This is a genomic window from Stutzerimonas stutzeri (assembly GCF_013522825.1).
Taxonomy (GTDB): Bacteria; Pseudomonadota; Gammaproteobacteria; order Pseudomonadales; family Pseudomonadaceae; genus Stutzerimonas; species Stutzerimonas stutzeri_AK.
Map to the genome: position 1 here is coordinate 1 of NZ_JAAMQZ010000033.1, position 51,791 is coordinate 51,791.

The 51,791-nt window shown below is 62.9% G+C and carries 46 protein-coding genes; 16 read left to right on the plus strand and 30 right to left on the minus strand.

Translation table 11 applies throughout. The features are described from left to right. Nucleotides 1-371 precede the first annotated feature (371 nt). Nucleotides 372-1,694: an OprD family porin gene (locus G7020_RS18100; RefSeq protein ID WP_181086535.1), complete on the plus strand. Its 1,323-nt coding sequence runs from the start codon at nt 372-374 to the stop codon at nt 1,692-1,694. A gap of 191 nt (nt 1,695-1,885) precedes the next feature. Here G7020_RS18100 and G7020_RS18105 read toward each other — a convergent pair whose 3' ends face one another. Continuing rightward, complete coding sequence (locus G7020_RS18105) at nt 1,886-2,926, minus strand: NADP(H)-dependent aldo-keto reductase (RefSeq protein ID WP_181086536.1); 1,041 nt, start codon at nt 2,924-2,926, stop codon at nt 1,886-1,888. A gap of 105 nt (nt 2,927-3,031) precedes the next feature. Here G7020_RS18105 and G7020_RS18110 point away from each other — a divergent pair, with 105 nt between their 5' ends. Continuing rightward, the gene (locus G7020_RS18110) at nt 3,032-3,853 is read left to right on the plus strand and encodes an ABC transporter ATP-binding protein (RefSeq protein WP_181086537.1); all 822 of its coding nucleotides are present in this window, start codon (nt 3,032-3,034) and stop codon (nt 3,851-3,853) included. A 176-nt stretch (nt 3,854-4,029) separates the two neighbouring features. After that, the gene (locus G7020_RS18115) at nt 4,030-4,416 is read left to right on the plus strand and encodes a hypothetical protein (protein ID WP_181086538.1); all 387 of its coding nucleotides are present in this window, start codon (nt 4,030-4,032) and stop codon (nt 4,414-4,416) included. Between the two features lie 116 nt (nt 4,417-4,532). On the opposite strand, the gene hemP is transcribed toward G7020_RS18115, so the two are convergent. From hemP to G7020_RS18140, 5 genes are all read right to left on the minus strand, one after another. Further along, nucleotides 4,533-4,724 (minus strand): hemin uptake protein HemP, encoded by a 192-nt coding sequence (gene hemP, locus G7020_RS18120; RefSeq protein WP_181076090.1) that lies wholly within the window; start codon nt 4,722-4,724, stop codon nt 4,533-4,535. Nucleotides 4,725-4,738: 14 nt separating this feature from the next. After that, nucleotides 4,739-5,047 carry a DUF2149 domain-containing protein gene (locus G7020_RS18125; RefSeq protein WP_202947594.1) on the minus strand — a complete coding sequence of 103 codons (309 nt, stop codon included), beginning with the start codon at nt 5,045-5,047 and terminating at the stop codon, nt 4,739-4,741. 5 nt (nt 5,048-5,052) lie between these two features. Next, a complete protein-coding gene (locus tag G7020_RS18130) occupies nt 5,053-5,586 on the minus strand; it encodes a MotA/TolQ/ExbB proton channel family protein (RefSeq protein WP_058077657.1) in 534 nt (177 codons plus the stop codon). A gap of 278 nt (nt 5,587-5,864) precedes the next feature. Continuing rightward, nucleotides 5,865-9,803 (minus strand): cobaltochelatase subunit CobN, encoded by a 3,939-nt coding sequence (cobN, locus tag G7020_RS18135; protein WP_181086539.1) that lies wholly within the window; start codon nt 9,801-9,803, stop codon nt 5,865-5,867. Next, nucleotides 9,803-11,719: a TonB-dependent receptor plug domain-containing protein gene (locus G7020_RS18140; RefSeq protein WP_258189387.1), complete on the minus strand. Its 1,917-nt coding sequence runs from the start codon at nt 11,717-11,719 to the stop codon at nt 9,803-9,805. Before G7020_RS18140 ends, cobN begins: the two co-directional genes overlap by 1 nt. Nucleotides 11,720-12,023: 304 nt before the next feature. Between G7020_RS18140 and G7020_RS18145 the strand changes: the two genes are divergently transcribed. From G7020_RS18145 to G7020_RS18175, 7 genes are all read left to right on the plus strand, one after another. Then, the gene (locus G7020_RS18145; protein WP_181086540.1) at nt 12,024-12,662 is read left to right on the plus strand and encodes a peroxiredoxin; all 639 of its coding nucleotides are present in this window, start codon (nt 12,024-12,026) and stop codon (nt 12,660-12,662) included. Between the two features lie 21 nt (nt 12,663-12,683). Next, nucleotides 12,684-13,277 (plus strand): NADPH-dependent FMN reductase, encoded by a 594-nt coding sequence (gene ssuE / locus G7020_RS18150; protein ID WP_181086541.1) that lies wholly within the window; start codon nt 12,684-12,686, stop codon nt 13,275-13,277. Nucleotides 13,278-13,412: 135 nt separating this feature from the next. Continuing rightward, nucleotides 13,413-14,396, plus strand: coding sequence for a sulfonate ABC transporter substrate-binding protein (locus G7020_RS18155; protein WP_181086542.1), 984 nt, complete (start codon nt 13,413-13,415; stop codon nt 14,394-14,396). A 96-nt stretch (nt 14,397-14,492) separates the two neighbouring features. Beyond that, nucleotides 14,493-15,641 (plus strand): FMNH2-dependent alkanesulfonate monooxygenase, encoded by a 1,149-nt coding sequence (gene ssuD, locus G7020_RS18160; RefSeq protein WP_181086543.1) that lies wholly within the window; start codon nt 14,493-14,495, stop codon nt 15,639-15,641. A gap of 257 nt (nt 15,642-15,898) precedes the next feature. Continuing rightward, on the plus strand, nt 15,899-16,690 hold the full coding sequence (gene ssuC / locus G7020_RS18165) for an aliphatic sulfonate ABC transporter permease SsuC (RefSeq protein ID WP_181086544.1): 792 nt from the start codon (nt 15,899-15,901) through the stop codon (nt 16,688-16,690). Then, nucleotides 16,687-17,502: an aliphatic sulfonates ABC transporter ATP-binding protein gene (ssuB, locus tag G7020_RS18170; protein ID WP_181086545.1), complete on the plus strand. Its 816-nt coding sequence runs from the start codon at nt 16,687-16,689 to the stop codon at nt 17,500-17,502. The genes ssuC and ssuB overlap by 4 nt, the downstream gene beginning before the upstream one ends. Before the next feature lie 22 nt (nt 17,503-17,524). Beyond that, a complete protein-coding gene (locus G7020_RS18175; RefSeq protein WP_181086546.1) occupies nt 17,525-17,740 on the plus strand; it encodes a TOBE domain-containing protein in 216 nt (71 codons plus the stop codon). Nucleotides 17,741-17,849: 109 nt separating this feature from the next. Here the strand turns inward: G7020_RS18175 and G7020_RS18180 are convergent, their stop codons facing one another. Genes G7020_RS18180 through G7020_RS18190 form a run of 3 tightly spaced genes read right to left on the minus strand, consistent with a single transcriptional unit; the run spans nt 17,850 to nt 23,586 of the window. After that, a complete protein-coding gene (locus tag G7020_RS18180) occupies nt 17,850-19,259 on the minus strand; it encodes an efflux transporter outer membrane subunit (protein WP_181086547.1) in 1,410 nt (469 codons plus the stop codon). Between the two features lie 5 nt (nt 19,260-19,264). Then, nucleotides 19,265-22,408 (minus strand): efflux RND transporter permease subunit, encoded by a 3,144-nt coding sequence (locus G7020_RS18185; protein ID WP_181086548.1) that lies wholly within the window; start codon nt 22,406-22,408, stop codon nt 19,265-19,267. A gap of 20 nt (nt 22,409-22,428) precedes the next feature. Then, a complete protein-coding gene (locus G7020_RS18190; RefSeq protein WP_181086573.1) occupies nt 22,429-23,586 on the minus strand; it encodes an efflux RND transporter periplasmic adaptor subunit in 1,158 nt (385 codons plus the stop codon). A 189-nt stretch (nt 23,587-23,775) separates the two neighbouring features. Here G7020_RS18190 and G7020_RS18195 point away from each other — a divergent pair, with 189 nt between their 5' ends. Next, entirely contained in the window at nt 23,776-24,330 is a 555-nt protein-coding gene (locus G7020_RS18195; protein ID WP_181086574.1) for a TetR/AcrR family transcriptional regulator, read from the plus strand. Between the two features lie 146 nt (nt 24,331-24,476). Here G7020_RS18195 and glmS read toward each other — a convergent pair whose 3' ends face one another. The 21 genes from glmS to rpmH all read right to left on the minus strand — a co-directional run bounded on the left by glmS (nt 24,477) and on the right by rpmH (nt 44,782). Continuing rightward, on the minus strand, nt 24,477-26,327 hold the full coding sequence (glmS, locus tag G7020_RS18200; protein ID WP_181086549.1) for a glutamine--fructose-6-phosphate transaminase (isomerizing): 1,851 nt from the start codon (nt 26,325-26,327) through the stop codon (nt 24,477-24,479). 2 nt (nt 26,328-26,329) lie between these two features. Then, nucleotides 26,330-27,112 carry a DeoR/GlpR family DNA-binding transcription regulator gene (locus tag G7020_RS18205; RefSeq protein ID WP_181086550.1) on the minus strand — a complete coding sequence of 261 codons (783 nt, stop codon included), beginning with the start codon at nt 27,110-27,112 and terminating at the stop codon, nt 26,330-26,332. A 156-nt stretch (nt 27,113-27,268) separates the two neighbouring features. Next, nucleotides 27,269-28,633 carry a bifunctional UDP-N-acetylglucosamine diphosphorylase/glucosamine-1-phosphate N-acetyltransferase GlmU gene (glmU, locus tag G7020_RS18210; RefSeq protein WP_181086551.1) on the minus strand — a complete coding sequence of 455 codons (1,365 nt, stop codon included), beginning with the start codon at nt 28,631-28,633 and terminating at the stop codon, nt 27,269-27,271. 273 nt (nt 28,634-28,906) lie between these two features. After that, nucleotides 28,907-29,335: a F0F1 ATP synthase subunit epsilon gene (locus G7020_RS18215; protein WP_181086552.1), complete on the minus strand. Its 429-nt coding sequence runs from the start codon at nt 29,333-29,335 to the stop codon at nt 28,907-28,909. Nucleotides 29,336-29,415: 80 nt separating this feature from the next. Next, nucleotides 29,416-30,792 (minus strand): F0F1 ATP synthase subunit beta, encoded by a 1,377-nt coding sequence (gene atpD / locus G7020_RS18220; protein ID WP_181086553.1) that lies wholly within the window; start codon nt 30,790-30,792, stop codon nt 29,416-29,418. A gap of 47 nt (nt 30,793-30,839) precedes the next feature. Continuing rightward, nucleotides 30,840-31,706 (minus strand): F0F1 ATP synthase subunit gamma, encoded by an 867-nt coding sequence (atpG, locus tag G7020_RS18225; RefSeq protein ID WP_181086554.1) that lies wholly within the window; start codon nt 31,704-31,706, stop codon nt 30,840-30,842. 50 nt (nt 31,707-31,756) lie between these two features. After that, nucleotides 31,757-33,301, minus strand: a complete 1,545-nt coding sequence (gene atpA / locus G7020_RS18230) for a F0F1 ATP synthase subunit alpha (RefSeq protein ID WP_181086555.1) — start codon at nt 33,299-33,301, stop codon at nt 31,757-31,759. Between the two features lie 15 nt (nt 33,302-33,316). Beyond that, the gene (locus tag G7020_RS18235; protein ID WP_181086556.1) at nt 33,317-33,853 is read right to left on the minus strand and encodes a F0F1 ATP synthase subunit delta; all 537 of its coding nucleotides are present in this window, start codon (nt 33,851-33,853) and stop codon (nt 33,317-33,319) included. Nucleotides 33,854-33,865: 12 nt separating this feature from the next. Beyond that, nucleotides 33,866-34,336 carry a F0F1 ATP synthase subunit B gene (locus G7020_RS18240; protein WP_181086557.1) on the minus strand — a complete coding sequence of 157 codons (471 nt, stop codon included), beginning with the start codon at nt 34,334-34,336 and terminating at the stop codon, nt 33,866-33,868. Between the two features lie 93 nt (nt 34,337-34,429). After that, nucleotides 34,430-34,657, minus strand: coding sequence for a F0F1 ATP synthase subunit C (atpE, locus tag G7020_RS18245; protein ID WP_003290909.1), 228 nt, complete (start codon nt 34,655-34,657; stop codon nt 34,430-34,432). 70 nt (nt 34,658-34,727) lie between these two features. After that, nucleotides 34,728-35,597: a F0F1 ATP synthase subunit A gene (gene atpB, locus G7020_RS18250; RefSeq protein ID WP_181086558.1), complete on the minus strand. Its 870-nt coding sequence runs from the start codon at nt 35,595-35,597 to the stop codon at nt 34,728-34,730. Nucleotides 35,598-35,611: 14 nt separating this feature from the next. Beyond that, nucleotides 35,612-36,022 carry a F0F1 ATP synthase subunit I gene (locus G7020_RS18255; protein ID WP_181086559.1) on the minus strand — a complete coding sequence of 137 codons (411 nt, stop codon included), beginning with the start codon at nt 36,020-36,022 and terminating at the stop codon, nt 35,612-35,614. A gap of 122 nt (nt 36,023-36,144) precedes the next feature. Beyond that, the gene (locus G7020_RS18260; protein WP_181086560.1) at nt 36,145-37,017 is read right to left on the minus strand and encodes a ParB/RepB/Spo0J family partition protein; all 873 of its coding nucleotides are present in this window, start codon (nt 37,015-37,017) and stop codon (nt 36,145-36,147) included. A 9-nt stretch (nt 37,018-37,026) separates the two neighbouring features. Next, nucleotides 37,027-37,815: a ParA family protein gene (locus tag G7020_RS18265; protein ID WP_181086561.1), complete on the minus strand. Its 789-nt coding sequence runs from the start codon at nt 37,813-37,815 to the stop codon at nt 37,027-37,029. A 19-nt stretch (nt 37,816-37,834) separates the two neighbouring features. Further along, on the minus strand, nt 37,835-38,470 hold the full coding sequence (rsmG, locus tag G7020_RS18270; RefSeq protein WP_258189388.1) for a 16S rRNA (guanine(527)-N(7))-methyltransferase RsmG: 636 nt from the start codon (nt 38,468-38,470) through the stop codon (nt 37,835-37,837). Nucleotides 38,471-38,481: 11 nt separating this feature from the next. Next, nucleotides 38,482-40,374 carry a tRNA uridine-5-carboxymethylaminomethyl(34) synthesis enzyme MnmG gene (gene mnmG / locus G7020_RS18275; RefSeq protein ID WP_181086563.1) on the minus strand — a complete coding sequence of 631 codons (1,893 nt, stop codon included), beginning with the start codon at nt 40,372-40,374 and terminating at the stop codon, nt 38,482-38,484. Nucleotides 40,375-40,884: 510 nt separating this feature from the next. After that, complete coding sequence (gene mnmE / locus G7020_RS18280) at nt 40,885-42,252, minus strand: tRNA uridine-5-carboxymethylaminomethyl(34) synthesis GTPase MnmE (protein ID WP_181086564.1); 1,368 nt, start codon at nt 42,250-42,252, stop codon at nt 40,885-40,887. Nucleotides 42,253-42,317: 65 nt separating this feature from the next. Continuing rightward, nucleotides 42,318-43,994: a membrane protein insertase YidC gene (yidC, locus tag G7020_RS18285; protein ID WP_181086565.1), complete on the minus strand. Its 1,677-nt coding sequence runs from the start codon at nt 43,992-43,994 to the stop codon at nt 42,318-42,320. Between the two features lie 2 nt (nt 43,995-43,996). Beyond that, entirely contained in the window at nt 43,997-44,242 is a 246-nt protein-coding gene (yidD, locus tag G7020_RS18290) for a membrane protein insertion efficiency factor YidD (protein WP_181086566.1), read from the minus strand. Then, the gene (gene rnpA / locus G7020_RS18295; RefSeq protein ID WP_181086567.1) at nt 44,235-44,630 is read right to left on the minus strand and encodes a ribonuclease P protein component; all 396 of its coding nucleotides are present in this window, start codon (nt 44,628-44,630) and stop codon (nt 44,235-44,237) included. Before rnpA ends, yidD begins: the two co-directional genes overlap by 8 nt. Before the next feature lie 17 nt (nt 44,631-44,647). Continuing rightward, nucleotides 44,648-44,782, minus strand: coding sequence for a 50S ribosomal protein L34 (gene rpmH, locus G7020_RS18300; protein WP_002551315.1), 135 nt, complete (start codon nt 44,780-44,782; stop codon nt 44,648-44,650). Nucleotides 44,783-45,293: 511 nt separating this feature from the next. On the opposite strand from rpmH, the gene dnaA reads away from it, so the two are divergent. The 5 genes from dnaA to G7020_RS24120 form a co-directional block, all read left to right on the plus strand. Continuing rightward, on the plus strand, nt 45,294-46,742 hold the full coding sequence (gene dnaA / locus G7020_RS18305; RefSeq protein WP_181086568.1) for a chromosomal replication initiator protein DnaA: 1,449 nt from the start codon (nt 45,294-45,296) through the stop codon (nt 46,740-46,742). 37 nt (nt 46,743-46,779) lie between these two features. Continuing rightward, a complete protein-coding gene (gene dnaN / locus G7020_RS18310; RefSeq protein WP_181086569.1) occupies nt 46,780-47,883 on the plus strand; it encodes a DNA polymerase III subunit beta in 1,104 nt (367 codons plus the stop codon). Between the two features lie 10 nt (nt 47,884-47,893). Next, a complete protein-coding gene (gene recF / locus G7020_RS18315; protein WP_181086570.1) occupies nt 47,894-49,006 on the plus strand; it encodes a DNA replication/repair protein RecF in 1,113 nt (370 codons plus the stop codon). Next, nucleotides 49,003-51,417, plus strand: a complete 2,415-nt coding sequence (gene gyrB, locus G7020_RS18320; RefSeq protein WP_181086571.1) for a DNA topoisomerase (ATP-hydrolyzing) subunit B — start codon at nt 49,003-49,005, stop codon at nt 51,415-51,417. Before recF ends, gyrB begins: the two co-directional genes overlap by 4 nt. A 241-nt stretch (nt 51,418-51,658) precedes the next feature. Next, nucleotides 51,659-51,791, plus strand: a 133-nt coding sequence (locus G7020_RS24120) for a hypothetical protein (protein ID WP_258189390.1), incomplete at its 3' end; no start/stop codon positions are given.

A 51,791-nucleotide genomic window follows, 5' to 3' on the forward strand; every position in this document is an offset into this window, starting at 1 on the left:
AAAGGGGGCAGTGCGCCCCATACGCGGGAATTGAATAAAAAACGATCAATTTTTAGCGGTGGAAGGCAGGTTGTTGATACACCGAGGCTTCACCGGCCACGCCTGCCGGCCTCATGAGAAATCCGGGTTAGACAGGCCTCAGCAGCTTTTATTATTCTTTTTAGGTATTAATAAGTGAAAAATAATTCTTTTTAGTGATTATCTGTTCTTGCGTAGATTTGCCGCCAAGCCGACAGCGGACCACCGCATCGGGCCCATTTCCGGGGCTCTGATTGTAAGGACCGCTGAAGCGTCGTATCGCGCGGCATTCCGCTAGAGCCCCATTGCAGTGCCCATAACCACACGCACAGATCTGCATTGGAGCATCAAGCATGAACAAGACCACCCTGGCCCTGGCTGTCACCCTCGGCGTCCTCGCCCAACAGGCTGGCGCCGCCGGCTTCATCGAAGACAGCAAGGCCACGCTTGGCCTGCGCAACTTCTACTTCAACAACGACAACCGCGAGAGCCAGAACGCCAGCGGACAAGTCGATGAATGGGGTCAGGGCTTCATACTCAACTTCACCTCCGGCTTTACCGAGGGCACCGTCGGCGTTGGCGTCGATGCCATCGGCCTGTTCGGCATGCGCCTGGACGGCAGCGGACGCGCCGGCAAGACGGGGGTCGAGCGCACACCGGGCCAGCTGTTCCCGCTGGAAAGCGATGGCAGCGCAGTGGACGAGTACAGCAACCTGGGCCTGACCGCCAAGGCACGCCTCTCCAAAACCGAAGTGCGCTACGGCACCCTGCTGCCGAGGCTGCCGATCCTGGTGCACAACGATGGCCGGCTGTTGCCGCAGACCTTCGAGGGCGGGCAGATCACCTCCAACGAGATCGACAAGCTGACCCTGACCGGTGGCCTGATCGAGCGCGCGGTAGGCCGCGCATCCACCAATGGCACCGGTCTGGCCGTGGCCGGCGGCACCGAGGCGAGCAACAAGTTCTGGTTCGCCGGCGGCGACTGGAAAGCCACCCCCGGGCTGACCGCGCAGTACTACTACGCCAACCTCGAAGACTATTACAAGCAGCACTTCGCCGGCCTGCTGCACGTGCTGGCGCTGGGTGACAGGCAGTCGCTGAAGACCGACCTGCGCTACTTCCGCACCGATTCCGAGGGCGCCAACGCCAAAGGCACCGCCGGCTACAGGGCCAACGGCTATACCCGTAACAACAGTGGCGAAATCGACAACAACACCTGGAGTGCGGCCTTCACCTACAGCCTGGGCGCGCACGCGTTCACCCTGGGCCATCAGCGGGTCTCGGAAAACAGCAACTTCGTCCAGCTCAACCAGGGCAACCTGGCGAACGAGGGCGCGGCGGGCGCCAGCGTGTACCTGCTGACCGACCGGCAGATCTTCAACTTCACCCGTGCCGGCGAACGCACGACCTTCGGTGAATACGGCTACGACTTCGTCGGTCTGGGCGTGCCCGGGCTCAAGGCCACAGTGACCTACCTCAAGGGCACCCACATCAAGACCGCCACCGGCAGCGACCAGCAGGAATGGGAACGCGATTTCCGTCTGGACTACACCCTGCAGGACGGGCCGCTCAAGGGCGTGAATTTCTCCTGGCGCAACGCCTCGTTGCGAAGCGAAGCGGCCAACGATACCGATCAGAACCGCCTGATCGTCAGTTACAGCCTGCCGCTGCTGTAACCCCAGCTGTACCCCTCTCCTCGTGTGACAACTTTACCGGGCCCATGGCCCGGTTTTTTGCGTGCGCCTGGACAGGGTCGTCCTGCCCACCCGGTGCTTCGTACGCACTTATCCCCGTGGGAGGGGCCTTGGCCGCGATTGTTTTACCGCTTCGCGGCCAAAGCCTCCTGGCACCCAGGTCGGTGAAGGGCTCAGGGCGCCGGATTGGGCTGTTCGGCATGGATGCGCTCGATGCCGAACAGCAGTTCGTCGCTGAGCTTGAGTTCGAGGCTGGCGAGGTTGCTGTCCAGTTGTTCGAGGCTGGTGGCGCCGATGATGTTGCTGGTGACGAAGGGCTGGCGGGTGACGTAGGCCAGCGCCAGTTGCGCCGGATCGACGCCATGCTCGCGGGCCAGGGCGATATAGGCGCTGGCGGCACGACGAGCCTGCGGCGCGTTGTAGCGCTGGAAGCGCTCGAACAGGGTCAGCCGCCCCTGCGGCGGCTGGGCGCCATTCTCGTACTTGCCCGACAGCAGGCCGAACGCCAGCGGCGAGTAGGCCAGCAGGCCGACCTGCTCGCGGATCGCCATCTCTGCCAGACCCACCTCGAAGCTGCGGTTGAGCAGGTTGTAGGGATTCTGGATCGACACCACGCGCGGCCAGCCACGGGATTCGGCCAGGTGCAGGAAGCGGTGCACGCCCCAGGGCGTTTCGTTGGACAGGCCGATATGACGGATCTTGCCGCTCCTCACCAGGCCGTCGAGGGCTTCCAGCGTTTCCTCGATCGGGGTGATGTGCGCCTCCGGGTCGTGCCGGTAGCCCAGCTGGCCGAAGAAGTTGGTCTGCCGGTCCGGCCAGTGCAACTGGTAGAGGTCGATGTAGTCGGTCTGCAGGCGCTGGAGGCTGGCCTCGACGGCGGCGGTCAGGTTGGCGCGGTCCAGATACGGCTGGCCGTCGCGGATATGGCTGATGCCATTGCCCGGCGCCGCCGCCTTGGTCGCCAGCACCCAGTCGCCGCGTCCGCCGTGGCGCTTGAAGTAGTTGCCGATGATGGTTTCGGTGGCGCCGCTGGTTTCGGCTTTCGGCGGCACCGGGTACATCTCGGCGGTATCGATGAAGTTGATCCCGGCGGCCCGGGCGCGGTCGATCTGCGCGAAGCCCTCGGCTTCGCTGTTCTGCTCGCCCCAGGTCATGCTGCCAAGCGCCAGCGCGCTGACCTGGATATCGGTTCTGCCAAGTGGACGGTAAATCATGGGAGTTCCTGCGAAAGAGTGGATGCCGCCGTGCGCGGCGGCATGCGGTGGGTCGAAACCCGCAGCCTGGCCTGGCGCGTGCGCCCTCACTGATAAGGAAAGACCATGAGCAAGACCGATTTCCTCACCCTCAACGGGGTCGACAAACGCTTCGCGGTCAAGGACGGCGAACTCAGCGTGCTGGAGAACATCTCGCTGAACATCCGCCAGGGCGAGTTCATCAGCATCGTCGGCGGCAGCGGTTGCGGCAAGTCCACCCTGCTGCGTCTGCTGGTCGGCCTCGAAGAGGCCAGCGCCGGCAGCCTGCTGCTCGACGGCGCGCCGATTCGCGGCACCGATCCCGAGCGCGGCATCGTCTTCCAGGACCACCGCCTGTACCCCTGGCTGAACGTGGAAGACAACGTGCTGCTGGCGCTGGCCAACTCGCCATTGAGCAAGGCCGAGCGGCTGGACAGCGTGCATCGCCACCTCGAACTGGTCGGCCTGCAGAATTTCACCAAGGCCTATCCGGCGCAGCTGTCCGGCGGCATGAGCCAGCGCGTGGCGATCGCCCGCGGGCTGGTCAACCGACCGAAGATTCTCCTGCTCGACGAACCCTTCGGCGCCCTCGACGCCCTCACCCGTACCCAGTTGCAGGAAGAGCTGGCGCGCATCTGGCTGGCCGAGGGCATCACCACCGTGCTGGTCACCCATGACGTCGACGAGGCGGTGTTCCTCGGCGACCGGGTGGTGGTGATGGAGCCGCGCCCTGGGCGGATCAAGCGCATCGTCGAAGTCGGCCTGGCGCACCCGAGGAGCCGCGACGACCACCGCCTGGACGATCTGCGCAACGACATCCTGCAGGACTTCAGCCATCACCAGGCCTCGCCATTGCTGCATCCGCAGCTTGAGCCACGGGCCTTCCGCAGCTATGCCCTGACCTGGTAAGGATGGCCTGCACGGCGAAGCGCTGACCGGACTCACACATGCTGTAACCCTACTCTTCGAGGGTGACCTCTTTTCCGGGCCAATTGGCCCGGTTTTTTGGTTATATAGCCGCTACCCGTTACACCCTACCCTTCGCACCGCGATCACCCCCTTGGATCGCAACAGGAGAATGCACCATGTATGAGTTGTTCAATCACGGCCACAAGGGCCTGGCCATGCTGTCCCTGCTGCTGACGCTCGGCTGGGCGGCCGTGGTGCTGTTCGCGCCGCGTCCCAGCGCTGGCCTGGGAGGGATGCAACGGCTGTTCTACATCGGCGCGATGGCCGTGACGGGGCTGGCCGGCGTCAGCGGCCTGGTGCTGGTCGCGCTGGCGATGGGCGCATGGCTGGCGCTGCTGTTTCCCTGGCTGGGCCTGGTGGCCGTCGCCGGCCATGGCTTCGCCGGCGTGCGCAGCCGCAAGGCGCTGGTGGCAGGCAACAAGGCAACGGCAGTGGTGGCGGTGGTGGTGCAGATCCTGCTGCTGGTCGCCGCCTACGGGCTGATGACGGTCAAGCCGTTCTGAGCCCATTGCTCATGGGGCGGCTGGGCTCGCCGTAGGGTCGAACTTGTTCGACCACTGGGGGCAGGTGGCCGAATGAACTCGGCCCTACCGAGTTCGCACAGACCCATGCCCACACGTCATTTGGTCAGGATCAGCTTGTTCTGCCGCGTCAGGCGCAGCACGTATTCGCAGCCGTCATGCAGGATGACCAGCTCGCGAGCGCCCTTGAGTAGTTGTTCGCTGGGCACGGCCCGGCGCGACGCGGCGCTATCGCTGCGTCGGCTTTCTTCGGCCTCCGGCACCGGCCCGTATCCTTGTTGCAGCTCCATGATCGCGATTCCTCTCATTCCGGCACGTACACCATCGAACCATCCTTGAGCCGATAGGCCACGCCGGCCTTGGCGCCTTCGCCCTGGCCGATGTCGCCGGTCGAGGTGTAGTGCTCCATCGTCTTGCCCTCCTTGACGAAGATTTCCATGTTCGGCTTGCCGGCATTCTTGATCACCGTGACGTCCTCGTCGCTGGCGAACGGGTTGACCGGGTTGTTGGCCACCGCGATCAGCAGCGCGGCGATGATCACCAGGAACACATCGATCAGGTTGACCACCGAGAGGATCGGGTCGTCGGCATCGGCCTCTTCCAGCAGGCGCAGGCTCATCAGACGGTCTCCACGGTCAACTCGTGGGCAATGCTGGCCGCCGCGCTGTGGCCGTTGCGCTGTTCATGCTCGATCTGCACCAGTTCCTCGGCGTACCAGCGGCGACGCACGTTGACCACCCAGTAGGTCAGCGAGGCGGCCAGCAGCGAGAGAATCACCGCCGAGAAGGCCACGGTGAGGTTGTCGCTGACCTGGTCGAGCTGGCCGCTGGACAGGCCCTTGAGCGCCGGCCCCATGGGAATCATGGTGGCCACCAGGCCGAGCATGGGCGTGACGCGGGTGACGATGCGCGGCACCTCCAGGCGCTTGAAGGCCAGGGTTTCCAGCTCCACCGCGCTCATGCCCGGCGCCTGCCGCCAGCTGTGCAGCAGGTCGAAGCCGCGCGCATCGCCCTGGCGGCGCTGGCGCGACTGCCAGAGAAAGCCGCCGACGGCGTAGAAGGCATAGAGAAACATCAGGATCACCGCCAGCAGCACCGGCAGCATGAACAATTGGCTGGCGCTGTAGAGCGCCGATTCGACGAGGTATTGCATGGGTTCTCCCTGAGCTACTCGAACGGTAGGGCCGAATTCATTCGGCCGTTTGCGAGTGGCCGAACGAGTTCGGCCCTACGAAGGCGCTTCATACCGGCGCCGGGTTTGTTGGTGGATACCCGCCAACCCGTAGCCTGGATTAGCCGAAGGCGTAATCCGGGTTTCGAAGGCGTTACCGGCACAAACGCTGCAATTGCCACCTGTAAACCGTGCACCCTGCCCCGCTCGCGGTGTCGGCGGCGGAAGCGCCTGCGGCGATTCCACCCTACGCAAGCGGTTCATGCCCGGCGCCGGCCCTGTTGATATATACCGGCCAGCAGCGCCAGTGCGATCAGCAGCAGCGCCACCAGTGGCAACCAGTCGAAGGGCTGCGGCTGGGCCTGCTGCTTTTCCAGTTTCTGGCCCTGCACCTGCTGCATCGGCGCGTCGCGCGTCTCGTTCTGGGCTTCAGCGGCGGCGCCGACGGGTGCGGCCAGGCCGAAACCGCTGGCCGCCTGTTCGACGTATTCGCTGAATTTGACGTTGTCGCTGACCACGTCATGCCGCTCGGCCAGGTCCTGCCAGCGCTGCGCCAGTTGCTGCAGGGTCTGGGCGTCGGTGTCCCAGTATTCCTTGCGCGCGGCTTCCAGAAGGCGCTCGATCAGTTGTGCCTGGGCCTGCGGGTGGTGCTGCTCGAACCATTGGTTGATGCCCAGTTCGAGCCTGTCATCGACGTAGACGGCCTTGAATTCGTCCCACTGGTCGCTGCGCACGGTCTCCGGCGCGGTGACCTGCCAGCCCCAGAGGTTGTTGGCGGTGCCCAGCACTTCCAGCGCGCCGCTGTAGCCTTCGGCCTGGATCGATTTGATCCAGCCGGGGTGGAAGTAGCGGGCACGCAGGTCGCGGGCGAGAAAGCCCGCGGCGGTTTCGCTGCGCGGGTTGTCGGCGTCGCGCAGGTTGCTGATGTACAGCTCCGGCGACTGGCCATCCAGATGGCGCACCGCCAGGCCCAGGCCACCCAGGTACTGGAAGGGATCGTCGGTGGTGAGCATGCCGTAGAGGTTGGAGGAGCGCGACAGCACGGCGCCCTGCACGCCGCGCAACTGCTCGGCGTAGAGGTTCACCGTGGCTTTCTCGCCCCAGCGCTGGCTGTCCGGGCCGTAGGCGAACTGCATCCGGTCCAGGTACAGCTCGGCCAGTTTCCGCTCGCCGGCAGCGCGGTCCTGGCCACCGTCGGCGGCTTCGCCGAAGCTGTCGCTGGCCAGCGTGGCGTCCTCCAGGCCGGTGCTGTAGGCGCCGGATTCGGAGGAGAAGATCCGCGTGCGCGCCGCCAGCGAGGCTTCTGCGGCAGGCAAGCCGCGTTGCAGCAGCGCCTGCTCGATGCGCCGGCTGTTGGCGGCAATGACGTTGTCCGGTTCGTCCAGCGTGCTGGCCTGGTCGGCGGCCTGGGCCAGCCAGTGCATCACATTGGGGAACTGGTCGCGGTAGAGACCGGTGGCGGAGATCACCGCGTCGATACGCGGACGACCGAGTTCGGCGGCGGGAATCGCCTCGATGCCGATCACCCGTCCGGCGGCGTCCCACTGCGGCATGAAGCCCATCACCGCCAGCACCTGGGCTTCGAGCATGCCGAAGTGGCGCATGGTTTCCACCGACCAGAGGGTGAAGGCCAGCTTGCTCGGGTATTCGCCGTGGCCCTCGCGGTGCTGCTCGATCAGCCGCTCGGCGGCGAGCTTGCCGGCTTCCCAGGCTTCGCGGGTGGGGATGCGCGAGGGATCGAAGCCGTACAGGTTGCGCCCGGTGGGCAGGCTCTCGGGATTCTTGATCGGATCGCCACCGTAGGAACTGGGCACATGGCGGCCCTGCAACGCGGCGAAGTAGCCATCCAGCTCGCTGTCGTTGCCCAGCTTCTGCCAATGGTCGCGCCCGCGTTCCAGCAACTGGCCGATGGCAGGGTCGCCCGTCCAGGGCTGCTCCTGCCGGATATGGCTGTCCAGCAGCGTCCACACCGGGGTGGCGCGGATCTGCTCGTAGTCGACCAGCAGCAGTTCTTCCGGGTCCTCCGGCGCCAGCGCGGCCAGCAGCGGCTTGCCGAGCATCTGCTGCACGGTGAGCAGGCGCAGGTCACTGTCCGCCGGCACGCCGAAGCGGGCCAGGCCCAGCGGCTGCTGTTCCAGCGCCAGGTCGTGCAGTTGCACGTGCAGGGACTCGACGAAGGCGCTGAAGTCGCTGTCGATGGCTGCCGTGTCGATGGCCATGTCCTTGTCGATCTTCAGTTCCGTGGTCAGCTCACGGATGCGCGCGGCGGTGGCGCTGCGCACCTCGCCCTCGGTCATGCTCAGCCACTGGTGCAGCAGATCGTGCAGTTCGTTGAGCGGGCCATGTAGCCCCGCCGGGCCGAACGAGGGCGTGTTGTGGCTGATGGTCACCGCGCGGCCACGGCGCTTGGTTTGCAGCGCTTCGCCGATGTTGTCGACGATATAGGGGTAGATCACCGGCAGATCGCCGAGCACCAGGTAGGGCGCCTCCAGCACGTCCAGGCCGCGCTCCTTGCCCGGCTGCCATTCGGCCGTGCCATGGGTGCCGAAATGCACCAGCGCATCGGTGCCGAAACCTTCGCGCAGCCACAGGTAGGCCGCCAGGTAGCTGTGCGACGGCGGCACCTTGGTGTCGTGGTAGAGCGCCTTTTCGCGGTCGCCGGAGCGCTCGCCACGCGCCGGCTGCGGCATGATGATCTGCTTGCCCAGCTGCAGGCGCGGAATGGCGAAAGCACCGGCCTCGGCCAGGTACAGCCCGGCCTGCTGCGGTTCGCCCCAGCGCTCGAGAATCGGCTGGCGCACGTTATCGGGCAGGTCGTCGAACCAGGCCTGATAGGTTTCCAGCGGCAGGCGCGCGGCGCGGTCGTTGGCCAGCAGTTCCTCCAGTTTGCCGTCGCGGTAGAAGGGCGCCAGCAGGTCGCTCAGTTCCTCGATCAGCCGCTCTTCGTCGGCCTGCTCCACGTCGTAGCCGCGTTCGGCATAGGCGCCGAGCAGGTTTTCCAGGCTGCGCGGCACGTTGAGGAAGGAGGCGCCGAGGTTCTTCTCGCCGGGCGGGTAGTTGTAGAACTGAATTACCGTCTTCACTTCCTCGTGGGGCAGCCGTTGCAGGCGCGCCAGGCGCAGGGCCTTGTCGATCACCGCCTGCAGCTGGCGCTCGATGGAGACGATGTCGCCGTCGACCTTGCGCGTGGCGGCGGCAAACAGCGGGTCGATCAGCCCGGCGAACTCCGGCTGCGCCAGGTAGAAGGGAATGTCCTGCGGATCGAGGCCCTTGGGGTCGGCCTCCCAGTCCGCCTGTTCGCCGCCCCGGTAGGGCATGGCCTGCAGCACCGGGATGCCGAGCTGCTCGAACTCGGCCTTGCGTCCGGCACCGTTGAGCATGATCTGCATGTTGATCAGCGCGTCGGCGCGCGGCTGGCCGGCACTGCTCAGCAGCGTGGTGATCTCGCCGTTGCCCATCGCCGTGGTGTACAGCGGCACGGCGACGGCACCGGCGGCCTCGATGCGCCGCAGCGTATCGTCGACGAAGCCGGTCAGCCCCGAGTCCATGTAGGCCTTGTGGAACAGCACGCCGATCAGCGGCACTTCGCGGCGCAACTCGACGCCCTTCCAGACGAGGAAATCGTCCAGACTGGTGAAGATTCGCCCGTTGGCCTGGGGATGATAGATGCCGGCCTGCGGATGGATATCCGGCGCGGGGCAAGCCGCGCCGTCTTCGCCGGCGAACTGCGCCTGGAGGCGACAGAAGAAGCCATTGAAGTTGGCCACGCCGCCGTTGCTGTAATACAGATCCAGATCGGCGATCAACGCATCGGGCACCTGCCGGCCACGGCTGCCGTCGCGGCGCAGCCACAACCAGGGCGCCTGCACGGCATCGAGCAGCGGCCCCAGGCTCATCTGCACGGTGCCCAGCGCGGCGCCATAGGGCGCGTCGATTACCAGCAGATCGTGGGCGTTCAGTTCGGCCATGCTCGGGCTGCCGCTGGCGCCATCGAGCATGCGGTAGTCGAGGGCGAAACCGGCGGCGCTGGCCAGCGGTTTCAGACGCTCGAACTTTCCCGCCTGCACCGGCGCGGCAGCGATGAACAGCAGGCGCTTCGGCGGCTCGGTCTGCGCCTGGATGCGCATGGACAGGCTCATTACCAGCAGACCGCAGGCGAGCAGCATCAGCGTTTTGCCAAGCAGGGCGAGTTCACGCATCAGAAACTGGCCTCCACCGCCAGCCAGCCGGTACGGCCCTGTTCGACGTAGCCGAACAGTTCGGACTTGTCTTCCAGGCGCAGGTCGCCGATGTTCTGCACGCCGCCGCGCAGCATCAGGTTTTCCTGCAGCCGGTAGCCGAGGCTGGCATTGATCAGGTTGTAGCCCGGCGCGCGTTCCTGGCCGGTCGCGCCTTCCAGGTACTGCTTGCCGATGTATTCCCATTGCAGCAAGGCATTCCATTTGCCGGTATTCCATTCCAGCGCTGGCGTGGCGGTGAATTCGGGACGCCCGTTGAGCCTGGCGTCGGTTTTGGCGTCGCGCGCATCCATCCAGTTCAGCGTGGCATTGATCGTCAGTCCGTAGCCCAGCGCCCTGCTCGCGGAAAGCTCCAGCCCTTCGATACGGGCCTCCTCAATGTTGTCGTACTGGTAGACGGTGCGCGGCGGGATGCCCGGCTCCATGCGCAAGCGCCGGTAATAGATCAGGTCGTCGATCTCGTTGCGGTAGAGATTGGCGGTGTAGACGCTGTGCTCGTCGTGCCAGTCCACGCCCAGCTCGAAGGAGCGACTGGTTTCCGGCTGGATATCGGCGTTGCCGAGGAAGGTATGCGGCCCTTCGGCGCCGACGTAGTTGGGCGAGATCTGCTTCAGGGTCGGCGCGCGGAAGGCCTCGCCGTAGCCGGCCTTGAAGGTCAGCTCCGGCGTGGCGCGCCAGACCAGCCAGGCACGCGGACTGGTTTCGCGACCGAAAATCTCGTGATCGTCCAGGCGCGCGCCGAGGGTCAGCGCCCAGTCCTGGCCCAAGGCGATTTCGTCCTGGATGAACACCGCCTGATGCACCGCCGAATCGGAGCCACCGATCAGGCCGGCATTCTCCAGGCGCTCGTCACGATGCTCGCCACCGACCGTCAGGGCATGGCTGTCGCCGAGATGGAAGTTCAGGCTGGCGTCCCAGACATCGTCGCGCAGTGACTGGGGGCGGGTCGGCGCGAGATTCTGGGTGCGCTTGTTGGTCACGTCGAACTCCGAGCGGGTGAAGCGCAGCTGCGACTGCAACGCGCCCCAGTCGGCGTTCCAGGCCAGCGAATCCTGGCTGCGCTCCAGCTCGTAGGTGTCCAGATAATAGGGTCGCGCGTAGTAGGCGTACTGCTGCTCGCGGTCGCGGGTTTCGTCGCTGCGCAGCATGTCCAGCTTCAGCGTCTGGCCCTGGATCGGGCTGTAGCTCAGCCCGAGGCTGCCGGTCTGGCGGTCCTGGCCTTCCACTTCGGATACGCGCGAGTCCTGCTCCCAGGGCGTCGATTCGCGGCGCACTTCCTCGACGCTCAGCGCCAGGTTCAGGTCTTCGGCCAGCGGCCCGGATGCCCGCGCGGCCAGCCGGTGGCCATTGCCGGTGTCGCCGTCGCCCACTTCACCGCGCAGGGTCACGCCGCCGTGCCATTCGGGCTGCGCCTGGCGCGTGATGATATTGATCACCCCGCCGATGGCTTCCGAACCGTACAGCGCCGACATCGGCCCGCGCACCACCTCGATGCGCTCGATCTGCTCGATGCCGACCCAGCCGTACTGGTAGTCGGAGTGGCCAATGGTGTCGTCGGTGGAGGAAATGCGCCGACCGTCGATCAGCACCAGGGTGTGACGATCCTCGGCGCCGCGAATGCTGAGGGTCTTGCGACCGCCGACCTGCCGGCCGTTGAGGCTGATGCCGGGCGTGCCGCGCAGGGCTTCGAGCAGGTTGGTGGCGCCGCGCGCCTTGATCTGCTCGGCGGTGATGACGGTCATCGCCGCCGGGGCATCGGCCAGGGACTGCGAGCTGCGGGTGGCAGTGACCACCATCGGGTTGAGTTCGGTCGTGCCAGCGGCCAGCGCCGCCGGAGAAACCATGATGCATGCCATTGCCAGCGCGTGCCTGCGCATGTTCACCCCCAGGAAAGAATGAGACTGGCTGGCTCGGGCATCGCACCCTGGCTGGCTGAAAAGTCGTTGGATTGGTCAGGCGAAGGATATTAATGAGAATGATTAACAAATGCAATTTATGATCATCGCGGACAGAACGCCTTACCAATGTCCTGCCGCCATACCGCTGCTCGGCTTTGACGATGATCAAGGTTTGGCGCGCTTTATATTCGCTATAGTTATAAATTAATTGTTATTTATTCTTTTTGATTTAGATCGTTTCTGAACATAGTGATCGCCGACAACCCTCTCAAGGAGCACCACCATGAGCATCCGTCTCGGCGACATCGCCCCCGACTTCGAACAGGATTCCAGCGAAGGCCGCATCCGTTTCCACGAATGGCTCGGCGACAGCTGGGGCGTGCTGTTCTCCCATCCCGCCGACTTCACCCCTGTGTGCACTACGGAGCTGGGCTTCACCGCCAAGCTCAAGGACCAGTTCGCCCAGCGCAACGTCGAGGCCATCGCCCTGTCGGTGGACCCGGTGGATTCGCACATCAAGTGGATCGACGACATCAACGAGACGCAGAGCACCGCGGTGAATTTCCCGATCCTGGCCGATGCCGATCGCAAGGTCTCAGAGCTGTACGACCTGATCCACCCCAACGCCAACGACACCCTGACCGTGCGTTCGCTGTTCGTCATCGACCCGAACAAGAAGGTGCGCCTGACCATCACCTACCCGGCCAGCACCGGGCGCAACTTCAACGAGATCCTGCGGGTGATCGATTCGCTGCAGCTGACCGACGAGCACAAGGTCGCCACCCCGGCCAACTGGCAGGACGGCGACGAGGTGGTGATCGTGCCGTCGCTCAAGGACGAGGAAGAAATCAAGCGGCGCTTCCCCAAGGGTTACCGTGCGGTGAAGCCGTACCTGCGTCTGACGCCGCAGCCCAACCGCTGATCGAACAGAAGGACGTCTTTCATGTTGGTCGTTTCTCTTGCCGGCAGTCCCAGCCAGCGCTCGCGTTCTGGCGTGCTGCTGGATGTCGCCGGGGACTGGCTGCGCCAGCGCGGTATCGAAGTGGTGAATTACCAGGTGCGCGATTTCGATGCACAGGACCTGCTGCATGCCCGCTTCGATAGTCCGCTGGTGCGGCAACTGATCGAGCACGTCAGCCTGGCCGAGGGCCTGCTGATCGCCACGCCCGTCTACAAGGCTTCGTTTTCCGGCGTGCTGAAGGCGCTGTTGGACCTGCTGCCCGAGCGCGCCCTGGCACACAAGGTAGTGCTGCCGATTGCTTCCGGCGGCAGCGTGGCGCACATGCTGGCGGTGGATTACGCCCTGAAGCCGGTGCTCGCCGCGCTCAAGGCTCAGGAAATGCTGCATGGCGTGTACGCCGTCGATGCGCAGATCGGTTATGCCGAAGCCGGACGCCCGGCCAGCCTGGCGCCCGAGCTGCAGGAGCGCCTGGAGGAATCGCTGCAGCAGCTGTCCGCGGCACTGGCGCGCCGGCAGCCGCCGCACGATCCGCAATTGCTGCACGAACGTTTGACCAGCGCACGCTGGAGTATCTGACTCACCGATCGTATTCCCGGCTACCACCGGGTTACCCGAGCGACATCCGCCTCCCGGCGGCTCCCTACAGTCTCACTCGCCCGCTAACGGGCAAGCGGGCCGTCATTCCAAATCCAGACTGCAAAGGAGAGTGCCATGCGCACCCACACCTTGCGTCGAGGACTGGTCGCCCTGTTTGCCGCGGCCATTTCCTTCGGCGCCATCACCCAGGTACAGGCTCAATCGAAGCAGGACAATGTTCTGCGGATCGGCTATCAGAAATACGGCACGCTGGTGCTGCTCAAGGCCCGCGGCACGCTGGAAACACGCCTGGCCGAGCAGGGCTTCGAGGTGCGCTGGACCGAATTCCCCGGCGGCCCGCAGCTACTGGAAGGGCTCAACGTCGGCTCCATCGACTTCGGCGTGACCGGCGAGACGCCACCGGTGTTCGCCCAGGCCGCCGGCGCCAACCTGCTCTACGTGGCGTATGAGCCGCCGGCACCTTCCGGCGAGGCGATCCTACTGCCGAAGGATTCGCCGATCCGCTCGCTGGCCGAGCTCAAGGGCAAGAAGATCGCGCTGAACAAGGGCTCCAACGTGCATTACCTGCTGGTGCGCGCGCTGGAATCGGCCGGGCTGAAGTACAGCGATATCCAGCCGGTCTACCTGCCGCCGGCCGATGCGCGCGCCGCCTTCGAACGCGGCAGCGTCGATGCCTGGGTGATCTGGGACCCCTTCCAGGCCGCCGCCGAAGAGCAGCTACAGGCTCGTACCCTGCGCGACGGCCAGGGCCTGGTCAGCAATCACCAGTTCTACCTGGCGTCGCGCCCCTTCGCCGAAAACCACCCGCGGGTGATCACCACCCTGATCGACGAGATCCGCGATATCGGCACCTGGGTCGAAGCCAACCCGGACGAGGCCACCGCCCAGGTCGCACCGCTGCTCGGCCTGTCCAGCGCGATCACCCGCAAGGCGGTGATCCGCCAGGGCTATGGCGCCAGGCCGATCACCCCGGCGGTGGTGCGCGCCCAGCAGGACATCGCCGACACCTTCACCGCGCTCCGGCTGATTCCGAAAAAGCTCGCCATCGGTGACGTGATCTGGACGCCGCCCAAGACCATCGCCCAGCACCCCGAATAACCCGTACCCCGCACACGCGACAGCGACAGCGACAGCGACTTCCCCGACGCGGCGGACACCTGGCTGCCGCGCTGTACCGCACACGGAGCATTTTTCATGAGTCTGAATATCTTCTGGTTCCTGCCCACCCACGGTGACGGCAAATATCTGGGCACCGCCGAAGGCGCCCGCGCCGTCGACCACGGCTACCTCACGCAGATCGCCCAGGCCGCCGACCGCCTCGGCTTCGGCGGCGTGCTGATCCCCACCGGCCGTTCCTGCGAGGACTCCTGGCTGGTGGCCACCTCGCTGATCCCGCTGACGCAGCAGCTGAAATTCCTCGTCGCCCTGCGTCCGGGCATCATCTCGCCCACCGTGGCGGCGCGCCAGGCGGCGACGCTGGACCGGCTGTCCAACGGTCGCGCGCTGTTCAACCTGGTCACCGGCGGCGACCCGGACGAACTGGCGGCCGACGGCCTCAATCTGAGCCATGCCGAACGCTACGAAGCCGCCGTCGAATTCACCCGCATCTGGCGCCGGGTGCTGGAGGGCGAGACGGTGGATTTCGCCGGCAAGCACATCCAGGTCAAGGGCGCCAAGCTGCTCTACCCGCCGGTGCAGCAGCCACGCCCGCCGCTGTATTTCGGCGGCTCGTCGGAAGCCGCCCATGAGCTGGCCGCCGAGCAGGTGGAGCTGTACCTGACCTGGGGCGAGCCGCTGGAAGCGGTGGCCGAGAAGATCGCCGACGTGCGCGCCCGCGCCGCCAGGCAGGGCCGCACGGTGCGCTTCGGCATCCGTCTGCACGTGATCGTGCGCGAGACCGTTGATGAAGCCTGGGCCGCCGCCGACCGCCTGATCAGCCACCTGGACGACGACACCATCGCCAAGGCTCAGGCCTCGCTGGCGCGCTTCGACTCGGTCGGCCAGCAGCGCATGGCGGCGCTGCATGGCGGTCGCCGTGATCGATTGGTGGTCGCACCGAACCTCTGGGCCGGGGTCGGTCTGGTGCGCGGCGGCGCCGGCACCGCGCTGGTCGGCGACGGCCGGACGGTGGCGGCGCGGGTCAGGGAATACGCCGATCTCGGCATCGATACCTTCGTCTTCTCCGGTTACCCGCATCTGGAAGAGAGCTATCGCGTCGCCGAGCTGCTGTTCCCGCACCTGGACGTCGCCCAGCCGCAACGCCCGGAAAGCCGCGGCTACGTCAGCCCGTTCGGCGAAATGATTTCCAGCGACATCCTGCCGAAGGCAGCCGCCGCCGGATGACGCTCCACGTGGAACATCCGGGTAGCGTGGATGGCCGAAGCCATCCACGCGGAAGAAGCGCCGGGGTTGGCATGGGGCCCAATGTCCCGACGCGTGGAAAATCGCTACGCGAGTTTTCCACCCTACGATCGGGTTGCGCAGGGAACGCGTGTAAACGCAGGAGCGCACGAGGCCGCAGGGATGTGGCCACTTATCGAGGAAGGTAGGCACCGATCGGTGTCCTGTCCGGTAGACCAAACGATGATTCGAGGTAGGGCATGAACATCACGATCAAACACCTGGCCCTGCGCCTGGCGCCCTGGGCCTTGCCGGTGGCGCTGCTGCTGGCCTGGCAGGGCGCGGTGGCCTTCGGGCTGCTGTCCACGCGCATCCTGCCGGCGCCGAGCGCGGTACTCGGTGCCGGCTGGGAGCTGCTGCGCAGCGGCGAGATCTGGACGCACCTGGCCATCAGCGGCTGGCGCGCCGGCGTCGGTTTCGCCATCGGCGGCGGTCTCGGCCTGCTGCTGGGCTTCATCACCGGCCTGTCGAAATGGGGCGAACGCCTGCTCGACAGCTCGGTACAGATGATCCGCAACGTGCCGCACCTGGCGCTGATCCCGCTGGTGATCCTCTGGTTCGGCATCGACGAGAGCGCGAAGATCTTCCTGGTCGCGCTCGGCACGCTGTTTCCGATCTACCTGAACACCTACCACGGCATCCGCAACGTCGACCCAGCGCTGGTGGAGATGGCGCGCAGCTACGGGCTGTCCGGCTTCGCCCTGTTCCGCCAGGTGATCCTGCCCGGCGCGCTGCCGTCGATCCTGGTCGGGGTGCGTTTCGCCCTGGGCTTCATGTGGCTCACATTGATCGTGGCGGAAACCATTTCCGCCAGCTCCGGCATCGGCTACCTGGCGATGAACGCCCGCGAATTCCTGCAGACCGACGTGGTGGTGCTGGCGATCCTGCTCTACGCCGTGCTCGGCAAGCTGGCCGACGTCGCCGCCCGTGGGCTGGAGCGTGCCTGGCTGCGCTGGCACCCGGCCTATCAGGTCAAGGGAGGTGCGCAATGACCACGCTGCACAGCATCCGTCAGGGCATACCGTCGGGCGGCATTCCGCTGGCGATCGAAGGCATCGGCAAGGCCTTCGGCGAGCGCGAGGTGCTTCAGGGCATCGACCTGCAGATTCCGGCCGGCCAGTTCGTAGCCGTGATCGGTCGCAGCGGCTGCGGCAAGAGCACCCTGTTGCGCCTGCTGGCCGGGCTGGACCAGCCAAGCAGGGGCACCATCGACAGCGCCGGCGAGCGCCTGGCGAACAACCGCGACGAGGTGCGGCTGATGTTCCAGGACGCGCGCCTGCTGCCCTGGAAGCGCGTGATCGACAACGTCGGCCTGGGCCTTTCCGGCGACTGGCGGCCACGGGCCGAACAGGCGCTGGCCGAGGTCGGCCTGGCCGAACGCGCCCACGAGTGGCCGGCGGCCTTGTCCGGCGGGCAGAAGCAGCGCGTGGCCCTGGCCCGCGCGTTGATCCACCAGCCGCGCCTGTTGCTGCTGGACGAACCCTTGGGGGCGCTGGACGCGCTGACCCGCATCGAAATGCAGCAACTGATCGAGCGGCTCTGGCTGCAGCATGGCTTCACCGTGTTGCTGGTCACCCACGACGTCAGCGAAGCGGTGGCCATGGCCGACCGGGTGATCCTCATCGAGGACGGCGCCATCGGCCTCGACCTCACCGTGGACCTGCCGCGCCCGCGCAACCGTGGCTCGGCCACATTGGCCGCACTGGAAGCCCGGGTGCTCGACCGCGTGCTGCAACGCCCGCCGCTCGCCGAACGCCCCGAACCCGTCAACCCCTTGCCCACGCAGTTGCGTTGGGCGCTTTAAGCAAGCTCATCAGGAGAATGCCATGACCATCAAAGCCATCAACGTACGCAACCAGTTCAAGGGCACCATCAAGGAAATCGTCCTCGGCGACGTGCTGTCGGAGATCGACGTGCAGACCGCCGCCGGCATCGTCACGTCGGTGATCACCACCCGCTCGGTGAAGGAGCTGGAGCTGGGCGTCGGCAGTGAAGTGATCGCCTTCGTCAAATCCACCGAGGTCTCCATCGCCAAGCTCTGACGGAGTGCCGCGGCGGCGGCGACCGGCTGGACTCCCGGTCGCTCGCCACCGCCGCTGCTGCCGATGCAACCGGGCCTGTTGCAGAGAATCTACCCGCTACGGCTGAGGCTCACTCCCGTATCCAGCTCCCTCCCAACGCCCTGAACAGATCGACCAGGGCGATCTGCCGCTCGGTGCTGATCTGGATCAGCGTGGACCTGTCGGTGAAGGTGCTGCGCTGAGCGTCGAGATAGCGCAGATGATCATCCACACCGCCCTCGTAACGAGCCTTGGCCAAGGCCATGGCCGCCTGGCTGGAATCGGCCAGGGCACGGCGCGCGACTTCCTCACGGCGCAGGGTATCGGTGGCAGCCAGGGCGTCGGCGACTTCGCGGAAGGCGCCTTGAATGGTGCCCTCGTACTCGGCCACTGCGGCGTCCTTGCGTACCTCGGCCAGGTCGAGGTTGGCGCGGTTGCGTCCACCGGCAAAGATCGGCAGCGACAGGCTCGGGGCGAACGACCAGGCCCGCGAGCCGCCATCGAACAGCCCGGACAGTTCGGTGCTGGAACTGCCGAGCGAGCCGGTCAACGACAGCCGCGGGAAGAACGCCGCGCGGGCCGCGCCGATATCGGCATTGCGCGCCTTGAGGCGGTGTTCGCTGGCGAGGATGTCCGGACGCCGTTCGATCAGCGTCGAGGAGGTGCCGGGGGCGATGTCCTGGAGCACCAGCAGCGAGTCGCGGGGGGCGACCGGCAGCAGTCGTTGCGCATCGGGCGTGCCGATCAGCAGGGCGAGGGCGTTGTCTGCCCGGCGCAGTTGGCGTTCGGTGCTCTCGCGTTCGGCCCTGGCCTGCTCGGTCAGTCCCAGCGCCTCCTGATAATCCAGCGCGGTGGCGGTGCCCGCCTGACGCCGCCGATTAACCAGTTCCAGCGAGTCCTGGCGGCTGTCCAGGGTCTGTTCGACCAGCGCCAGGCGGCGTTGCGCACCGTCGCGGGTCAGGTAGGCCTGGATCACTTCGGCGATCAGGCTGATCTGCGTGGCGCGGGTGGCTTCGGCGGTGGCCAGGTAGCTTTCCAGCGCCGACTCGGAGAGGTTGCGCACCCGCCCGAACAGGTCGAGTTCGTACTCGGTCAGGCCGAGGCCGACCTGATAGGTGCTGGCCACTTCCGAGCGCCCGCTCAGCGACTGGTCGCTCGGCAGGCGCTGGCGGTTGCCACTGGCATTGGCGTTGATCGACGGCAGGCGGTCGGCACGCTGTACGCGGTACTGGGCGCGTGCGGCCTCGATGTCGAGCAGCGCCTGGCGCAGGTTGCGGTTGTTGCCCAGGGCGGCTTCCACCACCTGGCGCAGTTCCGGGTCGAGGATGAAGGTCTGCCAGTCCAGCGCCTCGGCGGTGGCGCCATCGGGGGCTGCGGCTGGCGTGTTCCAGCTCGCGGCCACGGGCGCCTCAGGGCGCTGGTAGCTGGGTGCCAGGGAGCAGCCGGCAAGGGCCATGGCCAGTACCAGCAGCGCCGGGCGGAACAGAAGGGTCGGTTGCATGCTGATCATTCCTCGATCCGGTCGATGGGGGCGTCCTGCGCGGACGACGACTGCGGCGTGCTGCGCAGCAGCGACAGCACCCAGACGAAGAAGACCGGCACGAAGATCACCCCGAGCAGCGTGGCGCTGAACATGCCGCCGATCACCCCGGTGCCGATGGCGCGCTGGCTGGCCGCACCGGCGCCGCTGGCGATCACCAGCGGTACCACGCCGAGCATGAAAGCCATCGAGGTCATGATGATCGGACGGAAACGCAGGCGCGCCGCTTCGATGGCCGCATCGCGCAGGGAGTAGCCCTGCGCCCACAGGTCCTTGGCGAACTCGACGATAAGGATGGCATTCTTCGCCGCCAGGCCGATGATGGTGATCAGGCCGACCTTGAAGTAGACGTCGTTGGGCAGCCCCACTGCCGTGACCGCCAGCACCGCGCCGAGGGCGCCGACCGGCACGATCAGCATCACCGCCAGGGGAATCGCCCAGCTCTCGTAGAGCGCCACCAGCAGCAGGAACACCACGACGAAGGCCAGGGCGAAAAGCATCAGTGCCTGACCGCTGGCGACGCGTTCCTGATAGGACAATCCCGTCCATTCGTAGCCGATGCCGACCGGCAGCTCGGCGGCGATGCGTTCCATCTCGGCCATGGCCTCGCCGGTGCTCACGCCGGGCGCGGCATCGCCGGCGATGCGGATCGACGGGTAACCGTTGTAGCGGGCGATCTGCACCGCACCTTCTTCCCATTGCGTGGTGACGAAGGCGCTCAGCGGAACCTGGGCGCCGCTGTCATTGGGCACGTGCAGCTTGAGCACGCTTTCCGGGGTCATCCGCTCGGCCTGTTCGGCCTGCACCACTACCCGTTGCTGACGACCGGCATTGGCGAAGTCGTTGATCACCGCCGAGCCGAAGGCGGTGGACAGGGCGCTGCTGATCGACTCGAAACTCACACCGAGCGCCCGCGCCTTGTCGCGGTCGATGAGCAGGCGCAGCTGTGGCGCCTCACCCAGACCTTCCATCATCGCGTAGAGGATTTTCGGGTTGCCGTTGGCCTTTCCCAGCACCTCGTCGCGGGCGGCGAGCAAGGCCTCGCGCCCGAGGTTGGCGCGATCCTGCAGACGCAGGGCGAAACCGCCGGAGTTGCCCAGGCCTTCGATCGGTGGGGGCGATACGGCCATGATCGCGCCGTCATCGAGGTTGGCGAAGCGCTGGTTGACTGCGGCGATTTCATCGTCCGCCGACTGGCCCTTGCCGCGCACCGACCAGTCCTTGAGCACGGGGAAGGCCAGCGCCGCATTCTCGCCCATGCCGGAAAAGCTGAACCCCAGCACCAGGAACGAGGTGTCCACACTCTCGCGCGACATCAGGAACGCTTCCAGCTCCGCGCCGGTGGCCGAGGTGCGCGCCCGGGTGGCGCCCGGCGGCAACTGCACGTCGACGATCATGTAGCCCTGGTCTTCCACCGGCACGAAGGATTCCGGCAGGCGCAGGTAGAAGAAGCCCATCAGCACGACGATGCCCAGGTAGATCAGCATGACGCGCCCCGCGCGTGGCACCAGCTTGCCGTTGAGCGCGCTGTAGCGCTGGGTCAGGCGGGTGAACAGGCGGTTGAAGGCGCCGAAGAAGCCACGCTTCTCATGGTGCCCCTGGGCAATCGGCTTGAGCAGGGTGGCGCACAGCGCCGGGGTGAAGGTCAGGGCGAGGAAACCCGAGAACAGGATCGACACCGCCAGCGACAGGGAGAACTGCTGGTAGATCACCCCCACGGAACCGGCCATGAACGCCAGCGGCAGGAATACCGCCGACAGCACCAGGGTGATGCCGAGAATCGCCCCGGATACCTGTCCCATGGCCTTGACCGTGGCCCGGGCCGGCGGCAGGCCTTCCTCGGCCATGATCCGCTCGACGTTCTCCACCACCACGATGGCGTCATCCACCAGGATACCGATGGCCAGCACCATGCCGAACATGGTCATCATGTTCACCGAGAAACCCAGCAGGTACATGAAGGTCAGGGTGCCGAGCAGGCACACCGGCACCACGATGCTCGGGATCAGGGTGTAGCGCACGTTCTGCAGGAACAGGAACATCACCAGGAACACCAGCACCATGGCTTCGATCAGGGTGTAGATGACCTTGTCGATGGCCACGTCGACGAAGCGCGAGGTGTCGTAAGGCACCGAGACCTCGACGTTGTCCGGGAAGTTGACTGACAGCTCCTCAAGGCGCTCCTTCACCGCCCTGGCCGTCTGGATCGCGTTGGCCCCCGGCGAAAGCTGCACGGCGGCGGCCACCGCCGGCTTGCCGTTCTGCCGCGAGGCGAAGTTGTAGTCCTGGCTGCCCACCTCGATGCGCGCCACCTCGCCGAGGGTCACGCTGGAACCGTCCGGGTTGGCGCGCAGCACGATACGCGCGAACTCATCGACATTGTCCAGGGTGCCCTTGACCGCCAGGGTCGCGGTCAGCTCCTGTTCGGTCGAGCCCGGTGCGCTGCCGAAAGCACCGGCTGGCACCTGCACGTTCTGGCCGCGAATGGCCGCATTGACGTCGTCGATCGACAGGCCGTAACCGACCAGCTTCTGCGGGTCGATCCAGACGCGCATGGCCGCTTCGGAGGCGAAGAACTGCAGCTTGCCGACACCGGGGATGCGGCGGATCTCGTTGTTGAGGTTGCGTGCGGCGTAATCCGCCAGCGCCGTGGTGTCCTCGTTGCCGCTATTGTCCTTGTAGCTGAGGGCGTAGATCAGCAGAAAGCCGGCGTTGGCCTGCTCGGTCTGGATGCCAAGGTTGAGCACCGCCTGCGGCATGCGCGCCTCGGCCTTCTTCAGGCGGTTCTGCACATCCACCTGGGCCAGTTCCGGGTTGATGCCCGGCTCGAAGGTCACGGTGATTTCGGCGATGCCGTTGGCATTGCTGGTGGACTCGAAATAGAGCATGCCCTTGGCACCGTTGAGCTCTTCTTCGATGACACTGGTAACCGAGTCGACCAGCACCCTGGCCGAAGCGCCCGGGTAGGTGGCGGTCACGCTGATCTGCGGCGGCGCCACGCTGGGGTACTGCGCCACCGGCAGATAGGGAATGGCCAGCAGCCCGGCCATGGAGATGAACAGGGCGACGACCCAAGCGAAGTTGGGGCGTCTGATGAAGAACAGAGACATGGTATTTCCTCGGCTGCCGCTTACTGCGCCTGGGACTGCTGATCGGCTTGCGCCTCGGCAGCGGCTTGTCTGGGGACGACCTTGTCGCCTGGGCTGACGGCGCCCAGCGAACTGACGATGACCCGCTCGCCGACCTTCAGGCCTTCGCTGATCTGCCAGCGTGAACCCTGCATGGCGCCGGTCTTGACCGGGCGACTCTCGACCCTGTCGTCGGCACCGAGCAGCAGCACACTGGCCTGGCCATCAGCCGTACGCCGCACCGCGCGCTGCGGCAGCAGAATGGCGTCCTGATCCAGGCCCTGGGGCGTACGAACGCGTACATACATACCCGGCAGCAGCACGCCCTCGGGATTGTCGAAACGCCCGCGCAGGGCGATCTGGCCGGTGCTGCGATCCACCGCTACATCGGTGAACAACAGAGTGCCGTGGCTTTCGATATCGGTGCCCTCGACCCGCAATGACAGCGCCTTGTCCTCATCGCCGGAGACCCGACCGGCGGCGATGGCAGCACGCAGACGCAGGGCATCGGCAGCCGGCTGGGTGAAATCGGCGTACACCGGGTCGAGTTGCTGGATGCGCGCCAGCAGGGTGGTTTCGCCCTGGCCGACCAGCGCACCTTCGGTGACCTGGGCACGACCGATACGCCCGGCAATCGGCGCACGCACTGCGGCATAGTCGATATCCAGCTGGGCGGTTTCCACATTGGCCTGGGCCGAGCGCCTGTCCGCCTGGGCGGTCTGCAGGGCGGCTTTGGCCGCGTCGAAATCCTGCTGGCTGACCGCCTCGATCTTCACCAGCGGCTCATAGCGCCGGACCGTAGCCTGGGCCTGGAACAGTTGCGCCTCGGCTCTGGCCAGTTCAGCCTGGGCGCGCGACAGCGCCGCCTTGAACGGTGCCGGATCGATCTGGAACAGCAGGTCGCCAGCCTTGACGTCGGTGCCTTCCTCGAACTTGCGGCTGAGCACGATGCCGGCCACCCGCGCACGCACTTCGGCCACCCGTACCGGCTCGATGCGACCTGGCAGCTCCGCCACCACGGTGAAGGGTTCGGTCTTGATCGTCAGGATATCGACTTCACGCGGAGCGGCTTCCTCCCAGCCCTGCTCCGGCTTGTCGCAGCCCGCCAGGCTCAAGATGACCAGCAATGAAATCGCCGGAAAAACCAACCGCTCGCGCATCGTACTCATGTGTCACCTGGGCCGAGCCCATCCTGTTCGAAAGGCGCACATGATCCTTGTTTATATTCAAATGAGTCAATATTGACTCATTTGAATCTTTTGTGGACAAAACAGGCAATTCCTTTTAGAAAGTGTGCTTTTTTATGCAGAATGCCCACCACGTTATCCCTGCCGATGAAGAGCGCCCCGATGGATTTACCCGCTGCCGAAGAAAAGCTGCTGAAGGCCTTGGCGATCGCCATCGTTGATCACCCACGCGGCACCTTCAAGGAAATCGCCCAGGCCGCCGGAATCAGCAAGGCGACCCTGAACCGCTATTGCGGCACACGCGACAACCTCATCGAGATGCTGCTCAACCATGGCTCGGTGGTGATGGCGCAGATCATCGAGAGTGCCCAGCTGGAACAGGCGCCGCCTCTGGAAGCGCTGCGCCGTCTGGTCAACGACCACCTCACGCACCGCGAGATGCTGGTCTTCCTGACGTTCCAATACCGGCCCGATAGCCTCGATGTGGATGCCGGTGGAAGCCGCTGGCTGCCCTATTCGGAAGCGCTGGACGCGTTCTTCCTGCGTGGGCAGCGGGAAGGCGTGTTCCGCATCGACATCGCCGCGCCGGTGCTGGCGGAGATATTCATTTCATTGGTCTTCGGCGTGGTAGATGCACAGCGGCGGGGCCGTGTGGCACCCTCGGGCATGGCGGCGTTGATCGAGCAATTCTTTCTTCAAGGCGCAGAACGTCGATAACGGCCAATAGAAAAAGCTATCCGCACCGCGACTATCGGAAAGCAACACAGGCAGGCTGACAGCGGTCAGCCTTGCACGAGCCGGCGCCAGCTCGTACAGGCTTCATTGCTGGAGATCAGCAGCAGCAACTGCCGATGCGAGCGGGCTTATTCCACGGTGACGGATTTCGCCAGGTTGCGTGGCTGGTCCACGTCGGTGCCGCGCAGCACGGCAACGTAATACGAGAGCAGCTGCAACGGCAGGGTGTAGAGAATCGGCGCCAGTGCGTCGTGGATATGCGGCATGTTCACCACGAAGGTTCCCTCGCCGTTTTCCATGGCGGCGGCGCCATCGGCGAAGACGATCAGCTCGCCACCACGGGCGCGGACTTCCTGCAGATTGGACTTGAGCTTTTCCAGCAGCTCGTTGTTCGGCGCCACCGTGACCACCGGCATGTCGGCGTCCACCAGCGCCAGCGGGCCGTGCTTGAGTTCACCGGCGGGGTAGGCTTCGGCGTGGATATAGGAAATTTCCTTGAGCTTGAGCGCACCCTCCATCGCCACCGGATACTGCGCGCCGCGCCCGAGGAACAGGGTGTGGTGCTTCTCGGCGAAATGCTCGGCGATCTTCTCCACCGTGGTATCCATCGCCAGCGCCTCGCCCAGGCGGGTCGGCAGGCGACGCAGTTCGGCCACCAGTTCGGCTTCCTTGTCTGCCGACAGAGTGCCGCGCACCTGGCCCAGCGCCAGGGACAGCAGCATCAGCCCGACCAGCTGGGTGGTGAAAGCCTTGGTCGAAGCGACGCCAATTTCCGGGCCGGCCTGGGTCAGCAGGCAAAGGTCGGATTCGCGCACCAGCGAACTGATGCCGACGTTGCAGATCGCCAGGCTGGCCAGATAGCCGCCCTCTTGCGCCGAAAGCACCTTGGCATTGCGTAGCGCGGCCAGGGTGTCGGCGGTCTCACCGGACTGGGAAATGGTGACGAACAGGCTGTCGGGCTGCACCACCACCTTGCGGTAGCGGAACTCGCTGGCCACCTCGACCTGGCAGGGAATACCGGCCAGTTCTTCCAGCCAGTAACGCGCAACCATGCCGGCGTGATAACTGGTGCCGCAAGCGACGATCTGCACGTTGCGCACCCGGGCGAACAGCTCGGCGGCCTGCGGACCGAAGGCCTGCACCAGCACCTGCCTGTCACCCAGGCGGCCTTCGAGGGTGCGCTGCACGACCTTGGGCTGCTCGTGGATTTCCTTGAGCATGAAGTGACGGTATTCACCCTTGTCCGCCGCCTCCGCGCCTTCGTGGTACTGCACAGCCTCGCGCTGCACCGGCTGGCCGTCGGCATCCCAGATCTGCACGCTGTCGCGGCGGATCTCGGCGATATCGCCTTCTTCCAGGTACATGAAGCGGTCGGTGACCTGACGCAGCGCCAACTGGTCGGAAGCCAGGAAGTTCTCGCCCAGCCCCAGGCCGATCACCAGTGGGCTGCCGCTGCGGGCCGCGAGCAAACGGTCAGGCTGACGGGCCGAAACCACCGCCAGGCCATAGGCGCCATGCAGTTCCTTGACCGCAGCCTTGAGCGCGACGGTGAGATCGCCGAACTCGTCGAGCTTGTGGCTCAGCAGATGCACGATGACTTCGGTATCGGTATCGGAACGGAATTCGTAGCCCATGCCCTTGAGCTGGCTGCGTAGCGCTTCGTGGTTCTCGATGATGCCGTTGTGCACCACCGCCAGGTCATCGCCGGAAACATGCGGGTGGGCATTGCGCTCGCACGGCGCGCCGTGGGTCGCCCAGCGGGTGTGGGCAATGCCCAGGCGCCCGGTCAGTTCTTCGGCCTGCTGCGCGCTTTCCAGCTCGGCAACCTTGCCCGCGCGGCGAAGCCGTTTCAGCTGGCCGGCGGCATCCAGTACGGCGATGCCGGCGCTGTCGTAACCGCGGTATTCGAGGCGTTTGAGGCCTTCGAGAAGGATTGCGCTGATATTGCGCTCGGCGACGGCGCCAACGATGCCACACATGTTCAGTTCTCCAGATCGTTTTCGATGGCCGCGCAGATCAGTCTGACACCACGGGCCTGAATGCTGTTACGCGCCTCGCTGGCGAGGCGTTCATCGGTAATCAAGGTATGGATGCCGCTCCAGGGCAGCTCCAGATTGGGAATGCGCCGACCGATCTTGTCCGATTCGACCATGACGATCACTTCCCGCGCGACCTCGGCCATCACCCGCGACAGGCCCAGCAACTCGTTGAAGGTAGTGGTGCCGCGCTGCAGGTCGATGCCATCGGCACCGATGAACAACTGGTCGAAATCATAGGAGCGCAGCACCTGTTCGGCCACCTGGCCCTGGAAGGATTCCGAGTGCGGGTCCCAGGTGCCGCCGGTCATCAGCAACACCGGTTCGTGTTCCAGCTCGCGCAGGGCGTTGGCCACGTTCAGCGAATTGGTCATCACCACCAGGCCCGGCTTGTGACCCAGCTCGGGAATCATCGCCGCGGTGGTGGTGCCGCTGTCGATGATGATCCGTGCATGCTCGCGAATGCAGCCCACCGCCGCACGGGCAATGGCCTGCTTGGCGGGAGAAACCCGCTGGGTGGTATCGCCAATCAACTCCTGCGGTAGGGGCACCGCACCGCCATACCGGCGCAGCAGCAGGCCGTTCTTCTCCAGTGCGGCAAGGTCCTTGCGGATGGTGACTTCGGAGGTCTCGAAGTGCCTGGATAACGCATCGACGCTGACCTCGCCCTGCTCGTTGAGCAACGCAAGGATAGCGTGACGACGTTGTGGCGTGTTGCGCTTGGACATACGCAATGTTTCGATTCGAAAGTTAAGGGTGCGAATCAAAACATAAGCACCCACAGGGTGCAAGCTGGCGTAGAGTGGATGTCGCTTTTTACATCCACCTGGCTCCGCTCGTCGGCTCGGTAAAGCGTGAGCCGACCTACAGCTTTTGCTTCAAGCTTATGACTTCTTTTTCACCGGCCTTTGCCAACCTTCGATATTGCGCTGCCGTCCGCGCCCAAGCGCGAGGTTGTGTGCCGGTATGTCTTCGGTGATCACCGAGCCGGCCCCCGTGGTCGCGCCGTCACCAAGATTCAGCGGCGCCACCAGCGAGCTGTTGGAACCGATGAAGACGTCTTCGCCCATTACCGTTCTGAACTTGTTGGCGCCGTCGTAATTGCAGGTGATGGTGCCGGCGCCGATGTTGGTTCGCGCGCCGATCTCGGCGTCGCCCAGGTAACTCAGGTGACCGGCCTTGGCACCCTCGGCCAGGGTCGCGTTCTTCAGTTCGACGAAGTTGCCCACATGCGCCCTGGCGCCGAGCACGCTGCCGGGACGCAGGCGGGCGAAGGGGCCGCAATCGGCGCCTTCGCCGACTTCCGCGCCTTCCAGATGGGAATTGGCCTTGATGATCGCGCCCTTGCGCAGGGTACTGTTGCTGATCACGCAATTCGGCCCAATCTGCACGTCATCTTCGATAACCACACGGCCTTCGAGGATTACGTTGATGTCGATCAGCACATCGCGCCCCACCGAAACCTCACCGCGAAGATCGAAACGCGCCGGATCACGTAGCGTCACGCCTTGCGCCATCAAGCGCCGCGCCGCACGCAGCTGATAGTGGCGCTCCAGCTCAGCCAGCTGGATACGGTCATTGGCGCCCTGCACTTCCATGGCGTCCCGGGAGTGTTCCGTAGCGACACGCAAGCCGTCGGCCACTGCCATGGCGATCACGTCCGTCAGGTAGTACTCACCCTGGGCGTTGCTGTTGGACAGGCGCCCCAGCCACTCGCCGATGCGGCTACCCGGCACCGCCAGGATGCCGGTATTGCCTTCGCGAATCGACCGCTGCTCGTCACTGGCATCCTTGTGCTCGACGATGGCCTGCACCTCGCCGCGTTCATCACGGACGATACGGCCATAGCCGCTGGGGTCGTCGAGCATCACGGTGAGCAGCGCCAGTTGCTCGGGGCCGACCTTGTGCAGCAGCCGCTGCAGGGTATCGGCTTCGATCAGCGGTACATCGCCATAGAGAATCAGCACCCGCTCAGCCGAGAAGTTCGGCAATGCCTGCGCCACAGCATGGCCGGTGCCGAGCTGCTCGGCCTGAAGCACCCAGGTCAGATCCTCACCCGCCAGGCGCTCGCGCACCTGCTCGGCGCCGTGGCCGATCACCACCTGAATGCTCTGGGGTTGCAGGGCGCGTGCCGTATCGATGACGTGACCGAGCATCGATTTGCCAGCCACCGGATGCAGGACCTTGGGCAGGGCGGAACGCATGCGGGTGCCTTGGCCGGCGGCGAGAATGACGATATCGAGTGACATGGGTGCTGATCCTGAACGGTATGGGTCGAAGGTAGCGGTGGTTCGACTGTGCCGGCACCGAAAAATTACAGACAAGAAAAAGGGTAGCCAAGGCTACCCTTTTACTCGTGCGCGATGAAGACGCCAGCAGAGCGTTGAAAACTACCTGCGTTGGCAAGACTTCGTTGAAAACAGCCTCAGAATGCTCATTTAGAACACCTAAACTGCGCTTCTTCGGCTGTTTTCGCCTCGCCTTTCCTGCCTCGCCTACGTTTTCAACAGCCTGCTGGTCGATCAGTGTCGACCGTACTTCTTGCGCAGCTGCTCGATGGTACGCAGCTGGGCTGCGGCCTCGGCCAGACGAGCGGCGGCGGAGCCGTAGTCGAAATCCACGCCTTTCTCGTGCAGTGCCTTTTCGGCAGCCTTGACGGCGGCCTGAGCGGCAGCCTCGTCAATGTCCTTGGCGCGAGTAGCGGTATCGGCAAGCACCTTCACCATGTTCGGCTGCACCTCGATGAAGCCGCCGGAGATGTAGAAGATTTCTTCCTCGCCACCCTGCTTGATCACGCGCACCGGACCGGGCTTGAGATCGCTCAGCAGCGGCGCGTGGCCCGGCAGGATACCGATGTCACCCAGGTTGCCATGGGCGACGACCATTTCCACCAGCCCCGAGAACAGCTCTTCTTCCGCACTGACGATGTCGCAATGGACTGTCATAGCCATACTTATGCCTCGGTAATCTTCCCCTGAGCCGGTCAGCGCCGGTCAGGGGCGGGATCGGCGCCCGCAAGCGGGCGCGCCAGTTACAGTTTGTTGGCCTTCTCGATGGCTTCGTCGATGGTGCCAACCATGTAGAACGCCTGCTCCGGCAGGTGATCGTAGTCACCATTGAGAATGCCCTGGAAGCCACGGATGGTTTCCTTCAGGGACACGTACTTGCCTGGAGCGCCGGTGAAGACCTCGGCCACATGGAACGGCTGGGACAGGAAGCGCTGGATCTTACGAGCACGTGCGACCAGCTGCTTGTCGGTCTCGGACAGTTCGTCCATACCCAGGATAGCGATGATGTCCTTCAGTTCCTTGTAGCGCTGCAGCACGTACTGCACACCACGGGTGCACTCGTAGTGCTCCTGGCCAACCACCAGCGGGTCCAGCGAACGGCTGGTGGAATCCAGCGGGTCGACGGCCGGGTAGATACCCAGGGAAGCGATGTCACGCGACAGAACGACGGTGGCGTCCAAGTGGGCGAAGGTGGTCGCCGGGCTCGGGTCGGTCAGGTCATCCGCGGGAACGTATACGGCCTGGATCGAGGTGATCGAACCGGTCTTGGTGGAGGTGATGCGCTCCTGCAGAACACCCATTTCCTCGGCCAGAGTCGGCTGATAACCCACTGCGGACGGCATACGACCCAGCAGCGCGGACACTTCGGTGCCGGCCAGGGTGTAACGGTAGATGTTGTCGATGAACAGCAGAACGTCCTTGCCTTCCTCGCGGAACTTCTCGGCCATGGTCAGGCCGGTCAGTGCCACGCGCAGACGGTTTCCTGGCGGCTCGTTCATCTGACCGTAGACCATCGCTACCTTGTCGAGAACGTTGGAATCCTTCATCTCGTGGTAGAAGTCGTTACCCTCACGGGTACGCTCACCCACACCGGCGAACACAGACAGACCGCTGTGCGCCTTGGCGATGTTGTTGATCAGTTCCATCATGTTGACGGTCTTGCCCACGCCGGCGCCACCGAACAGGCCGACCTTGCCGCCCTTGGCGAACGGGCAGACCAGGTCGATGACCTTGATGCCGGTTTCCAGCAGGTCGTTGCCGCCAGCCTGTTCGGCATAGCTCGGCGCCGCGCGGTGGATGCCCCACTGCTCGTCGCAGGCAACCGGACCGGCTTCGTCGATGGGCTCGCCCAGGACGTTCATGATACGACCCAGGGTACCGGCACCCACCGGTACCTGGATGGCCTTGCCGCTGTTGTTGACGTCCAGGCCACGCTTGAGGCCCTCGGTCGAACCCATGGCGATGGTACGGACAACGCCGTCGCCCAGCTGCTGCTGGACTTCCAGGGTGGTCTCGGCGCCTTGAACTTTCAGCGCGTCATAGACATTCGGCACCTGATCGCGTGGAAATTCCACGTCGATGACGGCGCCGATGATTTGAACGATACGTCCGCTACTCATGTTTGGTTCCTCTGACTTTTCAGCCATTGTTAACAGTTGAACCGTTCTTAAACCGCGGCAGCGCCGCCGACGATTTCCGAAATTTCCTGAGTGATCGCAGCCTGACGGGCCTTGTTGTAGACCAGTTGCAGGTCACCAATCAGCTCCCCGGCGTTGTCGGTTGCACTCTTCATGGCAATCATCCGTGCGGCCTGTTCGGCTGCACCGTTCTCAACCACCGCCTGATAGGTCTGGGACTCGATGAAACGAACCAGCAGCGCATCCAGCAGTTGCTGGGCGTCCGGCTCGTAGAGGTAGTCCCACTGACCTTTCTTGACCGGTTCGGCATTCGCTGCCGCCGCCAGGGGCAGCAGCTGGTCGACCGTCGGTTTCTGGGTCATGGTGTTGATGAACTTGTTGGATACCAGGTACAAGCGATCCACCCGGCCTTCCTGGAAGGCATCGAGCATGACCTTGACGCTGCCGATCAGGTCATTGATCGACGGCGCTTCACCGATGTTGCCGATGGCTGCAACCACGTTGCCGCCAAAACTGCGGAAGAAGCTTGCGCCCTTGTTGCCGATCACGCAGAGGTCAGCCTCGACCTTCTGATCGTGCCATTCCTTCATGTGCTTGATCAGCGCCTTGAACAGGTTGGTGTTCAGGCCACCGCACAGACCACGATCGGTTGACACAACGATATAACCGACACGCTTGACCGGACGCTCCACCATGAACGGGTGGCGGTATTCCGGGTTGGCACTGGCCAGATGGCCAATCACCTGCCGGATCCGCTCCGCGTAGGGACGGCTGGCAGCCATGCGCTGTTGTGCCTTGCGCATCTTGCTGACCGCCACCTTCTCCATGGCGCTGGTGATCTTCTGCGTGCTTTTGATGCTCGCAATCTTGCTGCGAATCTCTTTTGCGCCTGCCATTTGACACCTATCGGGTTAGCAGGCGGGAACCTTGCGGCTCCCGCTGCGGCTTACCAGCTTTGCGTGGCCTTGAACTTCTCGATACCGGCTTTCAGGCCAGCGTCGATCTCGTCGTTGAAGTCACCCTTCACGTTGATCTTCGCCATCAGGTCGGCGAATTCGTGGTTGAAGAAGGCGATCAGGGCCTGCTCGAAGGCGCCAACCTTGGCCACGTCCACGTCGGTCAGGAAGCCACGCTCGGCGGCATACAGGGACACGGACATGTCGGCGATGGACATCGGCGCATACTGCTTCTGCTTCATCAGCTCGGTAACGCGCTGACCATGCTCGAGCTGCTTGCGGGTCGCTTCGTCCAGGTCGGAAGCGAACTGCGCGAACGCAGCCAGTTCACGGTACTGGGCCAGCGCGGTACGGATACCACCGGACAGCTTCTTGATGATCTTGGTCTGCGCAGCACCACCGACGCGGGATACCGAGATACCGGCGTTGACGGCCGGACGGATGCCTGCGTTGAACATGGCCGATTCCAGGAAGATCTGACCGTCGGTGATGGAAATCACGTTGGTCGGAACGAACGCGGAAACGTCACCGGCCTGGGTTTCGATGATCGGCAGCGCGGTCAGGGAACCGGTCTGGCCCGTCACGGCACCGTTGGTGAACTTCTCGACATACTCCTCGGATACGCGGGAAGCGCGCTCCAGCAGGCGGCTGTGGAGATAGAACACGTCGCCCGGGTAGGCTTCACGTCCCGGTGGACGACGCAGCAGCAGGGAAATCTGGCGGTAGGCCACAGCCTGCTTGGACAGATCGTCATACACGATCAGTGCGTCTTCACCGCGGTCGCGGAAGTACTCGCCCATGGTGCAACCGGCATAAGGCGCCAGGAATTGCAGGGCAGCAGACTCCGAAGCGGAAGCCGCGACGATGATGGTGTTGGCCAGGGCGCCGTGCTCTTCCAGCTTGCGCACCACGTTGGCGATGGTCGACTGCTTCTGACCGATGGCTACGTAGACGCATTTGATGCCGCTGTTACGCTGGTTGATGATGGCGTCGATCGCCATGGCGGTCTTGCCGATCTGGCGGTCACCGATGATCAGCTCGCGCTGGCCACGGCCAACCGGAATCATGGCGTCGACCGACTTGTAGCCGGTCTGTACCGGCTGATCGACCGACTTACGCCAGATCACGCCCGGTGCCACTTTCTCGACGGCGTCGGTAGCCTGGGCATTGATCGGACCTTTGCCGTCGATCGGGTTGCCCAGGGCATCGACCACACGACCCAGCAGCTCCGGACCTACCGGAACTTCAAGGATGCGACCGGTGCACTTGGCGCTCATGCCTTCGGTCAGGCCCAGGTAGTTACCCAGAACCACGGCACCTACGGAGTCCTGCTCCAGGTTCAATGCCATGCCGAAGATGCCGCCAGGGAACTCGATCATCTCGCCGTACATCACGTCGGCCAGACCATAGATACGTACGATGCCGTCAGACACGCTGACGACGGTGCCCTCATTACGGGCTTGAGCAGCGACATCGGATTTCTCGATGCGCTGCTTAATGATTTCACTAATCTCGGAAGGATTCAGTTGCTGCATGCCACGACCCTCAAATCAGGATTTCAACGATTCGGCCAACTGGCTCAGTTTGCCGCGGACCGAACCGTCGACAACCACATCACCGGCGCGGATGACTACGCCGCCGATCAGCGCAGGATTCACGGCCTGCTGGAGGTTGACGGTGCGATCTAGCCGCTTCGACAGGGCGGCAGCCAAAGTTTGCAGTTGCGCGTTGCTGAGCTCGAAGGCAGTTTCGATTTCTGCCTCAAGCGTTTTTTCGGCTTGCGCCTTGATGTCCTCGTACAGCTCACTCACCGTCGGCAGTACCGACAGGCGATCATTCTCGCCAAGGCTGCGAACGAAATTGCGGAAGGCTTCATCCGTATCGTCGCCTAGCAGGCGGACCAGCTCCTGAACCTTGCTTTCACTGGTCAGGCGAGGGTCGCTCAGCAGGGCCGAAACTTCCGGGACTTCAACGGCGATGGCCGACAGGCTCAGCATCTTCGACCAGGACTCGGTCTGTCCGACCGCACTGGCAAACTCGAAAGCGGCTTTCGCGTAAGGCCGAGCAAGCGTCTGGGTATTGATCATCGCTTGCCTCGCTTAAAGTTGGGAGGCCAGTTTTTCGACCAGTTCGTTGTGTACCTTGGCGTCCACCTGGGACTCCAGGATCTTCTCTGCACCGGCGACGGCCAGAGCCGCTACCTGACTGCGCAGTTGATCCCTGGCACGGTTCACTTCCTGTTCGATTTCGGCGCGGGCACCGGCGACGAGTCGCTCGCCTTCGCTACGTGCCTGCTGCTTGGCTTCCTCGACGATCGCGTTGGCTTGCTTGTTGGCCTGCTCGATGATCTGGGCAGCCTGTTCCTTCGTCTCACGCAGGGTGTTGGTCACCTTGTCCTGAGCCAGTTTCAGGTCTTGCTGCGCACGGCCAGCCGCATCCAGCCCTTCGGCGATCTTCTTCTGGCGCGCTGCCATGGCTGCCGTTACCGGTGGCCAGACGAGCTTCATGCAGAACCAGACGAAGATAGCGAAGGCGATCGTTTGACCGAACAGCGTCAAGTTAATGTTCACAGCGATTTACCTCGTGCTATCTCGTTCAACGCGGGAGTCATTCCACGGCGACGGGGCTCGCCCGGCGAACCCCATCTGAAACCGGATAAATGCTTAACCAGCGACAACGAAGATGAGGTACATCGCGATACCGACACCGATCATCGGTACGGCGTCGAGCAGGCCGGCCATCAGGAAGGTCTTGGTTTGCAGCTGCGGAGCCAGCTCAGGCTGACGAGCGGTGGATTCCAGCAGCTTGCCGCCCAGCAGGGCGAAGCCGATACCGGTGCCCAGGGCACCCAGACCAATCATGATAGAGGCGGCGATGTAGACGAGTTCCATGTAAAGCTCCTGAAGCTAGGGGGGTTAAGGTTTTTCGTTTTGAAGCAAAAGTGTTTCCAGGGGTCTGAGCTTAGTGTGCAGCCTCGGATCCATGATCCTCGTGCGCTGAGCTCAGGTACACCACGGTCAGAACCATGAAGATGAACGCCTGCAGCGGAATCACCAGGATATGGAAGATCGCCCAGGGCACATTCAGGGTCCACTGCACGTAGAACGGCAGCAGCGCGATGAGGATGAATACCACCTCACCGGCGTACATGTTGCCGAACAGACGCAGAGCCAGGCTCAGCGGCTTGGTCAGCAGACCGAGGATTTCGAGGAACAGGTTGAACGGTACCAGCGACCAGTGATTGAACGGGGTGAAGGCCAGTTCCTTGGTGAAACCGCCGACGCCCTTGACCTTGAAGCTGTAGAACAGGATCAGGATGAAGACACCGAGCGACAGACCGAATGTGCCGTTAGGATCGGCGGTCGGTACGATCTTGAACGCCGGCAGGCCGAGCAGATGGGCGATACCCGGGATGTAGTCGACCGGGATCCACTTCAGGCTGTTCATCAGGAACACCCAGACGAAGATGGTCAGTGCCAGCGGAGCGATCAGCGCGTTGCGGCCGTGGAAAGTGTCCTTGACCACGCCTTCGATGAACTCGACGCACATTTCGACGAAATTCTGCAACTTGCCCGGCACACCGTCAGTGGCCACCTTGGCGGCACTGCGGAACAGCAGGATGAAGAGGGCGCCCATCAGCAGCGACCAGCCCATGGTGTCCAGGTGAACGGCCATGAAGCCCATGTCACGTGCTTCGATGCCGGTCTGGGCGATGGTCCAGGTGGCCTGATCGACGACCGAACCGTCTGCGCGAACGTAGCCTGCCGGCAGTTTTCCGTAGGTCAGATTCTGCAGGTGATGCTGGATATATTCCGCCGGGGTACTCGCCATAAACGCCTCAGTGCTCAATGCTTCGGATTAGTTTTCATCAGCAGGAGGGCGCTCGCTCCAGCGCCAAGAACCAGCACGTAACCAGCGAACAAGGCGGCTGGCTCCAGCGGTTCCACTCCCACAAACACCAGCGCAAACAACGCTGCTGCAAGAATCTGTTTACCCATCTCGCCAGCCCAGAAGGACTGCACGATTGCCCTGGCCGAGCGCGCGCCGTAATAGCGAAACGCCTTGAACGCGAAGTAGACATTGGCCAGTAGCGCTATCAGGCCGCCCAGCAACCCGGAGTAGCCGGCGACCATACCAAAAAGCAGACCGCAGAACACAGCGGCAAACAGCCCGGTGAGTGCCTGCACTACCAGCACACGCACGACCGGCAGGCGATGCAAAGGTGTTCTGTTACGTATATTCACCCGTACATCCATCGCCAGGTAGCGCTGTTGCCAGCAATGACCGCAGTCAAAAAAGCGCGGCGAGTATAGGAGCAGGCCACTTCGCGTTCAACCTTCAGGTAGCCTTTTCCAGCTGCCACTACATCTTTTTTGTATCAGCGAATGTGCGCCAGTACACCCTGCAGCTCATCCAGCGAACTGTAGCGGATAACCAGCTGTCCCTTGCCCTTCTCGCCATGCCTGATTTGCACCGGGGAGCCCAGCCGCTCGGCCAGTCGCTGTTCCAGACGCTGGATGTCCGGATCGCTTTTCGGATCGCTTTTCGTCGTTTGCTGAGCATTCAGCCATTGCCGCACGAGGGCCTCGGTCTGGCGCACGGTCATTCCGCGTGCGACAACATGCCGCGCTCCCTCTATCTGCCGTTCAGCCGGCAGACCGAGCAATGCGCGGGCATGGCCCATTTCCAGGTCGCCGTGAGAAAGCAGCGTCTTGATTTCCTCCGGCAGGGCAATCAGCCGCAGCAGATTGCTGACGGTCACCCGCGATTTTCCCACCGCGTCGGCGACCTGCTGCTGGGTCAGCTGGAATTCCTGCTGCAAGCGCTGCAGCGCCACCGCTTCTTCGACGGGATTGAGATCTTCACGCTGGATGTTCTCGATCAGCGCCATGGCGATGGCGGCCTCGTCGGTGACATCACGTACCAGTGCCGGGATCGTCTCCAGCCCGGCCTGCTGACTGGCACGCCAGCGGCGTTCACCGGCGATGATTTCGTAACGACCACCGCCAATGGCACGCACCACGATCGGCTGCATCACACCTTGCGCTTTGATCGATTGCGCCAGTTCTTCGAGCGTCACCGGGTCGATATCGCGGCGTGGCTGGTACTTGCCACGCTGGATCAGATCGAGCGGCAGTTGCTGAAGCTCGCGCACATCGGCCTGAACGGCCTGCTCCTGCATGGCAGTGACGTTGGCACCACCGAGCAGGGCATCCAGTCCGCGTCCCAGGCCTCTTTTCTTGGTCGCCATGAAAATTCCTTATGCGGTTACGCTGCGGGCGGCACGCCGCTGGCGGCGCGACAGTTCGCCAGCCAGCGCCAGATAGGCCAGTGCGCCCTTGGATTGCTTGTCGTAGACCAGCGCCGGCATGCCGTGGCTGGGCGCTTCGGCCAGCCGCACGTTGCGCGGGATGACGGTGTCGTAGAGCTTGTCGCCGAAATGCGCCTTGAGCTGCTCGGTCACGTCGTTGGTCAGGCTGCTGCGCGGATCGTACATGGTGCGCAGCAGGCCCTCGATTTTCAGGCTCGGGTTGAGTGCCTGGCCGATGCGCTGGATCGAATTGACCAGATCGGTCAGACCTTCGAGCGCATAGTACTCGCACTGCATCGGAATGATCACGCCATCGGCGGCGGTCAGCGCGTTGATGGTCAGCATCGACAGCGACGGCGGGCAGTCAATGAGAATGTAATCGTAATTCTCGCGCACCGGCGCGAGTGCTTCGCGCAGGCGGTTTTCCTTGGCCGGCAGGTTCAGCAGGGCGACCTCGGCCGCCGTCAGGTCACGGTTGGCCGGCAGCAGCTGATAACCACCGTGCTCGGAAAACTGCATGGCGTCGACCAGGCTGCATTCGCCTATCAACACGTCGTAGATCGAATACTCCAGACTCAACTTGTCCACACCGCTGCCGGTGGTGGCATTGCCTTGAGGGTCGAGATCGATCAGCAGCACACGACGGCGTGTTGCCACCAGCGAAGCGGCAAGGTTGATGCAGGTGGTAGTCTTGGCGACACCGCCCTTCTGATTGGCGATGGCGAATACTTTGGCCATGATCAGTGTCTGTCCGGGGTCATGAAGTGCGGCGCAGTATCGGCAGATGGCGCTGGCCTTGGCAACCGGGAACCTTGAGCACCAGGCAGCGTTCCAGCTGGAAATCCGCAGGCAGGGCCTGCAGTTCATCATCCGGCTGCACGCCTTTCATGGCCAGCCAGCGGGTCGTGCCATCACTCAGGTGACGCGTCCAGTTGGCGAAATCCTCCAGCGAGCTGAAGGCTCGGGAAGTGATATCGGTAAAGGGCTGCTCGGGTTTGAACTGCTCGACGCGGCTGTGGATAACCTCGACGTTGGCCAGCTTCAGTTCCAGCTTAGCCTGGGTCAGGAAACGGGTCTTCTTGCCGTTGGAATCGAGCAGCGTGAAGTGGCGCTCGGGAAACAGGATCGCCAGGGGAATGCCGGGCATGCCGCCGCCGCTGCCCACATCGAGCCAGCGTGACCCGCCGGGCTCTGCATGGGGCACCACGCTGAGGCTGTCGAGCAGATGCCGCGAAACCATCTCTGCCGGATCACGCACGGCGGTCAGGTTGTAGGCCTTGTTCCACTTGTTCAGCAGGGCCAGGTAACCCAGCAGCTGCTGTTGCTGGACTTCGCTCAGTTCGATACCCAGCTGCAACGCACCTTCGCGCAGTTCTGCTGCATGATTTGCCATGTCGGGACTCATCAGGCGCTCTGCTCCAGTTTCTGACCGGCACTGCGCTTTTTCAGATGAATCATCAACAACGACACGGCCGCTGGCGTGACACCGGGAATTCTCGATGCCTGCCCCAGGGTTTCGGGACGCGCCAGGGACAGCTTGTGCTGGATTTCCTTCGAAAGCCCAGAGATTGCCGAGTAATCCAGCTCGGTTGGCAGCACGACATTCTCGCTGGCACGCAAACGGGCAATCTCGTCCTGCTGACGCTCGATATAACCGGCGTACTTGGTCTTGATCTCTACCTGCTCGGCCACCTGCGGATCGTCCACCATCACGCCCGTCAGCTCGACCAGGCTCTGATAGTCGATCTCGGGGCGCGCCAGCAGGTTCAGCAGGTTGTACTCATGGGTCAGCGGGGTACCGAAACGGGCCGAAATGGCCTCCCCCTGTTCGGTACCAGGACGCACCCAGGTTTCCTTCAGGCGCTGTTCCTCGCGCGCGATGCCTTCGCGCTTGCGCTCGAACGCCGCCCAGCGGATGTCATCCACCAGCCCCAGTTCACGGCCCTTTTCCGTCAGACGCAGGTCGGCGTTGTCCTCGCGCAGGATCAGTCGATATTCGGCGCGCGAAGTGAACATGCGATAGGGCTCCTGGGTGCCGAGGGTGATCAGGTCGTCGATCAACACCCCGAGATAGGCCTCATCGCGGCGTGGATACCAGGCGTCACGCCCCTGGGCACGCAAGGCGGCGTTGGTCCCGGCGAGCAGTCCTTGGACACCGGCTTCCTCGTAACCAGTGGTGCCATTGATCTGGCCGGCGAAGAACAGCCCGCCGATCACCTTGGTTTCCAGGCTGTGTTTCAGGTCGCGCGGGTCGAAGTAGTCGTACTCGATGGCATAGCCTGGCCGAACGATATGCGCATGCTCCAGGCCACGAATGCTCTGCACGATCTGCAGCTGCACATCGAACGGCAGCGAGGTGGAAATGCCGTTGGGGTACAGCTCATGTGTGGTCAGGCCTTCGGGTTCGATGAAGACCTGGTGGCTGTCCTTGTCGGCGAAGCGGTGGATCTTGTCCTCGATGGAGGGGCAATAGCGCGGCCCTACGCCTTCGATGACACCGGAATACATCGGCGAGCGATCCAGATTGGCGGCGATGATTTCGTGGGTGCGGGCATTGGTGTGGGTGATCCAGCAACTGACCTGCGGCGGATGCTGCTCGCGGTTGCCGAGGAAGGACATCACCGGCAGCGGTGTGTCACCGGGCTGTTCGATCATCACCGAGAAATCGACGCTTCGACCGTCGATGCGCGGTGGTGTGCCGGTTTTCAGGCGTCCCACGCGCAGGGGTTGCTCGCGCAGACGCTGCGCCAAAGCGATGGAAGGCGGATCGCCGGCACGTCCCCCGGAATAGTTCTGCAGCCCGATGTGGATAAGTCCGCCGAGGAAGGTCCCAGTGGTCAATACCACCGACTCGGAGAAGAAGCGCAGCCCCATTTGGGTGACCACGCCCCTGACCTGATCGGCTTCGACGATGAGATCGTCCGCCGCCTGCTGGAATATCCACAGGTTGGGCTGGTTCTCCAGCGTTTCGCGAACGGCGGCCTTGTACAGTATCCGATCAGCCTGGGCGCGGGTGGCACGCACAGCCGGTCCCTTGCGACTGTTGAGTACACGAAACTGGATACCGCTCTTGTCGGTGGCAGTGGCCATGACACCGCCCAGTGCATCGATTTCCTTGACCAGATGGCTCTTGCCGATACCGCCGATAGCAGGATTGCAGCTCATCTGTCCGAGCGTTTCCACATTGTGCGTTAGCAACAGGGTTTTCACGCCCATGCGCGCCGCTGCCAAGGCAGCTTCGGTACCGGCATGGCCACCACCGATCACGATGACGTCAAAACGGGAAGGGAAATCCACCACGCACCTCGTGCCTGTTCATAGGGGGTTCTGGAAACGCGCAAGTATAGGGTTTCACGGACGCTGAAAGAAGGCTTCTGGATAAAAAATAACCAACGCGGTGGGCATGTTTACTGGCAAACAAATATAGAGATAAAGAAAGTAATTCTTTAAAGCTTATTTTTATGTTTATAAATGGTTCGGGTGTTTTCTGTGGATAACCTCTGCAGGCCGTGTCTTTACTGGTCTACAGAAGATCTAAACCCGGTGCTGAAGCTGGGTGGAGACGGTGCGTAGCCCGTGAGCAGCCTGTGTATGGAAACGCTATTTATCCACAGACGTTTTCATGTCCTGGTTTATACCCCTTTTATGGACCGGGATCAGGTGGGCTTGTCCACAGGGCTCAGCATTGAATTTGGCTATGAATATTCCGGAGCGGAATGAAAGGGTTCGGATTTTCAACCAGGCACAGCCTGTCACGCCGTGCTCGTTGAAGCCGGCGTCGAGTTGGATCGATTACTGAGCTGCTGGTTATTTGCCGATACAGAAGCTGGAAAAGATTCGCCCCAGCAGGTCGTCGGAACTGAAGGCGCCGGTGATTTCGCCCAGGGCTTGCTGGGCCTGGCGCAGGTCCTCGGCCAGCAGTTCGCCGGCACCGGCGAGGGTCAGCTGGGCGTGGCCATGGTCGAGGTGCTGGCGGGCCTGGTGCAGTGCATCGAGGTGACGTCGGCGTGCGCTGAAGCCGCTTTCCGAGGTCTGCTCGTAACCCATGCAAGTCTTCAGGTGTTCGCGCAGCAGGTCGAGGCCGTCACTGGATTTGGCTGAGAGGCTGAGGGTGACGTGTCCATCGTTGCAGACCTCCAGCGCCACCGGCTCACCGGACAGGTCGGCCTTGTTGCGGATCAGGGTGACGCGCGCCGGATCGGGACGCTGATCGAGAAATTCCGGCCAGAGTGCAAAGGGGTCAGTTGCTTCCGGGGCGGTGGAATCGACCACCAGCAGTATCCTGTCGGCTTCGCCTATGGCCTTGAGCGCGCGTTCCACACCGATCTTTTCCACCTGGTCCTGGGTATCACGCAGGCCAGCGGTGTCCACTACGTGCAGGGGCATACCGTCGATGTGGATATGTTCGCGCAGGATGTCCCGGGTGGTGCCGGCGATATCGGTGACGATGGCCGCTTCGCGTCCGGCAAGGGCATTGAGCAGGCTGGACTTGCCGGCATTGGGCAGGCCGGCGATGACCACCGTCATGCCTTCGCGAAGCAATGCGCCTTGTCCGGCTTCGCGCAACACTGTGGATAACTCGGCGCACACGCCCTCGAGCAATCCCAGCACGTGGCCATCGGCGAGGAAATCGATCTCTTCCTCGGGGAAGTCGATGGCGGCTTCGACGTAGATGCGCAGCTGGATCAGTCGTTCGGTCAGTTGATGGACGCGCCGGGAAAACTCGCCCTGCAGTGAACGCACCGCATTGCGCGCGGCCTGGGCGGAACTGGCCTCGATGAGGTCGGCAATGGCTTCGGCCTGGGCCAGGTCCAGCTTGTCGTTGAGAAAGGCACGCTCGCTGAATTCCCCCGGACGGGCCAGGCGCACGCCCAGTTCCACGCAACGGTGCAGCAGCATGTCCATGACCACCGGCCCGCCGTGGCCCTGCAGCTCCAGCACGTCTTCGCCGGTGAACGAATGCGGGCCGGGAAAGAACAGCATCAGCCCTTCATCGATGACTTCGCCGTCATCGGCATGAAACGGGCCGTAATGAGCATGACGGGCGATGGGCTCTCGACCGCTGAGGGTGATGGCCAGCGCTTTGGCGCGCGGTCCGGAAACCCGCACGACCCCGATGCCGCCACGACCCGGTGCGGTGGCGACTGCGGCGATGGTTTCGCGATCTTGGCTCATGCGTCTCTCCAGGAACTGAAAAAGCAAAACGCCCCAATCAAGGGGCGTTCTGTTTACTGCGCAAGTCAGGCCGAGGCCGTGACCTGTCTCTCGATCTTGCGCGTAATGTACCACTGCTGTGCGATGGACAGGACGTTGTTGACCACCCAGTACAGGACCAGACCGGCCGGGAACCAGAGGAAGAAGAAGGTGAAGATGATCGGCAGCAGCTTCATCACCTTGGCCTGCATCGGGTCCGGCGGGGTCGGGTTCAGTTGCTGCTGGATGAACATGGTCACGCCCATGATGATCGGCAGGATAAAGAACGGATCCTTGATCGACAGGTCGGTGATCCAGAACATCCAGGGCGCCTGGCGCATCTCGACGCTTTCCAGCAGTACCCAGTAGAGGGCCAGGAACACCGGCATCTGCACCAGGATCGGCAGGCAGCCACCGAGCGGATTGATCTTCTCCTTCTTGTACAGCTCCATCATCGCCTGGGACATCTTCTGGCGATCGTCGCCGTGCTGTTCCTTGAGCGCCTGCATCTTCGGCGCCACGGCGCGCATGCGTGCCATGGACCTGTAGCTGGCCGCCGAGAGCGGGAAGAAGATCAGCTTGATGATGATGGTCAGCACGATGATCGACCAGCCCCAGTTGCCGAGCAGCGTATGAATGGCGCTCAGCAGCCAGAAGATCGGCTGTGCGAGGAACCAGAGGAAGCCGTAATCGACGGTCAGGCGCAGGCCGGGGGAGAGTTCTTCGAGCCTGTCCTGGTCCTTGGGACCGGCATACAGGGTTGCCGCGATCTCGCCCTGGCTGCCCGGCGCGACGGCAATCGCAGAGCCGGTGAAGCCGATGATGTAGTTGCCCTGGCTGTCCTTGCGGGTCTGGACCTGGTTGGTCTGATCGGGCGAGGGAATCCAGGCGGTGACGAAGTAGTGCTGCAGCCAGGCGATCCAGCCACCCTCGACGGTTGCCCGGAAGTTCTTGTCATCCATGTCGCCCATGGACACCTTGGTGTAGGGCTCATCCTTGGTCCAGAGCGCGGCCCCCAGGTAGGTGGCCGTCCCGGTGGCGGTGCTGGAGGATGGATCGCCACTGCTGTCGCGCTTGAGCTGGCCGAACATGATGCCGGACCAGGGCTTCTCGCTGTGGTTGTCGATCAGATAGCGAACTTCAAGGTTGTAGGTGCCGCGATCGAAGCTGAAACGCTTGATGTAGTCGACGCCGTCTTCGCTGTAGGTCAGATCGACAACCAGGCGATCCTGTCCTTCAGCCAGCTGATACTGCTGCTGTTCGCTGCTGTACAGCGGGCGGCCACTGGCCTTGTCCGGACCATCGCCGATCAGGCCGCTCTGGGCTTCATAGATACGCTCGGCACTGCGCTCGAACAGCTGGAAAGGCACATCTGGGCGATCCTGGCGGCGTGGAAACTGCGACAGGCGCAGATCGACGATATCGCCACCACGCGGGTCGATTGCCAGCTCCAGCACATCGGTAGTGACGCGGATCAGCTGGGAACTGGCCGGGGTTTCAGGCAGCGCACTGGCTTGCTGTTCGCTGGCTACCACCGGGATGTCGCCTTGGGCGCCTTCGGTGCTGGCAGCGACCGGCATGTCGGATACCTGGGCCGCGGCATTTTGTGACTGGCGTGTCTCGTCAGGCAGGGCTGCCTGACCATAGTCCTGGTTCCACTGCAGAACCATCAGGTAGGCAACGATGGCCAGTGATACAAGCAGGATCGAGCGTTTGATATCCATGATTACTCGGTCATCGAAGATGAATTGGAGGTGTTGTTGGAAGGCACGGGATCATAGCCGCCCGGATTCCATGGATGGCAACGGCCAAGCCTGCGCAGGCTCAACCAGCCGCCGCGCAGCAGGCCATGGTTTTCAATGGCCTCCTGTGCATAGCAGGAGCAGCTTGGATAGAAGCGGCAATGGCTGGCCATCATGGGGCTGATAGCGTACTGGTAGATGCGAATCGGGATCAGGGCCAGTTTACGCATGGACGGTTTTACCCTGTTCTGGATGAACGGCGGCCTGAGAGGGTGTGCGCGACAGCCGTCTCCAAAGCTTGTTGAATTGCCGTGCCAGTTCAGGATTATCCAGATCGGCCAATCCCTTGCGCGCAATCACCACGATGTCCCAACCCGCCAATTCCAGCTGATTGAGACGGAAGGTTTCGCGCAGTTGCCGCTTGATGCGATTGCGTTCGACCGAAAGCTTGACGCTCTTCTTGCCGATCACCAGCCCGATGCGGGGATGAGGCAGGTCATTTTCGCGCACAAGGAGCAGGACATTCCTGCCCGGTAACTTGCCGGAAGGGGAGTCGAAGACTGCCTTGAACTGGCTCGGGGTCAGCAATCGCTTTTCCCGACCGAAGTCCCGACTCACTAGCGATTCCGACGTGTTCAGACTGCCAGACGCTTACGACCCTTGGCACGACGGCGCGACAGGACGGCACGACCGTTCTTGGTAGCCATACGGGCACGGAAACCGTGGGTGCGAGCGCGCTTGATGGTGCTGGGCTGGAAAGTGCGTTTCATGATGCTTTACCTGGTGATCCATTGCGGGCCGGAATGGCCCCCTTTTAAGAGACCGGCGATTGTAGAGAAGCCAGGCTGCCAGGTCAATTTCCAGCCAGTCGATCAGCAAGGAAAGTTTAATAAAGAAAGAAAAGAATAGGTTTTCTTTCTAAAGCGTTTATAGATGGTGAACGCGCATTCTGTGGATAACACGCTGAAAGCCATGACTGGCAAAGCGTTGCTCGAAGCGAAACCCTTGGGGTTGCCCGTGTGTCGAGGGTGGGTATGCGTTGCATAGCCTGTGGGTGAATCCATGACTTATCCACAGAGGTTTTTGTATGCAGGCTATCCACCGACTGATACCCAGCGCTCAGGGGGCGTTATCAACAGGGCTTAGCGAGCCATCTTTCCTGTTCGTGGTGTTATCGGGTCCAGCGTTTTCTGCTGCAAGACGTGGCTCATTTGTGGATAACTGGATGGCGCAGGGCTACAATGACGACCGTTTTACAGCTCGACAGCTTTAGGAGATTCCGTGTCGGTGGAACTTTGGCAGCAGTGCGTTGACCTCTTGAGGGATGAACTGCCAGCCCAGCAATTCAACACATGGATCCGTCCGCTTCAGGTTGAGGCCGAGGCGGACGCGCTTCACGTCTACGCGCCCAACCGGTTCGTCCTCGACTGGGTCAACGAGAAGTATCTGTCCCGTCTGCTGGAGCTGTTGTCCGAGCGTGCGAGCGGCCCGGCTCCGAGTCTGTCGCTGCTGATCGGCAGCAAGCGCCGCGCTTCGGCTACCGGCCTGCCGTCTGCCTCCATGGCGCGTGCCCAGCAGCCGACGCCGGCAGCCGTGGCTCCGACCGTGCAGGAATCATCGCGACGTGAAGAGGCCCCGAGCGGTTTTTCCGAACCTGTAGCTCCCGTGCGTGCAGAGCGCAACGTGCAGGTCGAGGGCGGGCTCAAGCACACCAGCTATCTCAACCGCACCTTCACCTTCGAGAACTTCGTCGAAGGCAAGTCGAACCAGTTGGCTCGCGCCGCCGCCTGGCAGGTCGCGGACAATCCCAAGCATGGCTACAATCCGTTGTTCCTCTATGGCGGCGTCGGCCTCGGCAAAACCCATCTGATGCATGCGGTGGGCAACCATCTACTGAAGAAGAACCCCAATGCCAAGGTGGTCTACCTGCATTCGGAGCGTTTCGTCGCCGACATGGTCAAGGCGCTGCAGCTCAATGCCATCAACGAGTTCAAGCGCTTCTATCGCTCGGTGGATGCGCTGCTGATCGATGACATCCAGTTCTTCGCCAAGAAGGAACGCTCCCAGGAAGAGTTCTTCCATACCTTCAATGCGCTGCTTGAAGGCGGGCAACAGGTGATCCTGACCAGTGACCGCTACCCCAAGGAAATCGACGGGCTGGAAGAACGTCTGAAATCCCGATTCGGCTGGGGGCTTACGGTGGCGGTAGAGCCGCCGGAGCTTGAGACACGGGTGGCGATCCTGATGAAAAAGGCCGACCAGGCCAATGTCGATCTGCCCCACGATGCCGCCTTCTTCATCGCCCAGCGGATTCGCTCCAACGTGCGCGAACTGGAAGGTGCGCTCAAGCGGGTCATCGCCCACGCCCACTTCATGGGCCGCGACATCACCATCGAGCTGATTCGCGAATCGTTGAAAGACCTGCTTGCCCTGCAGGACAAGCTGGTCAGCGTCGACAATATCCAGCGTACCGTCGCCGAGTATTACAAGATCAAGATCGCCGATCTGCTCTCGAAGCGACGTTCGCGCTCCGTCGCCCGGCCACGCCAGGTTGCGATGGCCCTGTCCAAGGAGCTGACCAACCACAGCCTGCCGGAAATCGGCGATGCATTTGGCGGGCGCGATCACACGACTGTACTGCATGCCTGTCGTAAGATTGCCGAACTTCGGGAACTGGATGCGGACATTCGCGAAGACTACAAGAATCTCCTTCGTACTTTGACAACCTGAACAGACTGCGGCCATTTAATAGGCAAGGGACCGGACCATGCATTTCACCATTCAGCGCGAAGCCCTGTTGAAACCCCTGCAGCTGGTAGCCGGCGTCGTCGAACGGCGCCAGACCTTGCCGGTGCTGTCCAACGTATTGCTGGTCGTCCAGGATCAGCAACTGTCCCTGACGGGGACCGACCTGGAGGTCGAACTGGTCGGTCGCGTTGCACTGGAAGATGCCTGCGAGCCCGGTGAAATCACCGTGCCGGCGCGCAAGCTGATGGATATCTGCAAGAGCCTGCAGCCCGATGCACTGATCGACATTCGCCTCGATGACCAGAAAGTGGTGATCAAATCCGGGCGCAGCCGTTTTTCCCTGTCGACACTGCCCGCCAATGATTTTCCGGCTGTGGAAGAAGGTCCTGGCTCACTGAGTTTCAGCGTCAACCAGGGCAGCATGCGCCGCATGATCGAGCGCAGCAGCTTCGCCATGGCCCAGCAGGATGTGCGCTATTACCTGAACGGCATGCTGATCGAGGTTTCCAGCGGCATGTTGCGCGCCGTGGCGACCGATGGCCATCGCCTGGCGATGTGTTCCGTGCAGGCCAACATCGATCAGCCGGACCGTCATCAGGTCATCGTTCCGCGCAAGGGGATTCTCGAACTGGCGCGGCTGCTGACCGAGCAGGATGCCGAAGTCGGCATCGTTCTGGGCCAGCATCATATTCGCGCGACCACCGGCGAATTCACCTTCACCTCCAAGCTGGTGGATGGCAAGTTCCCCGATTACGAGCGTGTGCTGCCGCGTGGCGGCGACAAGCTCGTCGTCGGCGATCGACAGACGCTGCGCGAGGCCTTCAGCCGTACGGCGATTCTCTCCAACGAAAAATACCGCGGCATTCGTCTGCAACTGGAAAGCGGCCTGTTGAAGATCCAGGCCAACAACCCGGAGCAGGAAGAAGCGGAAGAGGAAGTGGCCGTCGACTACAACGGCGGTTCGCTGGAGATTGGCTTCAACGTCAGCTACCTGCTGGATGTGCTGGGCGTGATGACCACCGAGCAGGTGCGTCTGATTCTCTCCGATGCCAACAGCAGTGCGCTGGTCCAGGAATTCGACAACGACGATTCCTCCTATGTCGTCATGCCGATGCGTCTGTAACCAGCACTGAATGTCCCTTAGCCGTATTTCCGTCACCGGCGTTCGCAACCTGCAGCCGGTGACGTTAACCCCCTCCCCTCGCATCAATATCCTTCATGGCGATAACGGCAGTGGCAAGACCAGCCTGCTGGAAGCCATCTATCTGCTGGGTATGGCACGCTCGTTTCGCAGTGCTCGTCTGAATCCGGTGATCGCTCACGAACAAACGAGCTGTACGGTTTTCGGTCAGGTGACGCTGGATGAGGAACGATCCAGCGCGCTGGGTATTTCCCGTGATCGTTCGGGCGATGTGCGCATTCGTATCGACGGCCAGAGCGTCAAGAGCGCAGCCGAACTGGCTGATGCACTGCCATTGCAGCTGATCAACCCGGACAGTTTTCGCCTGCTGGAAGGTGCGCCCAAGCTTCGCAGGCAATTCCTCGACTGGGGCGTGTTCCACGTGGAACCGCGCTTTCTACAGGCGTGGCAGCGGCTGCAGCAGGCCTTGCGGCAGCGTAACTCGTGGCTGCGGCATGGTACACTTGACGCCGCTTCGCAGGCGGCCTGGAGCCGTGAGCTGAGCCTGGCAAGTGAGGAGATCGACGAGTATCGACGGGCCTACATTCAGGCACTCAAGCCGGTTTTCGAGAGAACCCTGGCAGCCCTGCTGGAGCTGGAAGGCTTCCAGCTGAGCTATTACCGAGGTTGGGACAAATCCCTGGCTCTCGCCGATGTACTGGCGGCATCAATCGAACGTGATCGGATGATGGGGCATACCCAGGCGGGACCTCAGCGGGCTGATCTTCGCCTGCGTATGGCAGGCCACAGCGCGGCGGAAACCTTGTCTCGTGGCCAGCAGAAACTGGTTGTCTGTGCCCTGCGCATAGCCCAGGGGCATCTGGTGAGCGAGGCCAAGCGCGGGCAATGTATTTATCTGGTCGATGACCTACCGTCCGAGCTGGACGAAACCCACCGGCTTGCGCTGTGCAGCTTGCTGGAACAACTGAATTGCCAGGTTTTCATCACCTGTGTCGATTCGAACCTATTGCGAGAAGGCTGGCGTGACGATACGCCAATCTCAATGTTTCACGTGGAACATGGAGCGATAGCCCAGGTCCACGGCCCCTCGGGAGTGACGGCATGAGCGAAAACCATACTTACGATTCGTCCAGTATCAAGGTACTCAAAGGCCTCGATGCGGTACGCAAGCGTCCCGGTATGTATATCGGCGATACGGACGACGGCACCGGCCTGCATCACATGGTGTTCGAGGTCGTCGATAACTCGATCGACGAAGCGCTGGCCGGCCATTGCAGTGAAATCTGCATCACCATTCACGTCGACGAGTCCATCAGTGTGCGCGACAACGGGCGTGGCATTCCGGTCGATATCCACGAAGAAGGGGTGTCGGCTGCCGAGGTCATCATGACCGTGCTGCACGCCGGCGGTAAGTTCGATGACAACTCCTACAAGGTCTCCGGTGGCCTCCACGGCGTGGGCGTCTCCGTGGTGAATGCGCTCTCCGAGGAGTTGATCCTGACGATTCGTCGCGGTGGCAAGGTCTGGGAGCAGATCTATCGTCACGGCGTTCCCCAAGCACCGCTCGCGGCTGTGGGTGAAACCCAGGATTCCGGCACCGAGATCCACTTCAAGCCTTCGGCGGAAACCTTCCAGAACATCCACTTCAGCTGGGACATCCTGGCCAAGCGACTGCGCGAACTCTCGTTCCTCAACTCGGGGGTCGGCATTGTCCTGCGCGATGAGCGCAACGCCAAAGAGGAGCTGTTCAAGTATGAAGGCGGCCTCAGCGCCTTCGTGGCCTACCTCAACACCAACAAGACGCCGGTGAACGAGGTTTTCCACTTCAATGTCCAGCGTGATGACGGTGTTGGCGTTGAAGTGGCGTTGCAGTGGAACGACAGTTTCAACGAGAACCTGCTCTGCTTCACCAACAACATTCCCCAGCGCGATGGCGGTACGCACCTTGCTGGGTTCCGCTCGGCATTGACACGTAACCTGAACAACTACATCGAGCAGGAAGGCCTGGCCAAGAAACACAAGGTTGCGACCACCGGCGACGATGCGCGCGAAGGACTGACGGCCATCATCTCGGTCAAGGTGCCGGACCCCAAGTTCAGCTCGCAGACCAAGGACAAGCTCGTATCCTCGGAAGTCAAAACCGCTGTCGAACAGGAAATGGGCAAGCACTTTGCCGACTTCCTGCTCGAGCATCCCAACGAGGCGAAAGCGGTCGTCAGCAAGATGATCGATGCGGCGCGTGCCCGCGAGGCGGCGCGCAAGGCGCGGGAAATGACGCGACGCAAGGGTGCTCTGGATATCGCCGGTCTTCCCGGCAAACTTGCCGATTGTCAGGAAAAGGACCCTGCCCTTTCCGAACTCTACATCGTGGAAGGGGACTCCGCGGGCGGCTCTGCCAAGCAGGGGCGCAACCGCAAGACCCAGGCGATCCTGCCGCTCAAGGGCAAGATTCTCAACGTCGAGCGGGCGCGCTTCGACCGCATGATTTCCTCGCAGGAAGTCGGCACCCTGATCACCGCACTGGGCTGCGGGATCGGGCGTGAAGAGTACAACATCGACAAATTGCGTTATCACAACATCATTATCATGACCGATGCTGACGTCGATGGATCGCACATCCGCACGCTGCTGTTGACCTTCTTCTTCCGTCAGCTGCCTGAGCTGGTCGAGCGTGGCTACATCTATATCGCGCAACCGCCGCTGTACAAGGTCAAGCGTGGCAAGCAGGAACAGTACATCAAGGACGATGAGGCGATGGAGGAATACCGCACCCAGTCGGCCCTCGAAGAAGCCAGCCTGCACGTCAACGAACATGCGCCAGGTTTGTCCGGCGAAGCCCTGGAGCGGCTGGTCAACGATTACCGCGCCGTGATGAAAACCCTGCAGCGTCTGTCGCGTCTCTATCCTCAGGAACTGACCGAGCACTTCATCTACCTGCCGCGCGTAACAGTCGAGCAGCTGGCTGATCAATCGGCGATGCAAGCCTGGCTGGCGTCCTATTCGGCGATGCTCGAAGGCGTCGAGCGCTCGGGTCTGGGCTACAAGGCCAGCCTGCGCGAAGACAAGGAACGCAGCCTGTGGTTGCCCGAGGTGGAAATCATTTCGCACGGCCAGGCCAGTTACATCACCTTCAACCGCGACTTTTTCGCCAGCAATGACTACAAAACCGTCACCACGCTGGGGGATGAGTTGAACAGTCTGCTGGAAGAAGGCGCCTACGTTCAGCGCGGCGAGCGCAAGAAAGCGGTTTCCTCCTTCAAGGAAGCCCTGGACTGGTTGATGGTCGAAGGCACCCGCCGGCATAGCGTGCAACGCTACAAGGGGTTGGGTGAAATGAACCCGGACCAGCTGTGGGAAACCACCATGGACCCGGCGGTGCGCCGAATGCTCAAGGTCACCATCGAAGACGCCATTGCGGCTGACCAGATCTTCAACACCCTGATGGGTGATGCGGTGGAGCCGCGCCGGGACTTTATCGAAACGAACGCCCTGGCGGTGTCCAATTTGGACTTTTGATTCTTCCGCGTCTCCGCAATACCTGCCCCCGGCCTCGTGCCGGGGTTCTTGTTTATGGATGGCTGAAAAAGCATGTGTTCCACGTGGAACACAAGACCTGAGAAGTTACCGATAGTTTTTACTGATTGAGTCTCTTGTATTAATCAATTTTTGAAAATTACCTGGCCCCGGTAGGATTCGCTTATCGAAGCTTTTTCATCTTCTTCCCGGCCAAGGCCAATCTTTGCTCAAGGGGTATTTCATGCTCGACACCAATCTCAAGACCCAGTTGAAAGCCTATCTGGAAAAGGTCACTCAGCCGTTCGAGATCGTCGCGTCCCTCGATGACGGCGAGAAATCCCGGGAAATGCTGAGCCTGCTGCAGGACATCGCCA

Excerpts from the sequence above, each read along its gene's own strand:
- G7020_RS18100 (WP_181086535.1), top strand. The coding sequence starts at position 372 with ATGAACAAGACCACCCTGGCCCTGGCTGTCACCCTCGGCGTCCTCGCC.
- G7020_RS18105 (WP_181086536.1), bottom strand. The coding sequence starts at position 2,926 with ATGATTTACCGTCCACTTGGCAGAACCGATATCCAGGTCAGCGCGCTG.
- G7020_RS18110 (WP_181086537.1), top strand. The coding sequence starts at position 3,032 with ATGAGCAAGACCGATTTCCTCACCCTCAACGGGGTCGACAAACGCTTC.
- G7020_RS18115 (WP_181086538.1), top strand. The coding sequence starts at position 4,030 with ATGTATGAGTTGTTCAATCACGGCCACAAGGGCCTGGCCATGCTGTCC.
- hemP (WP_181076090.1), bottom strand. The coding sequence starts at position 4,724 with ATGGAGCTGCAACAAGGATACGGGCCGGTGCCGGAGGCCGAAGAAAGC.
- G7020_RS18130 (WP_058077657.1), bottom strand. The coding sequence starts at position 5,586 with ATGCAATACCTCGTCGAATCGGCGCTCTACAGCGCCAGCCAATTGTTC.
- cobN (WP_181086539.1), bottom strand. The coding sequence starts at position 9,803 with ATGCGTGAACTCGCCCTGCTTGGCAAAACGCTGATGCTGCTCGCCTGC.
- G7020_RS18140 (WP_258189387.1), bottom strand. The coding sequence starts at position 11,719 with ATGCGCAGGCACGCGCTGGCAATGGCATGCATCATGGTTTCTCCGGCG.
- G7020_RS18145 (WP_181086540.1), top strand. The coding sequence starts at position 12,024 with ATGAGCATCCGTCTCGGCGACATCGCCCCCGACTTCGAACAGGATTCC.
- ssuE (WP_181086541.1), top strand. The coding sequence starts at position 12,684 with ATGTTGGTCGTTTCTCTTGCCGGCAGTCCCAGCCAGCGCTCGCGTTCT.
- G7020_RS18155 (WP_181086542.1), top strand. The coding sequence starts at position 13,413 with ATGCGCACCCACACCTTGCGTCGAGGACTGGTCGCCCTGTTTGCCGCG.
- ssuD (WP_181086543.1), top strand. The coding sequence starts at position 14,493 with ATGAGTCTGAATATCTTCTGGTTCCTGCCCACCCACGGTGACGGCAAA.
- ssuC (WP_181086544.1), top strand. The coding sequence starts at position 15,899 with ATGAACATCACGATCAAACACCTGGCCCTGCGCCTGGCGCCCTGGGCC.
- ssuB (WP_181086545.1), top strand. The coding sequence starts at position 16,687 with ATGACCACGCTGCACAGCATCCGTCAGGGCATACCGTCGGGCGGCATT.
- G7020_RS18175 (WP_181086546.1), top strand. The coding sequence starts at position 17,525 with ATGACCATCAAAGCCATCAACGTACGCAACCAGTTCAAGGGCACCATC.
- G7020_RS18180 (WP_181086547.1), bottom strand. The coding sequence starts at position 19,259 with ATGCAACCGACCCTTCTGTTCCGCCCGGCGCTGCTGGTACTGGCCATG.
- G7020_RS18185 (WP_181086548.1), bottom strand. The coding sequence starts at position 22,408 with ATGTCTCTGTTCTTCATCAGACGCCCCAACTTCGCTTGGGTCGTCGCC.
- G7020_RS18190 (WP_181086573.1), bottom strand. The coding sequence starts at position 23,586 with ATGCGCGAGCGGTTGGTTTTTCCGGCGATTTCATTGCTGGTCATCTTG.
- G7020_RS18195 (WP_181086574.1), top strand. The coding sequence starts at position 23,776 with ATGGATTTACCCGCTGCCGAAGAAAAGCTGCTGAAGGCCTTGGCGATC.
- glmS (WP_181086549.1), bottom strand. The coding sequence starts at position 26,327 with ATGTGTGGCATCGTTGGCGCCGTCGCCGAGCGCAATATCAGCGCAATC.
- G7020_RS18205 (WP_181086550.1), bottom strand. The coding sequence starts at position 27,112 with ATGTCCAAGCGCAACACGCCACAACGTCGTCACGCTATCCTTGCGTTG.
- glmU (WP_181086551.1), bottom strand. The coding sequence starts at position 28,633 with ATGTCACTCGATATCGTCATTCTCGCCGCCGGCCAAGGCACCCGCATG.
- G7020_RS18215 (WP_181086552.1), bottom strand. The coding sequence starts at position 29,335 with ATGGCTATGACAGTCCATTGCGACATCGTCAGTGCGGAAGAAGAGCTG.
- atpD (WP_181086553.1), bottom strand. The coding sequence starts at position 30,792 with ATGAGTAGCGGACGTATCGTTCAAATCATCGGCGCCGTCATCGACGTG.
- atpG (WP_181086554.1), bottom strand. The coding sequence starts at position 31,706 with ATGGCAGGCGCAAAAGAGATTCGCAGCAAGATTGCGAGCATCAAAAGC.
- atpA (WP_181086555.1), bottom strand. The coding sequence starts at position 33,301 with ATGCAGCAACTGAATCCTTCCGAGATTAGTGAAATCATTAAGCAGCGC.
- G7020_RS18235 (WP_181086556.1), bottom strand. The coding sequence starts at position 33,853 with ATGATCAATACCCAGACGCTTGCTCGGCCTTACGCGAAAGCCGCTTTC.
- atpE (WP_003290909.1), bottom strand. The coding sequence starts at position 34,657 with ATGGAACTCGTCTACATCGCCGCCTCTATCATGATTGGTCTGGGTGCC.
- atpB (WP_181086558.1), bottom strand. The coding sequence starts at position 35,597 with ATGGCGAGTACCCCGGCGGAATATATCCAGCATCACCTGCAGAATCTG.
- G7020_RS18255 (WP_181086559.1), bottom strand. The coding sequence starts at position 36,022 with ATGGATGTACGGGTGAATATACGTAACAGAACACCTTTGCATCGCCTG.
- G7020_RS18260 (WP_181086560.1), bottom strand. The coding sequence starts at position 37,017 with ATGGCGACCAAGAAAAGAGGCCTGGGACGCGGACTGGATGCCCTGCTC.
- G7020_RS18265 (WP_181086561.1), bottom strand. The coding sequence starts at position 37,815 with ATGGCCAAAGTATTCGCCATCGCCAATCAGAAGGGCGGTGTCGCCAAG.
- rsmG (WP_258189388.1), bottom strand. The coding sequence starts at position 38,470 with ATGGCAAATCATGCAGCAGAACTGCGCGAAGGTGCGTTGCAGCTGGGT.
- mnmE (WP_181086564.1), bottom strand. The coding sequence starts at position 42,252 with ATGAGCCAAGATCGCGAAACCATCGCCGCAGTCGCCACCGCACCGGGT.
- yidC (WP_181086565.1), bottom strand. The coding sequence starts at position 43,994 with ATGGATATCAAACGCTCGATCCTGCTTGTATCACTGGCCATCGTTGCC.
- yidD (WP_181086566.1), bottom strand. The coding sequence starts at position 44,242 with ATGCGTAAACTGGCCCTGATCCCGATTCGCATCTACCAGTACGCTATC.
- rpmH (WP_002551315.1), bottom strand. The coding sequence starts at position 44,782 with ATGAAACGCACTTTCCAGCCCAGCACCATCAAGCGCGCTCGCACCCAC.
- dnaN (WP_181086569.1), top strand. The coding sequence starts at position 46,780 with ATGCATTTCACCATTCAGCGCGAAGCCCTGTTGAAACCCCTGCAGCTG.
- recF (WP_181086570.1), top strand. The coding sequence starts at position 47,894 with ATGTCCCTTAGCCGTATTTCCGTCACCGGCGTTCGCAACCTGCAGCCG.
- gyrB (WP_181086571.1), top strand. The coding sequence starts at position 49,003 with ATGAGCGAAAACCATACTTACGATTCGTCCAGTATCAAGGTACTCAAA.